Genomic DNA, 57,576 nt, shown 5'->3' on the forward strand with positions numbered 1-57,576 from the left:
CCGCCCGGTGGGCCGCCCTGGTCCTGGTCGACCTCATGGACGGCCCGCAACGCTGGTCCGAGCTGCGCCGGCGGGCCGGCGGCGTCAGCGACAAGATGCTCGCGCAGACCCTGCGCGACCTCGAAGCAGGTGGACTGATCACCCGCATCGTGCACACCAGCCGCCCACCGACGGTGCAGTACGCCCTGACCGACCTCGCCCGCGGCGTCACCCCAGCACTGCAACACCTGCAGGACTGGGCCGAAGAACACACCAGCGACTACGCCCACCACCGACACACCCACACCACAGATCCGCAGCCCTGAAAGGCAGGCTCGGTGTGCACACGTCACCGTGCCGGCGATGCGTTGGCCCGCCAGTCGTCCAGGCCCACGCGAGGTGCGAGGTCTCAGGCTCCAGGCGAGCATCTCCATGCGGCGGCTGACGACGTAGGCCGGGGTGGGCGCAGTGACTCGAGCACCAGCTCAAGTTGAGGACGCACCCCTGCGGCTGGGCGCGGACTGGAAGGTCCCCGCGTGGTGTGCGGCTCGCCGTCCGGGGTACTCGACCGGGCAACCCCGACGGGAGCGAGCCCATGCGTGGTGACGTCGAAACCTACTTCGAAGACGGCCGGTGGAAGAACAAGGTCCAGGGCAGCGAACAGGTCTCCAGCACCCACCTCACCAAGGAGGAAGCAACCACGAACGGTCGTGAGATGGCGATCGTGCACGCGGTCGACCACATCATCCGGGACCGTGACGGCACGATCAGCGAGCACGACGTCTACCCCCGCGGCCGCGCCCCCCACACCGACCTCCCCAGCTGAGCCCGCGTCCGGTTCTGCGGTGTTACCGCAGGTGCACATACCTGATCGGCCACATCGGTCGGTGAACGACGCGCGAGTGGCGGTGATGGGCGCGCGGGAGCGGGAGGACGTCGAGAGCGACTCCGGTGTCACCAGGGCCGCTTGGCCGGAATGACGAGCGCGGGGACATCGATGGCCGGGTCGGTCGACAGCGGTCGCCAGCTCCCGGCGAAGTGCCTGCCGGACATCGCATCCGGCTTGAGCGGCAACCTCAGACCGTGGTGCACGGTCGACGCCGCAGTAGTGCAGAGCAGATCCGAGATCATCTCGGCGCTCCCGCCTCCAGCTGAACCAGCCGGGTCTCGTGGTACGCCCAAGGCCGCATCAGCTTGACCGCCGGTGCTACGACGTGCCTTCGGTCAACTCCATCCTACGCCGCTCCAGCCGCGGGAAGGTTCGAGGATGTCAACGTCGCGGCGAACGACAACGCCCGGCAGCAACACCGAACATCGCCGCGGTACCGCCACGGCGATGCATGTGCGTTGGACATTCCTCGACGGCATCCCGCCTTCTTCTTTCCGTCCATTGTGGAGCTTTGGTGGAGGGCACCCGGCGGGCGAAGCCGCGCAGCCGAGCACGAGCGGGATCGCGAGCAGGGACCGCGCTCCAGTGCCGAGGCGTTGCCGGACCGACCGGCACCTGTGCCGCTAGCCGAGTTCGGGCGGTGTCGGGACGGATCGCAGCGCGCGGTTGCTGCGCGGCTCGGTGCGAGTCTTGGTTTCGCCGACCTGACGGATCAGCTCGTCGCGGACCTCGTTGAGCGCCGCGGGAAGCTCTCGCTGGGCCGAGGTGGCGACGAGGTGCAGCCGGTGGCCGTGGTTGATCCAGCACTGCAGCATGACGCGCTGCTCGGCGCCCTTGCGATCCTTGAGACTGATCTCCAGTTCGATCTCGTCGTCGCGGTACGACCGCAGACGGGAACCGAGCGCGGCCAGGCGATCCACGACCCAGTCGCGTTCGGAGGAGTGGAAGCCGCTGGCGAGGTGCAGGCGCTGTGCGATCACTGAAGCATCTTCGGGAGTTGCGTTCATGCGTTGTCGCTGACGGTGCTCACTGAAATCTCTCCTCATGGCCAAGACGAACCGCCTGCCCTGCGGGCGGGAAGCTGACCTCAGCCGCAAACCTGGGAACGTCGAAATAATCTCTTTCACATACTCTATATCACCTGCGTGCACTATCACCTGAAATTCACATGAGAATCCGGCGATGATGCCCCTTCGGTCGCCGAGGAGCTCAGCACCGTCCCACATCCAGCCCTTCGCAGGGCATCTAGCAGGGCGAACGGACCGATCGGCGGTGTCGCACCTGAAGCTCCGCAAGCGCCTGCCGACCATATAAGTAACGCGAGATATTTCAGTCGATCAGGAGCGGAACGGTGTAGGGTTGATTTTGTCGAGGATCTCTCCCGCTGAGCGGTCCAGCTCAGGCTGTACTCATCGAAACCTGAACCGGCCATTTTTCCGCCCGAGACGGTGGGCGCGCCTGCTACCCAGCCGGGTTTGTGACCGGCGTGGCGGGGAACTCCGAGCAGACGCAGGCGGACACCTGCCAACTCATCGATGATCCCAGACCCCGGCGTCGGAGATCGACACTGGAGGTGTGGACGTTGTGAGCACCGACCGCGGTGACGTGCCGCCCACGCGGGACCCGATTCCCGCTGTGCTGCGGGTCAGCGCGGCGTTGAGCTGGCGCTTTCTGGTCGTGGTCGCGGCGCTCTACATCGTCGGTGTCATCTTCAGCAGGCTGGCGGCACTCGCCGTCCCGCTCGCGATCGCGCTGCTGCTGGCAGCCTTGCTCGCACCGGCCGTCGATTTCCTGATGGCGCACCGGGTTCCCAGAGGTCTCGCCACCGCGCTGGTGCTGGTCGGCGGACTGCTCCTGCTCGGCGGAATGCTGACGTTCGTCGTGGTGACCTTCGTCAACGGCCTGCCGGACCTGGCCGCGCAACTGGCCCGCAGCATCGACGCGATCTCCGGCTGGCTGGTCGACGGCCCGCTGCAGCTGAGCGAGACGCAGCTGCGCGACTTCGCCGACCGGATCGTGAAAACGTTGCAGGACAACCAGTCTGGCATCACGACGGGCGCCATCACCACCGCGGCGACCGTCGGCGAGACCTTCGCCGAGATGCTGCTGGTGCTGTTCGCGCTCGCGTTCCTCCTCTACGACGGTCCCCGGATCTGGCAGTTCCTCATCCGCGTCGTTCCCGACGGACCCCGCAGGCGGGTCGACGTGGCAGGCCGGCGCAGCCTCGCCGCACTGGTCAGCTACGTCCGCGCCACCGGAGCGGTCGCGGTGGTGGACGCGATCGGCATCGGCATCGGACTGGCCGTGCTGCGCGTGCCGCTGGCGGTTCCGTTGGCGGCGCTGGTGTTCATCTGCGCGTTCGTCCCGATCTTCGGTGCGGTGGTGGCCGGCGCCGTCGCCATCCTCATCGCGCTCGTCGCGAACGGTCCCCTGACCGCGGTGATCGTCCTGATCATCGTCATCGCGGTGAACCAGTTGGAAAGCCACATCCTGCAACCGTTCCTGCTCGGACGCGCGGTGAAGCTGCACCCGCTCGCGGTGGTGCTGGCCATCGCGGCCGGCCTGCTCGTCGCAGGCATCGCGGGCGCACTGCTCGCCGTTCCCCTGCTGGCGGTGCTCAACTCCGCGATCCGCTCCCTGCGCAGCGAGGCAGACGAACACGTGTTACCCGCCGACGTGCACACCAGCCAACCCGAGGAGTCCGGCCCGGACGAACCCGGCCTGGACACCGAAGCCGACAAGTGAACCCCCACAACGGCTCCACACAGCCATCTACCCGGAGCAGATACATGACCTCAACGCACGCCGTCCCGACAGACACGGCTGACCGCCCCCGCGGCAGCGACTTCGCCCGCCTCACCAAGGAACTCAAAGCCGCCGGCCTGCTGAATCGGCGGCGCGGCTACTACCTGCTGCGGATGGCGGTCAACGCGCTGCTGCTCGGCGCGATCGCCGTGACGTTCGCGCTGCTGGGCGACTCCTGGTGGCAACTGGTCACGGCAGCCGTTCTGGCCGTGGCCTCAACACAGCTGGCGTTCATCGGGCACGACGCCGGGCACCGGCAGATCTTCCGCAGTCATCGCAACAACAACGTCGTCGGACATCTGCACGGCAGCCTCACCGGCATCAGCTACCAGTGGTGGGTCGCCAAGCACAACCGCCACCACGCCAACCCCAACCACGAGGACCACGATCCGGACATCGAGATCCACGCCCTCGCGTTCAGCCGTGCGCAGGCTGCTCAGAAACGCGGCCTGTACAGCTGGATCACCAAACACCAGGCGTTCCTGTTCTTCCCGCTGTTGCTCGCGGAAGCCGCCGTGCTGCGCATCTCCGGCCTCGTCGCGTTGTGCCGCAACGAACTGCGCAACCCGTGGCGCGAAGCCGCGCTCCAGATCCTGCCGATGATCGCCTACCTGACGGCGGTGTTCCTCGTGCTGTCGCCGGCGAAGGCAATCGTGTTCATCGCCGTGCACCAAGGCCTCATGGGCGTCTACCTCGGCTGTTCTTTCGCACCCAACCACAAGGGAATGCCGATCATCACCGAGGGCCAGCGCCTCGACCACCTCCACAAGCAGGTGCTCACCTCCCGCAACGTCACCGGCGGCAGGTGGGTCGACGCCCTGCTCGGCGGCCTCAACCACCAGATCGAGCACCACCTCTACCCGCACATGCCCCGCCCGAACCTGCGGCGCGCGCAACCCGTCGTCGAGAACTTCTGCCTGCGGCACGGCATCCCGTACAGCAAAACCACCCTGCGCCACTCCTACGCCCAGGTACTGCGCCATTTGCACGATGCCGGATCACCACTGCGCCACCCGGCACAGTGAACGAGCAAAGCCCGCCGGTTGGACTCAACCGGCGGGCTTTGGTGTTCGTGCGTGCACGTCGCTGGTCGACCAGCGGCGGAACGCGGACTAGGCGGGGACGACGTTGTCCGCCTGCGGGCCCTTCTGGCCCTGCGTGATCTCGAAGGAGACCTTCTGGCCTTCCTGGAGCTCGCGGTAGCCCTGGGCGGCGATGTTCGAGTAGTGCACGAAGACGTCGGCGCCACCGCCGTCCTGCTCGATGAAGCCGAAGCCCTTTTCAGAGTTGAACCACTTGACGGTTCCGGTGGCCATGTGCACTCCAACCATGATTCGGCACCCGCACGATGCGGAGCCGGAGGTGATCCGTCATGGCCCTCAGAGACGCTGAACAGCAAAACGCCCGTGACACGTGATCACGGGCGACCGGTACTTCGGAACCATGACTGATGGCACCACACTACACCGACCACTCGGCGACACCGCGCTCGACGCAACACCGGTGCCGCCACGCGCCGCCGTGCCCACACCCATGCGGTTCAAGAGAACGACTTCCGCGGGTGCGCCGCGTCATCGTCAGGCAGGCGCGAAGTCCTCTTCGGCGTGGACGACCATCGACTCCAGCAACGGGCCGCCGAAGGTGGTGGCCATGGCGACATCGGCGGCGTCCCTGCCACGACCGATGACGACGCGCCCTTTGCGGGGCGTGTTGTTGCGCGGGTCGAAGGTCCACCAGCGGTCACCCAGCCAGACCTCGATCCATGCGGCGAAGTCCATCGGCGCCCCGTCGGGAGGCACGTCGAGGTCCGGCAGGTAGCCGAAGACGTAGCGGGCCGGAATGTTGAGCGCCCGGCAGAACGAGATCGCCAGATGCGCGAAGTCGCGACAGACGCCGACGCCCGCGGCGTTGACGTCGGCCGCGGTGGACAGCGCGGTGGAAGTCCCGTAGCCGAAGCTCAGGTGGTCGTGGACGTACTGGCAGATCTGCCGCACCCGGCGACAGCCGCGCGGCTGCGCTCCGAACCTCGACCAGGCCTCGTCACCGAGAGCGTCGGAAAGGCAGTAGCGGCTGGGCAGGGTGTACAGGAGCACGTCGTCCGGAAGATCCGCAGGCGTCGCTTCCGGAGCATCCTCATCGGTGTCCTCGACGCGGTCCGGCACAACGGCCAGCGCACTGTAGTGCAATGTGGACGGACCGACCGGCAGGACCACTCGGGTGCAGGGATTGCCGTACAGGTCCCGGTAGTGCCGCAGGGCCAGGTCAGGCTCGAACACCAGCCGTTCGCAGGTCACCCGCAGGTCCTGGTCCTCGACAGGTCTCACTTGGAACACTGTTGAGGTCGGCACCTCTGCGCGGTAGGTGAAGGTGCACCCGATGCGCAGCAGCCGGGTGCTCACAGGCAACTCCTCGGCGGCAGGAAGGCTCGGACTGTTCGACCGGGGTGGGGCGGTGATCAGCGCACCTGCTCCGGGATGTGGTCCAGCGCGCCCAGCACGTGCACTGCGAGGCCTCGTGCGTCCTTCTTGCTGAGCTTGGCATGCGCGGACAACACTTCCTGGACGAGCCTGACTCTGCGCTCGTACAAAGTCACATAGGTCGACGCGGTCATGAGGTGCACCTGCTCTTCTGTTCTGGGATTCGTTCGATCGGCGTGGTCACGCTGACACCCGCGGCGAGCAACTCGTCGACGCTCTGGGAGTTGTCGCGAGCCGCGGCCAGCATCATGGTCTGGTGTGCGGCGGTAGCGTGAGTGTTCGACGGCACGACGAGCAGCGTGAGACGGCGCTTGTCCGCCGCGAGCACGTCCACGGTGTGCGCGGGCCTGGAGATGAACCCGTCGAGCCGGATCTGGCGGCCACCACTGATGATGCGGCGGGGCGCGGAGTCCCACTCGGTGAGGTTGTAGCTGACCCGCAGGACGTCGCCCAGCCGAACTGCCAGCGTTGCGAGCAACGCCGGCAGTTCGGCGGCGAGGTCCCGGGAACGTGGCCACCAGGCACCGTCGACATGCCCCGTCGTGGGCGCCTTCGGCCGCAATCGCAATCGTTGCGGGTGCCGAGGCCGCTCGGTGACCGCAGTGGCCACTGGGGCGATGGGAAGGTGGGGTGCCGACGTCATGCCGGAACTCCCGTCCCCGGCCGGAAACAGCCGGTATAGGTTTCGCCGAGCACGACATGAGCTTGACCACCCATGTGCGAGATGTTCTCGACAACTCGACCCTACACCGATTCAGTCATGATCGACCGAAATGTTGCCAAATTTCGCAGAAAACGCTTCCAGTCAGGCAAACCTGCAGCTCAAAAACTCACAGCTGATCCTCAGGAAGCGTTCGTCGGTTTTTCTGATCAGGCAGAACTCGCTCATACGCGCCGGTGATGCGTGTAACATGGAGGCAAAAGTGCCGATTTTTCAACGGCCTCCTTGATCCTTCCCGAAATGGCCTGACGATCCATATCGGACCATTTGCTCGAACATCACCCGGCCAGAACACGCAGCCGGGGGACGGAGTACCGATATGAGCACGTCGACCTGGACCACGCACGCGTTGACCACGGAGCGGCTGACCTTGCGGCCCTGGCTGGTCGACGATGCACAGGCCGCGCTGGATGTCTACGGCCACGCCGAGGTGACTCGCTGGCTCAGCCCCGACATGGACCGGGTGCCCGACCTCGCGGCCATGCGGCTGCTGCTGCAGCAGTGGAGCGCCGAAGCCGCCCGGTTGCCTGCTCCGGCAGGCCGATGGGCCATCCAACGCAACACCGACGACCGTGTGATCGGCGGCGCCATCCTGCTCCCGCTACCGCCGGGCAACGAGGATCTGGAGATCGGCTGGCAGCTGCGCCCCGACGCCTGGGGCAACGGCTATGCGACCGAGACCACCCATGCGCTGGCCGCCTGGGCGTTCAGCCAGGACGTCCAGGAGATCTTCGCCGTCGTCCGGCCCGGCAACGCCCGCGCCGCGGCCACCGTCCGGAACAACGGCATGCACTGGGTCGGCGAGACCACCAAGTATTTCGGTGTCGAACTGCAGGTGTTCCGGCTCCGTGCGGCCGACCTCGACCTGGCGGCACCCACAGCGCTCGGGCCGCCCAACCTCAGTGGCGACTGACTCCCTCTGTCGCGCTGCCGCGGACACCCCACCATCGAAGAAACAAGGCACACGTGGATCAGCTCAGCCTCGGAGTCATCGCACAGTCCCGCAAGGAGAACGAACTCCGGCTTCCCATCCACCCGCTGCACCTGGCTCGGATCGACGCGGATCTTCGTGACCGGATCTACCTCGAACACGGCTATGGAGAACGCTTCGGCGTCTCCGACGAGCAACTCACCGCATCCGTCGCGGGGTTGCGCTCGCGCGAGGAGCTCATCGCGGAATGCGATGTGATCCTGCTGCCCAAACCGCTCGCCGAGGACGTCGCGGAGCTGAGGGAGGGACAGGTGCTGTGGGGATGGCCGCACTGCGTCCAGGACGAGAAGCTCACGCAGCTGGCCGTCGACCGGCGGCTGACGCTCATCGCCTTCGAGGCGATGAACCACTGGACCTCCGACGGTTCGTTCGGCCTGCATGTCTTCCACAAGAACAACGAGCTCGCCGGCTACTGCTCGGTTCTGCACGCCCTGCAGCTCATCGGCTCGACCGGCGACTACGGGCGTCGGCTGCGCGCCGTCGTGATCGGTTTCGGCGCAACCGCGCGAGGCGCCGTGACCGCCCTCAACGCGCACGGGGTGCACGAGGTCAACATCCTCACCAACCGCGGCGTCGCGGCCGTCAGCTCGCCGATCCACTCCGCGCGGATGGTCCACTTCGACCACGACGCCGCCAATCCGCGGCGCAGTCACGCCTTCACCGACGCCGGCCGCGTGCCGCTGGCGGGGTTCCTCTCGGAGCACGACATCATCGTCAACTGCGTGCTCCAGGACACCGACGCGCCGCTGACGTTCCTCATCAACGACGATCTGTCCACTTTGGCCTCGGGAACGCTGGTGGTCGACGTCTCCTGCGACGAGGGCATGGGCTTCGAATGGGCGCGCCCCACCTCGTTCGCACAGCCGGACTTCCTGGTGGGAGACCACGTGCACTACTACGGTGTCGACCACAGCCCGTCCTACCTGTGGAACTCGGCGACCTGGGAGATCAGCGAAGCACTGCTCCCGCACCTGCGCACGGTGCTCAGCGGCGTCTGGGACTCCAGCGAGATCATCCGGCGTGCCATCGAGATCCGCGACGGAACCATCCTGAACCCCCGCATCCTCTCGTTCCAACACCGATCATCGGAGCACCCGCATGCCCGCGTCTGACCTGCAGACCGCTGCACTGACCGGCGGCTCCGACGCTGCCGACATCTGTGCTGTGTGCCCACACCCGTCGCACGAGCACGACCCGATCGGCGTTCGCTACTGCGTCGCGACCACGGCCGGCGCGCTGTCCCGGGACTGCATCTGCCGGTGACGCACGACGCCTGATGCAGGGAAACGTAAAGTGGCTCAACGCGAAGAAGGGCTTCGGCTTCCTCTCCCGCGAGAACGGGCCTGACGTCCTCGTGCACTACTCGGAGATCGAAGTCACTCACGGCCCCAAGGCCACCTCCGTCCGCGCCGTCTGACCTCACACCGTGCTCCTACCAGCTGACACACGCTGACGGAGACACCGACCCGGTGCCCCTCGACCATCCCCCGATCGAGGGGCACCGGCCTCATTACACCCGGTTTTGCCCCACCACACGCGAGTTCGCATCACCGCCCGCACGCGGTGCACGCTCCACAAAGGACGGTGAGCGCATGCCTCACACCCCAGAAGACACTGCGGTCTTCGCCCGACGCCTACGCCTCGCTACCGGATTCCTCGCATCTGAACGCGGATGGGTCTTGGAACACCTCACCGCGCTCGGCCTGCCGTTGCGGTCATTCCGCGACGACCAGATCGAACTGGAAATCAGCCTGAAGGACCGCCAGGGCCCCGAGCAACGACTCACCCTGGAATGCTGGATCGACCGCAGACCACGCCTGCACCTCGTCGCCACATCCTCGGAACGTGATCTGCCCACGGCACTGAGCGAGGTCTGCATCGAGCTGATCCGGCAGATCTACGAGGCCAGGACGCGCACTGATCCACGCAGCAACCGTGCACTGAGGTTGGTGCCCGAATTGCCCAAGCACGAATAGTGGACCCAAGTCCCCCTCGGACACCAAAATGTCGCAAATTTGCGACGTCTACGCGGCAGGTGCTCAAGTCCACTTGAGCACCTGTTTTGCGTTTCGACGCCACAAGCAAAGCGCTGCCTCTACCGCCACGCCGTCAACGACGAACGCTCCAACCCCGCCACCAAAGTCCCCAAACCCCGGCGACAGCCCAGCAGCCGGCGAGCCCTGTCCGGCAAGCAGATGGACCAGCTCAACGACATCGTCGCCACCACCGGCAACGACCCCCAACTCGACTCACTGATCATCCGGTTCCACACCTCGCCGGGCACAACGACACCAACAGCGACGCGGGCAACACCACGACCTACGTCCGCGCCACCCTTCAAAGAAGTCGCCACAGCCCTCGCCGCACTCACCGGTGAGCACCATCTGCTGAGCGCCTGACAGATTCCAGAACAGCCCCGAGTCATCGCTCGATCGCCCTCAGGGCGCGGGCAGTCACTCGCGAAGCTGGAGCACCGTTCTCGGCTGTTTCGTCCAGGCTGGTTCTTTGAGGAGCACGACCCTACCCATGGCATTACGTGCGCACTGGATTTGGTCCACACTGAAACGACTGTGAACACCGGTGATCTCGCAGCTGCTCAACACTTCCCCGGTTCGGGTCACAAGCCGTTCGGCTCCTCGCTTGGAGGTTTTCCAAGCGGTACCAAGGAAACCGCACAGCGCGTTCAGTGAGCGCCAAGGCGAGAGGATCCCGTGTCCAAACAGCTTCACCGCCCACCAGTGCTCGACCACGCCGGTCCAACGTCGCGCGTCGACCTCAGAGAAGCCGATGCGCGGTTCCGGCGGTGGATGCACGACAACCTCACCCACGCCGCCGACCACCTCGGCCTCACCGTTACCGGACAAGTCCGGCTCGGCCGGCTGGACCGGTCGATCAGCGCACCTGTCCACGCGGCTGGCCGGCGGCTCTGGCTTCGGGTGGTGTCGGAGGACAAGCAGTGGACCAGTGGCGACTTCTGGACCGGAAACCTCGACGCCAACGTGTTCGCCACACTGCCCAAGCCGCAGGTCCTCGACCTCTACGAGTGGGAGGAATGGCGGCAGCAACGCGCCGAGCTGATGACCTTGGCACCAGGCTCGCCCTGCTCCCCCACCGACACCCTCCGCCACCCGCTCAACCTCCCCGACCAGTGGTGGACCGACCTCCGCAGAACCATCGAGGCGGTCACGGCGACGCCGACCGAGCGAGTCAACGCCGATCAGGCCTTGGTCACCGGCAGGATCCAGCAGCACTTCGGAAACTCGGTGAACCCCGTGGTCCGCCACTGGGAAACCGTGCACGGCGACCTGCACTGGGCCAACCTCATGGGACCGGACTTCAGCCTGCTGGACTGGGCACTGTGGGGCCGCGGTCCGGCAGGGACGGACGCAGCCACATTGCTCTGCTACAGCCTTCTCGTACCCGACACCGCAGCACGAGTGCGCCACATCTTCGCCGACGTGCTCAACACCGACGCCGGACAACTCGCCCAGCTCTACGTCGCAGCCCGGCTGCTGCACCGAATCGACAAAGGCGACCACCCGGACCTCGCCACACCACTCAGGAAGCTCATCGAGACCCTGTGAACCGCTGTCACACTGCCTCCTCAAGTGGTGACTGCGCCTCTCCGAGACTCGCGATCAGCGCCTTGGACTCCAACTCGTCCAAACTGGACTCGGTCAGCGCGCGCACAACCTCTCCGCACTTCGCCAATGCCAAGGACAACCAGCGAGCAACCCTCACGTTCCATTGCTGGAGCGGCACCCAGGTCTCCTACCACCTAGCCAAGTCAGGCACCGCGGTCACCGGCACGACTGCCTGTTCCTGTCCATTTCGGACGAAACCGCCGAAGACCCTCTTCTGGTCCTCGGCGGTTTCGTTTTGCTGGGGTGGCCGCTGCGGTTCCCTCTCTGGCCGCGTCGGCCAGTTCCAGGCCCGCCGCACCCAAATAACTTCGTGACAAGAGATGAACGGCCGTCACGAAGGGCACCCACCATGAGCTACGACTTCCGGGACAAGGTCATCGCCGTCACGGGAGGCGCGGGCGGCATCGGCAGCGCCATGTGCCACCGGTTCGCCTCCGGTGGCGCCCAGTGCGTCGTGGTCGACATCGACGAGGCCCGCGCGCAGAAGGTCGCGGGTGAGCTGCCCGGTGCTCGCCACCTCGGCGTGGGCTGCGATCTCCTGAACTGGACGCAGATCGAGCAGCTGTTCGAGCGGATCGGCGAGGAGTACGGCCGGCTCGACGTGCTGGTCAACAACGTCGGCATGACCAGCACCGAACGGTTCGACGAGCGGGACATCCCCAGCATCGAGCGCGAGATCGCGCTCAACATGACCTCGCCGCTGGTCACCACGCGGCTCGGGATCGGGCTGCTGTGGAAGTCGCGCGACCCGCGGGTGATCAGCACCGTTTCGCTCGCCGGTCTCTTCCCGCAGGGCGAGACGCCGGTGTACTGCGCGTCCAAGTTCGGGTTGCGCGGCGCGATGCTGTCGATCGGGCTCGACCTGCGGGAGAAGGGCATCCTGGCCGGATCGGTGCTGCCGTCCGCGACCGACACGCCGATGCTGCGCCGCGAGGCCGTCGACGGCGGCAACTCCATGCAGTTCCAGGAGCCGCCGCAGCAGCCGTCCGACGTGGTGGCGGCCACGGTCAGCATGCTCGACAAGCCACGGCTGGAGGCCTACGCCCGGCCGCGCGAGTCGTTCAGCGCTCGGCTGGCGATGCTGCTGCCCAACCTGCTGCCGAAGATCCTGCCGTTCTTCCGCAAGCGCGGCGACGCCGGGATGGTCCGCTACCTCGAGGACCTGGAGCGCCGCGGGCTGGCTCGCCGCAACGGCGGCCGCTGGGAGCTCGTGCCCGAACGCTGACTCCCGCACGTGTCACGAATCTGAACCACCACAGCGCGAAAGGCACAACCCGATGACGCACGTCCCCGCCACCGAGCCGATTCCCGAGCGCCCGTCCTGGCCACTGGTCGGTCACGCTCTCGACATTCCCAGCGGCGTCGACGGCCTGCTGCACGTCATGGCAGAGGCCAAGGAGCTCGGAGGGCTGTTCAAGCTCCGCGTGTTCGACCGGGAGATCAACTTCGTCTCCCGCCTCGACCTCGTCACCGAACTGTCGGACGAGACCCGGTTCCGCAAGAACCTGCACCCCGATCTGGTGCTGCTGCGCGACATCGGCGGAGACGGGCTCTTCACCGCGTACAACGACGAGCCGAACTGGCAGAAGGCGCACGACGTCCTGTTGCCCGCGTTCTCGCTGGGCGCCATGCGCGGCTACCACTCGACGATGGTCGACGTGGCCAGGACGTTGATCGAGAAGTGGGACCACGCTCCGGACGCCGTCGACGTCACCGAGGACATGACCCGGCTGACGTTCGACACGATCGGGCTGTGCGGCTTCGGCTACGACTTCGAGTCGTTCGCCCGCACCCAGCCGCACCCGTTCGTGACGGCGCTGACGAGGGCGCTCGACTTCGCCCAGGCCAAAGGCGAGGCGCTGCCGTGGAGCGGGTTGTTCCAGTGGGGCAAGGCCGAGCAGTTCCGCGAGGACCTGGCCTGCATGCAGGACCTGGTGGACGACGTCATCCGCCGCCGCCGGGCCTCCGGTGACACCAGCACCGGCGACCTGCTCGGCCGGATGTTGCACACCCGCGACGAACGGACCGGCGAGCCGTTGGACGACGTGAACATCCGTCACCAAGCGATCACCTTCATCATCGCCGGACACGAGACGACCAGTGGCGCGCTGTCGTTCGCGCTGCACTACCTGACCAAGCACCCGGAAGCCCTGGCCCGCGCTCAGTCCGAAGTGGACACGCTGTGGGGCGACGCGGAGAACCCCGAGCCGGAGTACGGCGACATCGGCAAGCTCACCTACCTCCGGCAGGTGCTGGGCGAAAGCCTGCGGCTGTGGCCGACCGCGCCGGTGTACGGCGTCGAAGCGGTCGAGGACACCGTGATCGGCGGCAAGTACGCGGTGCGCCAGGGCGAGGGGCTGCTGGTGCTGATCCCGCAGCTGCACCGCGACCCGGCGTGGGGCGACAACGTCGAGCTGTTCGACCCGGAGCGGTTCTCGCCCGAACGTGAGGAGACCCGGCCGGTGCACCTGTTCAAGCCGTTCGGCAGTGGCGAACGCGCCTGTATCGGCCGCCAGTTCGCGCTGCACGAGGCCACCCTGGTGCTGGCGCTGCTGGTGCACCGCTACCGGTTCATCGACCACACCAACTACGAGCTGAAGATCAAGCAGTCGCTGACGCTCAAGCCGGACGCCTTCACGCTGCGCCTGGCCCGGCGCACCAGCGGCGAGCGGCGCCGTGCCACCGTGAGTGCCGACCGGACCACGGCGGTCGGCGCCACCACAGTCAGCCGTGCAGCAGGTACCGCGCTGGCCTTGCTGCACGGCTCCAACCTCGGCACCTGCACGGGGATCGCCGGAGACCTCGCCGTCGACGGCGACGAGCGCGGTTTCGCCACGACGGTGGCGGCGTTGAACGACATGGCGGGCAAACTGGCCGGGTCGGGCGACCCGGTGGTGATCGTGGCCGCCTCGTACAACGGCCGTCCCACCGACGACGCGGCACGGTTCCTCGCATGGACCGAAGAGCTCGAACCCGGTTCGCTGCAAGGACTTCCGTACGCCGTGCTCGGCGTCGGCGACCGCAACTGGGCCGCCACCTACCAACGCGTCCCGCAGCTGATCGACGAGCGGCTGGCAGCGGCGGGCGCGGTCCGGTTGCTGGAACGCGGGGCCGCGGACGCCGCCGGTGACTTCGCCGGCACCGTCGACCGCTGGACCGCGGACCTGTGGACCGCGCTGATGGAGCGCTACGGCACCGCTCAAGCCGCCGCGGTCGAGGACGAGCCCAGCGCCGGGGTCTACGAGTTGGAGGACGCCTCCGAGTCCGTGACCGGTGAGCTCGCCGCGCGGCACGGCGTCCAGCCGATGCAGGTGCTGGAGGCCTGCGAGCTGGTGGACGTGGAGCACCCGCTCGGCCGGTCCAAGCGGTTCCTGCGCGTGCGCCTGCCGGAAGGCGTCACCTACCGCACCGGCGACCACTTCGCGGTCCTCCCGCACAACCCGGACGATCTGGTGCAGCGCGTCGCCGCCCGCTTCGGGCTCGACCTCGACCGCACGGTGCGGGTCAAGTCCCGCCGCCGCGGCCGCAACAGCCTGCCGGTCGACCGTCCGCTGACCCTGCGCCGCCTGCTGACCGACCTCGTCGAGCTGCAGGATCCCGCCACGGCCGAGCAGATCGCCGTGCTGGCCGAGCACACCGCGTGTCCGCCGGAACGCGCACCGCTCGCCGCGACCGAGCCCGGCCACCACAGCGTGCTCGACCTGCTGGAGCAGTACCGCGCCTGCGAGCTGCCGTTCGAGCGCTACTTGGAACTGCTGCCGGTGATGCGGGCCCGGCACTACTCGATCTCGTCTTCCGCGCACGCGTCACCGGGGGAGGTGGACCTGATGGTGTCGCTGCTGTCCGCACCGCACCGCGGTGGTGAGGGCACGTTCCAGGGCATCGCCTCGCGCTACTTGCAGACGGTGCACGCCGGTGACGTGATCCAGGCCAGGGTGCTGACCGCCGGCGACTCGTTCCGCCTACCGCTCGACCCCGATGTCCCGGTGATCCTCGTCAGCGCCGGCACGGGTGTCGCGCCGTTCCGCGGCGTGGTGCTCGACCGGCTGCACACGGGCGAGCGCGGTCCGCTGCTGTCCTACTTCGGCTGCGACCACCCGGACGTCGACTACCTGCACCGCGCGGAGATGGAGGCGGCGCAGGAGGCGGGTGCGGTGAGCATGCGTCCCGCTTTCTCGCAGGCACCCGTCGACGGTGTCACGTTCGTGCAGGACCGCATCGCCGCTGAGGGCGACGAGGTCTGGGAGCTGCTGTCGCGCGGTGGCCGGGTGTACGTCTGCGGTGACGGCCGCCGGATGGCACCGGCGGTGCGCGAGGCGTTCATGGAGCTGCACCGCAAGCACACCGGCGGTGACGAGCGCCAGGCCGCCCTGTGGCTCGCCGGGCTGCGGGAGTCCGACCGCTACGTCGAAGACGTCTGGGCGGGCTGACCCGTGCCGAAGGTCTTGTCCCTCGGTGCCGCGGCCGCGTTGGTCGCCGGGGTCGCGATGGGCAGCGCGGGCACGAACGTGATGCCGGTGTTCATCGACGACTTCGCGTCCCGCGCCGGGTTGTCCGGCGCGGGCGCGGGACTGGTCGGTGCGGCCCAGCTGACGGCGACCGCCGTCGTGACCCTCCTGCTGGCGGCCCGCGCGGCCAGGACGGGCCGGGTCGCGATGGTGCGCCTCGGCCTCGTGCTGGCGGCGTTCGGAGCGCTGTGGGTGGCCCTGGCCGACGACCCGGTCACGCTGCTGCTGACCAACCTGCTGCTGGGTGCCGCACTCGGGATCGTCTACGCGGCGGCCACGGCGTCGCTGGCGGCGACGGAGGACTCCGACCGGGCGTCGGCGGTCGCGGTGGCGGGCACGGTGGTGGTCGCCGCGCTGATGATCGTGGCGGTGCCGCTGGTGAACGAGCAGTGGGCGGGAGCTGGGTTCTTGCTGCTCGCGGCGTGCTGTGTGCCTGCCTGGTTCCTGGTGGGGACGCTGCCGGAGAGTCCTGCCGCCACCACTAAAGCGGCGACTGGGCGGCCGTCTGCCGTCCTGCTGATCGGGACCGCGGCGCTCTGGACGATCACCCAGGGCACGTGGGCCTACGCCTCCGTGCTCGGCCGCGAGCACACCGGCCTGGACGCCACCGCCGTGTCGCTGATCCTCGCGGTGTCGAGTGTCGTGGCGCTGGCCGGCGCGGTGGCGGGCACACCGGCGGCCCGCCGGTTCGGGCGGCTCAGATCGATGGTGGTCTTCGTCGTCGTGGAGGCCATCTCGATGGCCGTGGTGGTGATCAGCGACGAACCGGCGCTCTTCACCGCGGCGGCGGTGGTCTGGCAGGCCTGCCAGCTGGCCGTGCTGGTGCAGATGGTGGCGGCCGCGGCCGTGCTCGACCCGTCGGGCAGGTGGGTCGCCTCGCTCAGCGGCTCCTCGGCGCTGGGCACCGGCGCGGGCCCGTTGGCCGTCGGACTGCTGCTGGACCACGCGGGCCCCGGGGTGCTGGGCGCGGTGTTCGCGCTCGGCATGGTCGTCGCCTCGCTGCCGTTGCTGCGGATGACGACGGCCGCGGACAACCGGGTGGCCGCCGGAGTCCCCATCCCGGCCGGTGACGCCAGTTCCGGCTGAGTGCCGAGTCCCTACGTTCAGTCGCAGAGTCGAAGCAGAAAGGCGGCGTCCGTGGACATCCAACCCGACACGTGCGTCATCGGAGCCGGCCCCGCCGGACTCGCGGTGGCCCGCGCACTGGCCGATCGGGGCCTGCCGTACACCCACGTCGAACGGCACACCGCGGCCGGCGGCATCTGGGACATCGACAACCCCGGCAGCCCGATGTACTCCTCCGCGCACTTCATCTCCAGCAAGACCCGGTCGGGCTTCGGCGGCTGGCCGATGCCGGACCACTTCCCCGACTACCCGTCACACCGGCAGGTGCTGGGCTACCTGCGGTCGTTCGCCGACGCGTACGGGCTGACCGAGCGCATCGAGTTCGGGGTGGAGGTGCGTGACGTCGTCAAGAACGCCGACAGCACCTGGACGGTCACGCGGGCAGACGGCCGCAGCACCGTGCACGGGCAGGTGGTGGTGTGCACCGGTTCCCAGTGGCACCCCAACATCCCCCAGCTGCCGGGCAACTTCACCGGCGAGGTCCGCCACACGGCAGGTTACCGCGACGCCGCCGAACTGCGCGGCAAGCGCGTGCTCGTCGTGGGCGCGGGCAACTCGGGCTGCGACATCGCCTGCGACGCGGCCCGCACCGCCGACCACGCGGTGATCAGCATGCGCCGTGGATACTGGTTCATCCCGAAGCACCTGTTCGGCCGCCCGGTCGACACGTTGTCCGACGGCGGGCCACACCTGCCGAAGTGGTTGGAGCAGAAGGTCTTCGGCGCGCTGCTGAGGATGTTCGACGGCGACCCGGCCAGGCTCGGCCTGCCGGCGCCGGACCACCGGCTGTTCGAGACGCACCCGGTCATCAACTCGATGCTGATCCACCACCTGCGGCACGGCGACATCACCGCCAAGCCCGGCATCGCGGATACCGACGGCACGACGGTGCACTTCGCCGACGGCACCTCGGACGACTTCGACCTGATCCTGTTCGCGACCGGCTACCGGCACGCGGTTCCGGTGGCCCAACGGTACTTCGGCGACGAGCAGCACCCGGACCTGTACCTGTCGGTGTTCTCCCGCGAGCACCACGGGCTGTGCGGCGTCGGGTTCATCGAGACGAATTCGGGCGCCTACCGGCTCTTCGACCTGCAGGCGCAGTTGATCGCCGCGTACGTCCAAGATGGACCGGAACGGTTTGCGCGCATGATCCGTGAGGATCGGCCCGACCTCACCGCGGGGCTGAAGTTCGTCGCTTCGCCGCGGCACACCGGGTACGTCGACAGTGGCGCGTACGTGAAGTACGTCAGGAAGCTCGCCAAGGAGATGGGGTGGCCCACCGAGGGCAGGGCGCCGGTGCCTGCGGTCTTCCGGTACGAGGAGGCGGTGTGAACACGACCCTGGAGGTCCGCAACCCCGCCACCGGCGAACTGATCACCACCGTGCCCGCCGCCGGCGAAGCCGAAGTCGCGGAGGCCGCCGGACAAGCCGCGAAGGCGCACGAGAGCGGCGTCTGGTCGCGGCTGCCGCCAAGAGAACGTGCGGCGATCCTCTTGCGGCTGGCCGACCTGATGCACCGCGACGCCGAGCTCCTGGCCCGCCTGGACAGCGAGGACGCGGGCAAACCGATCACCGAGTGCCGCACCGGCGACGTGCCCGGCGCGATCGAGTCGGTGCGCTGGTTCGCCGAGGCGGCGGACAAGATGTTCGGCCGCGTCGCACCTACCGGACCCGGCCACCTCGGCGTGATCACCCGCGAACCAGTTGGCGTGGCAGCCGCGATCCTGCCGTGGAACTACCCGCTCGCCATGGCCGCGTGGAAGATCGGTCCCGCGCTCGCCGCCGGTAACTGCCTGCTGCTCAAACCCGCGGAGCCGACGCCGCGCTCGGTGCTGCACGTGGCGCGGCTCGCCACAGAAGCGGGGTTGCCGCAAGGTGTGCTGACGGTGCTGCCGGGGCTCGGTGACATCGCCGGCGCCGCGCTCGCACGGGATCCGGTGGTCGGCGCGTTGTCGTTCACGGGTTCCACGGCCACCGGGCGGCACGTCCTCGCCACGGCAGCGCTCACCAACTTCAAGCGCGTGTCGCTGGAGATGGGCGGCAAGAGCCCACAGGTGCTGATGCCCGACGCACTCGGGTTCGACGACCTGATCGACAACATGATCGAGGCCGCCTTCCTCACCTCGGGCCAGAACTGCACGGCCGGCTCCCGGATCCTGGTGCACCAGGACATCGCGGACGAAGTGACAAAGCGGTTCACCGCCGCAGCACGCGAACTCGTGATCGGCGATCCGTCCAATCCGGACACCAGGATCGGCCCGTTGATCAGTCATGCCGCGGTTGCCCGTGTCACGCGAGCGGTCGAGGACGCATGGAAGGCGGGCGCGCGTGTGCACGCCGTCGAACTACCGGAAGGCCTGCACCCCAACGGCTCCTACTACCCACCGACGGTGCTGATCGACGTTCCGGCCGGGACGGAGCTGCTCACCACCGAGCTGTTCGGGCCGGTGGTCAGCGTGCAGACCTTCGCCACCGAACAGGAAGCGGTCAGCCTCGCCAACGCCACCGACTACGGCCTCGCCGCCTCGGTGTGGACGCGGGACATCGACATTGCGTGGCGGCTGGCGCGCGGGATCCACGCGGGGGTCGTGTCCGTCAACTCCTACAGCGAAGGCGACCTCACCACGCCGTTCGGCGGCTGGAAGCAGTCGGGGTTCGGCGCCGCGGAGAAGTCCACCACCGCGTTCGACCAGTGGAGCAGGGAGAAGACCGTCTGGATCCGCACCAGGTGATCAGGAGTGGTGCACCGTGTCGCGCAGTTCGACCGCGGTCATGTCGTGCCAGCGGCGGATCGCCCGTCGCAGTGCGCGGACGTCGGAGAACCCGGCCTGGCGGGCGATGTCGGTCAGCGTCACGTCCGGGCGGCGCAGCAGCAGTTCGACCCGCTCCCGCCGCACGCCGTCGACGAGTGCCTCGTAGGTCGTCCCGCACTCGGCGATGCGGCGGCGTAGCGTGCGTTCTCCCGTAGCGTGCCTGCGGGCCTGCTCGGCGAAGGTGGGCACGTCCGGAAGGCTCTGCGCGATCGATATCTCCAGCACCTCCAACAGGTCCTGCCGGGTGCGCCGGGACGCCAGCTGTTCGTCCAGCAACGTCGTGAGCGACGCGAAGGTGACCGGGTCGCGGCCGGGCATCTCGGTGCGCACCCACGCGGCGGGGAACGCCAAACCGTTGCGGGCGGCGGAGAAGCGGACCGGGCAGCCGAACAGCTCGTGGTACGGCGCGGGATCGGGCGGGGCGGCGAAGAGGAAGTCCACGTGGCGTGGGCAGAACTCGGCACCGAGCGCGTGCCGGGTGACCGTGACGACGCTCGCGAACGCCTCCTGGACGAGGAACGTGCCGACGCCCGCGTCCACCGCCGGATCGGGCTGGTCGGCCCACAGCGTGAAGCCCGCGTCCGCCTGCCCCGCCGACCACACCACCATCGCGCCGGACAGGTTCTGGAACCGCACACCGGTCTCGACGGCATCGCGCAGCGTGCCGGCCGCCATGAGGGCGAACCCCATCAGGCCCCACGCGGTCGGGTGCTGCCGCGCGCCCACCCGCAGCCCCAGGTGGTCACTTCCGGTGAGCTGCAGGGCACAGCGGATGACCTCGCTGCCCTGGCGGTAGGACACCCGCAGGTCGGCTGACTGCAACATCTGCTCGTCGAGTCCGACGCGGGCCAGCGCCGGCCGCAGATCGGCGCCGAGCTCGTCGGTCACCGCGGTGAGGTACCGCAGGATGTTGGGCGAGATCGTCGCGGACGTGCTGCGGCTGGTCGCGTCGGCGGACATCGCACGGGGTCCTTTCTGAGGCAGGACGCCGATGATGCCCTTTCACCCGTTCGCCGTACCAGTTGAGCCAAGTCTTGAGCGGATTTTCCACAGGCGTCGGACAAAGGGACGTGCGTGCCGAAAACCTCATCCATGCAGGTCAAGCGGCATGGTGATGCTCATGGACGACTCCGCCGAGACGGTCCTGCCGATCTGGGCGGGCTCAGATCAGCGTGCGATCCAGCAGTTCGGCGCGAGGAGTGCGAAGTGGTCGGCGGCCAGGGTCATCGGCGAGGTCCCTGGCCGGTTGACGCGAATGACGAAGCGCACCAGGAGGCCGGACGGTGCGGCTTCCTGGTGCGCTTGCCGGGTCAGCGGGTGACGCTTTGGAGCGTGGGCACGACTTTGGCCATGGTGCCGTCCGCGTTGAACCGGAGGCGGTCGATGGTCACCTCACGGTGTGTGCCGTCGCCGCCCGGGATGGCGAAGCGGTGGTAGGCGATGTACCAGTCGTCGGTTCCCGGCGCTTGGACGATGCTGTGATGCCCGGTGCCGAGGATGCCGAGTGACGGGTCCTTCTCCAGGACGACACCGCGGTTGACCAGGCCGTCGAGCATGGGCCCGGTGACCGTGGCGTAGCCGACCCGGTAGTTCTCGCTGCCGGTGTCGTCGATGGACCAGGTGAGGTGGTAGGTGCCACCGCGCTTGGTCATGAACAGTCCCTCGCGGAAGCCGTCCAGCCCGGTCACGTGCTTGATCTTCGTCGCGTCGAACGACGTCATGTCCGCGTTCAGCGGCACCACGTACGCTTCGCCGTTGCCCCAGTACAGGTAGCTCTGGCCGTTGTCGTCGGTGAAGACGGCCGGGTCGATGGCCTGGCCTCCGTTGGGGTTCGACGCGATCAGAGGTTTGCCGAGCACGTCGGTGAACGGGCCGGTGGGCGAGTCGGCCACCGCCACGCCGATCTTGGCGTCGGCGCAGAAGTAGAAGTAGTACTTGCCGTTCTTCTGCGCGATCGTCGGTGCCCAGGCCCGGCTGTCCGCCCACGACACTCCCGGCCCGAGGTCGAGGATCTTCTCGTGCTTCGTCCAGTTCACGAGATCCTTGCTGGACCAGGCGTTGAAGGACGTGCTCGACCAGCCTGGGAAGCCGTCGGTCGTGGCGTAGATGTAGTAGGTGTCGCCGAACCGGACGATGTTCGGATCCGCGTTGTAGCCAGGAAGGGCCGGGCTGTTCATGACGGCCGCGCGCACCGTCCAGGTGCGCTTGCTCCGGTCGGCTCCGGTGACCGTGTAGGTGACGGGCTTGGTGAAGTCCTGCCGCGATCCGTTGCGGGGCGACACCTTCGCGTCCTCCGCGACCTCGAGTCGAGGTGCCAGGCGACGCAGGTCCGTGCCGGGTTTCACGGGCAGGAGGATCGTGCCGGCCTGGCTGTCGACGACCGCCGGAACCTTCAGCGCGTCCAGGCTCACCGACGTGACGGCCGTCTCGTTGCCCGGCAGCTCCAGCACTTCCGACGTGGTGAGACCGCGGTTCCACACGGTGAAGCGGCTCATCTTGCCCTTGAAGTACTTGTCCGCGCCGTAGGCGGAGCGGCCGATGTAGTTCGACGTCGTGATGCCGCTGCCCAGATCACCCGGTTTCGTCGTGACACCGTCCACATGGGCCACCTCGACCCCGTTGTCGTACAAGCGTCCTGTCCCACCGGCCAGCGTGTAGGTCAACGTGTGCCAGGTTCCTCGGGCGAGGTTGCGCCCGCTGTTGGCGTTCTGCTCGGTCGACCAGTTGCCGGGCGCGATGGCCGCCCGGTAACTGTCCCCGCTGGCGAAGAGGTAGCCGTCACCCGCGCCGTTCGTGCTGTTGCCGAGGTTGAACAGGAAGTACGGCGTCTGCTGGCCGGGATCCACCCACACCCGTGCCGACACCGTGATCGCGTCGAGCCCGGTCATGAGGTTGTTCGGCAGGTGCACGTAACCGTCGGTACCGCCGAAGGCGAGGCCGTCCGACGAGCGGGTGACGTCACCGTGCAGCACGCCGTTGCGTGCTTTGCCGGAGCCGTCCGTGACCGTCGTGCCGGAGCCGCCGGTGAGGTCGTAGTCGGCGACGACGCCGTTCCTGTTGGCGGTCACCGGCAGCGGGCCCTTGCGCAGCCGCTCGAGCTCGGCCTTGGTCACCGGCAGGACGGTGCCGTGCCGCGGGGCGCGCGGCAGTGAGTACTCCGCCGGGATCTGCCAGTTCGGGTTCTCCAGCGAGTCAGTGACGAACGGGATGTAGCCGCGGTTCGGCGTCTCGTCCATGAAAGCGTAGAACTTCTTGCCGTCGTTGGACTTGAACAACGTCGGGCCCTCGACCCAGTCCGTGCCGAGGGGCGTACGGATGCAGTCGTCGACCAGTTCCCAGTTGCGCGGTTTCGTGGTCGGCAGGTCCACGGCGCGCAGGTCCTTCGAACGCTCGAGCACGATGTCGCGCGTGCACTTGCCGATGACCTTCTCGTCGGTCGTGAGGCGGTAGTAGTAGTCGCCGTCCTTGATGACGGTGGCGTCGATGACGCCCTGGCCGGGGTCGTTCCAGACCTTCGGCTCGGTGAACGTCCGGAAGTCGCGGGTGGTCGAGTAGTACATCCGCGCGTGCGACCAGTTGTTGTGGTCCGGGTCGTCGGCCGCGAACGGGATGCTCGCCCAGTAGACGACGTAGGCGCCGATGGCCGGGTCGTAGGTCGCCTCCGGTGCCCACGTCATGCCTGCCGTGTCGGGCGAGACGCGCACGTGCCGCTGCTCCGACCAGGTCACGAGGTCGGTGGACTCCCAGATCTCCAGGTACTTGCTGCCGTGCTGCTGGGCCGCTCCCCACCCACGTCCATCGTTGATCTGCAGGTCGGTCGCGACGAGGTAGAACTTGTCGCCTTCCGGGCTGCGGATGATGAACGGGTCACGCACCCCGGTCTCGCCGTACTGCGACTTCAGCACGGGCCGGCCGCCGTTGAGCTCGTCCCAGTGCAACGGGTCGTTGCCCCGGCTCACCGCGAAGTGCACCTGCTCGGTGTCCTGCGTCGCCTCACCCGTGAAGTACGCGAACGCGTAGCCTTCCCGCGCTTCCTGTTTGGGCAGTGGCAGCACCGTGAGGATGAAGTCACGGACGCTGCTCGCCTTCCCCTTGGTCGCGCGGACGCTCAGATGTGCCTTGCGGGGCTTGGAACCGTACGGCGGCCGCGTCACCACACCGTCCGCGGTAACGACGCGCTTGTCGTCGCTGCGCCAGGTGAACGTGACATCGCCCGCGCCCTTCGCCGGCAGCGTGATGTTGCCCCGGACCGCGTCCTGGTCCCAGATCACGATGTCCTTCAAGGCGTTCCGGACCTTCTGCCGGTCGGTGATGTCCGCGATCACCGTCACGGTGAACGTGCGGGTGGCGGAGAACCCGGCGTAGCTGACGGTCGCGGTCAGCGTCACCGTCGCGTTGCCCGAGCCCGGCGCGGGCCGGGTGACCACACCGGTCGCCGACACCACGGCCGGGTTGCTGGAGGACCAGGTGATCGTGGAGCCGCCCGCGGCTTTCGCCGGCAGGGTGAGGTTCCCGGTCACGGCGGACGTGTCACCGAGACTGAGCGCGGCGGCGTCGGCGGCGGCACGGCCGGCGGCGGTCCGCTCGCCGAGTGCGTTCGCTTCCGCCGCCGTCACGGCACGGCCGTAGACGCGGAAGTCGCGGACCTGACCCTTGAGGTACTTGTCCGCGCTGTACACCGAACGACCGAGGTAGTTGGCGGTCGTGGTGCCGCCGCCGATCGATCCCGGAGTGATCGTCACGTCGGTCTTGCGAGCCACCTCGATGCCGTCCTCGTACAGCACGGCGACACCACCGGCGAGCGTGTACGTGAGCGTGCGCCAGCTGCCACGCGCGAGGTTGCGGTTGGTGGAGACCGTTTGTTCGGTGGACCAGTTGCCGGAGGCGATCGACGTGCGATACCCGTCACCGGTGGTGAACAGGTAGCCGTTCCCGGCGCCGTTCAGCGTGTTTCCCAGACCCCAGACGAAATAGGGGGTGCCCTGGTCGGCGGCGACGTTCACCTGGACGGACACGGTGATGTCCGTGAGCCCGCGCATGATGTGGTCAGGCAGGCGGACGTGACCGTTCGAGCCGCCGAGGCTCAGCGAACCGCCCTGCCAGACAGCGTCACCGCTCAGCGTGCCGTCTCTGCCGTTGCCGGACGTGTCGACAACGGTGGTGCCGGAACTCTGGGCGAGGTCGTAGCGGACGACCAGTCCTTCGTCGAGCGTCGTGGCCGCACCGGCGGCGGGCGTGACGCTCATTGATGACGCCGTGAGGGCTGCAACGCCGAGAATCGCCGTTAATGACCGGCGCCAGATTGTCGAACGATTCGACCGCATTCAGCCCTCCGCGAACCATTTTGAGATGAGCGTTAACAAGACTGCACTGAAGGTCAGCTACTGCGGGATCCCGCACAGACAGGGGACCAACAGCGTGGTGACTCGAACGCGCCAGAGCGGCAGACAGCCATGTTAGCGTTAACAATTGGAGTCAAAAGAAAGCGGTGCACAGATGTCCCCTTCGCGTCGTCGCGACACCAGGCAGCCACCTGGACACCGTCCCGGCCCGCTCACCGTGAGCGCCACTCACGCAGGCCGTGGAAATTGCCCCAGATGATGAGGTCTCCGCCGCTGAACCGTCAAGAGATCGCCGGCTCTGGGACTGTTTCTCGCACACTCGCCCTGCTCCCCCGTCCGCTTCGGGGATGCAGCCGCGCCGACCGCGGCCTGGCAGCGGTCGACCCGGATCGTCTTGGCGGCGACGTACCCGTGTGCCGCTCGAAAGTCGTCGCCGCAGCTCACGCGACCCATGTCGCACCGCCTGGTCGGACGCGCGCTCAGTCGCGCTGGTGAGTACGAAGCCTCACGCCATCACCTCCATGCGACCCGCAGCTTCCCGCTCGCCCGGTCGGATGCCTGGGTGAACGGGAGAATCCGGACGGGGGCGAGGTTCTGCGGAGCGTGCGCGACCTCGCCCGCGGCGTCATGGCACGCTTCGAGCTCGTTGTCACTGGCGGTGCCGCGCGTGTCCGGGCAGCGGGCGGGCGACGATGCGGACACCGTCCCCGGATCGTCCTGCGGCGTTGATGACGGCGGTGGCACCGACGGCCGGCACGGCGAGAACCACGACGGTGACGATGATCAGAGCCTTGCGGCTCAGACGGGTCTTTCCTCCTGGGCTACTGCTGGCCGTCGGCGACGACGTCCCAGTGCTCAATGATTTTTCCGTCGACCACGCGGAAGATGTCCACGACGACGTAGTCGGAGCTGGAGACCCACACCAGGTCACCGTCGGCGAGGGTGTGGCCGAACTGGGTGCGGCCGCTTCCGGTGGTTGCGCTGGGGGTGCCGCTGGGCGGGGTGACGCCCTGCTGCTGCATGAACTGCTTGAGCGGGTCCGTTCCGTTCGCCGCCACCGGGTTGTGCTGGTAGTACCTCGGATCCCAGCTGGTGTCGATCACGGCCGCGTCACCGTCGGAGAGCTTGCGGTAGGCCTCGACCGCGAACTGGTGGTTCTTCTCCTCCTGCTCCTCCGACGGGGTCGGCGTCCCGTTCGGGTACCGGTACTGGTCGCTGAACAGGGAGTTGCCGCTGGCCGTCGTCGCCGGCACGGTCTGCGTGATGCTCCAGTGCTCGACCAGCTTGCCGTTGCCGACCCGGTACAGGTCGATCTTGGCCTCGCCGGTCGCCTCGTTCGCAGGGGTGGCCGACGCGTGCCAGTGCACGGCCACCAGGTCGCGGTCGGCGGCCGTGCGCTTGACGGTCGCCACCGCGCCGGGAATCTTCGTCTTGAGGTCCTGGAACTGCTTGACCTGTCCGTCGGCTCCGCCGGGCACCGACTTGTCGTGCTGCACGTAGTCCGCTCCGACGAGCTCCCTCACCACGTCGGTCTTGCCCTGGTTGAACGCCTCCGAGTACAGGCGCAGGACGAGCGTCTTGTTCTGCTCCTCGGACACTGACGACGAGCCGGCCGCGGGGGCAGTGCCGGTGCCGGACGCGCCGCTGCACGCGGTCGTGAAGAAGGCCACGGCAGCGAGCCAGGGCAGGGTCTTCCGGTATCCCATTCGAGTCTCCTGTGTACGGTCGGAAACGGACTTCGTTGGTATTGCTCGGCATCTGGCGGCTGGTGGCGGGGCTGCCCGACCTCTGAAGATCGCCTGTCTCCGCTCGTCAGGCCAGTCCGAACCGTTCGGAGTGCACCTGCCTGCGGGGAACCTTCGAGCGGCGCAACGCATCGAGCACGGCCGAGGTCATCGGGGGCGGGCCGCAGACGTACACGTCGCGGTCGGCCACGTCGGGTACCAGGGCACGGAGACGGTCCGGCTCGAACGGCGACGTGCCCTCTCCCGTGCGACCGGTGAGCAGGTGCAGTTGTCCGCCGCGGTCCGCGACCAGGGCTCGAACCTCGTCGAGCAGCACGGCGTCGTTCTCGTTGTGCGCCCGGTAAAGCACGACGACGTCGCCGGCCGGTTCCTCCTCCAGCAGGGCCCGGATCGGCGTGATCCCCACTCCTCCGGCGATCAGCAGTGCGCCGGGCCGCGTTCGGTGCAACGAGGTGAACGCCCCGTACGGTCCCTCGACGAACGCACGGCTCCCGACCGGGAGGTACCTCAGCCCGGCGCTGGTGCTGCCGACCGCCTTGGCGGTCAGGCGCAGCGTGCGCCCGTCGGGTGCCGCCGACAGCGAGAACGGATTCGCGAGCCACCAGTGGTTGTGCCCCGGGAACCGCCAGATGCAGAACTGGCCGGCCGAGGCGGGCAGCCTGTCGAGGTGGCGGCCGGTGACGTGCACCGACACGACGTCGTCCGACTCGTGCACGACCTCCGCGACCTGGAACCGGTGATAGGCGTTGCGCCACAGAGGCATCACGATCCGGCCCGCGACCAGGGAGCCGAACGCGAACAGCCACAGGGTCCACCAGTACGCCTTCGCCGGCACGGAGGAGTTGAAGGTCGTGGTCTCCAGCAACTGGTGGACGAGCGCCAGCCCCAACGCCAGGTACAGCAACAGGTGCACACCGTGCCAGGTCTCGTACCGCAGCCGCCGCCTCACATACCGGGCGGAGACCGCGGCGACCACGACGACGATCATCGCGGCGCACATCCCGAGCAGGGAGGCCGGCACCCCGGCCAGCGCGAAGAACGTCTTCGTCATCGACGCGTCATCGAGCCTCGCGTAGCCCAGCACCACCAGCACGGCGTGCGTGAGGATGGTCCACAGCAAGGTGAAGCCGACCCACCGGTGCCACACCGTCAACCGGTCCATGCCGATACGGCGGTCGAGCCACGGCAGCCGGGCCACCAGCAGCAGCTGGAACAGCATCAGCACCGCGGCGTGCAGCCCGAAGAACTTGGCAACGGTGAGCACCCCGTTCTTGCCGGTCCCCGCGGTGAGAAAAAGGACCTCGACGATCACCAGGTTGACGATGACAAACGTCCACAGCGCCCACCGCGCCGCAACGACCGGAGCTACGGTGCGTTGCCGCACCTGAGAAATCCTCGTCTCCACCGCTTCCCTCTCGTCCATTTGACACACTCCTCCCAGTGGCCGCGAGGCCCCGCAGGTTCTTGACGTGACCAGCCGTCTACGGATCTTCAGCAGTGCTGTGTCGAGGGGCATCTGACATGTGATCACTCCAGACCCGGCGGCGGTTCCTGCCGCTGTCGCCGGTAGGTTGAGTGATTAACGTCTTAACCACAAACCGGTACAGGGCTGTTGAGATGGACATGAAGAACACTCGTGTCTGGCGGCGTCCCACGCTCGGAGCCGTGGCCGCACGGGCCGGGGTGTCCACCGCCACGGTGTCGAACGCGCTCAACGGCACCGGACGGCTGTCCGACGCGACCAGGCAGCGCGTGATCGCCGCGGCACGCGAACTCGGCTACGCCCCGGCCAGCACGGCCCAGGCGGTGGCCTGCGGCGGCACGGGCGTGCTCGGCCTGACCATGACGACGTACGGCGAGCTTCCCGTCCCGTACACCGAGATCCCGTACTACGCACAACTGACGCTGGGCGCGATGGCGGCCGCACACGAGCGCGGCTACCTGCTCATGGTGATGCCGAATTCGTTGTCACCGTGGATGTGGCTCAACGCGCCGATGGACGGCGTCATCCACGTCGCACCGCGCGCCGACGACCCGGTGTGCTCCCTCCTGCGGGAGCGCGGCATCCCGATCGTCAGCGACGGCCCGCCGCCCCAGCCGCGCTGGGGCGACGCGTGGGTGGCCACCGACTACGACGCGGGCCTGCGTCTGCTGCTCGACCACCTCACGGAGGCCGGCGCCCGACGGATCGGGCTCACCCTGCCGCTGCACGACGACACGTATCCGCACCAGATCGGACGCGCCTACGCATCCTGGTGCGCCGAACGCGACATGGCCACCCTCGTCGAGGAGTACGACTCACTGCCCGACTACTTCACGGCGGAACGGGAGGCAGTCGGCCGGCTGCTCCACCACGATCCACGACCCGACGCCGTCATCGGCGTCTACTCCGACTCCGGTCACAACATCCTCGCCGCTGCGAGGCACCACGGGCTTCGGGTACCGCAGGATCTGCTGGTGGCGTGCATCAGCGAGGATCCGGACTACGCGACGACGACCCCGCCCGTCACCACAGTCAGCCTCCGTCCGGACCGGGTGGGCGACGAAGCGGTCGACCTGCTGATCGCTCTCATCAACACCCGCACCGGGGTGGACCGACGCCGACTCGTGCAGCCGGTGCTGTCCACTCGCCAGTCCACCCGGCGCCCGGTGCGGGAAAGCAGTCCAGTCGACGCTGTGGGCACACGACCTGATGCAGCACGGCTGCACCCGGCCTGATCAACGAGTACGAACCCTGTGCGTGCCGAAACTGCATCCGTGCTGGTCAAGCGGCACGGTGAAGCTGCGATGCCGGCCCAGCACCGTGCCGGGCGTGACTGAGAAACCTCGCGCCGACGCGAACGAGGTGTCAGGCTCTTCCTGACCACTACCACGGGAACGCGGCCACCTCGACGTGTGCGCTTCCCGGGTTGAAGTAGGAGATCATCAGCTGGGAGTCCGTCGACAGCTCGGGATGTCCGGTCAGCGCACGACACAGGTCGAGGCCACTGCCGCCGGAACAGCCGACCTTTCCCCCGCCGGCACGGGTCCACGGACCGGCCGGGCCGGGTGCCCGCCAGACCTCGAAGCCACCGGCCAGATCCTTCTGCACGATGGCGTTCAGGCCGTGACCGGTGAACTCGTGCACGGACAACGCCAACGGTGCGGCGGGCATGACATTCGTCGCGTCCGCCGGATCCCGTGACATTCCGCCGTCGGTGTACCAGCGGTACTCGTTCACGGAACGCCACGACGCCGCGTTCGCGGCTACGCGGGCGGTGTAGGTGCTGCCGCTGGCGCACACGCCCCAGGCCGTCGCCGTGCATTCCGAGCCGTACAGGTACAGGTAGCCTCCGGAGATGATGGGAGACCCGAGGATTTCCGCGGCCCGCAGTTGCTCGCCGGGCCGGGAGATCACGGTGGTCTGCGCACGGATCGCGTTCGCCGCCGGATCGTATTCGGCGATCCCGAAGCGCTGCACGAGGAACGGTGTCGCGGTCCTGGTCACGCACACGTCGCCATAGGTGATCAGCAGCATGCCCTGGCGGGCCGTGACCCCGGTGAGCCACGACGCCGGATACTGGGTGCCGTCGGCGGTGCACGGCTGCCCGGCGGGGTTCAGCAGTCCGGTCGGTGTCGGCAGGAACGGGGCCGGACCGCCGTAGTGAGGGTGCGGACGTGGCGCGGCCGGCGGAGTCGGCAGTTCGTCGAGATCAGTCGGCACCTGACCAGGCACGTACGGACCGACAGCGGCTGTGGAGCCGCCGATGAAGTGCTCGCCGTTGAAGTCGGTCCACGCCGTGTCGCAGAACAACCAGACGCTCTGCCCCGGCGCGTTCGGCAACGCTTGGGAGAACCCGCAGTCCCGGTTGAGGCTGACACCCCAGTAGTTCTCGAAGTTCGACAGCACCTTGGCCGGTGGTGCGGCGTCAGCAGCCGCGATTCCCCCACTGGCCAGCAAAATCATCACGGACAAGAGCACGACTCGTCGCCACACAACGCCCCCTCGGCATCCGAGCACACGAACGTAGCAGCAACGTCGGCCGGGCACGAGGGGTCATTGGCAAGGCCTCGACAACCGCCGCCAATTCCGCGGGCGGGACGAGTTCGCCCCGCCCGCGGACCGTGGGGTCAGCTAGCTCGGACCGGCACCGCCCACCGCTGGTTGCCGTTGGCCAGGCAGTCCCAGATCTGGATCCTGTTGCCGTTGGCCGTGCCGGCCGAGTCGTTGTCGACGCACCGGTTGGCCTGCACGTTGACGATGGTCCCGTCCGGCCGGGGCGCCCACTGCTGGCTGCGGAAACCGGCCGTGCAGCCGGCGACACCGATGGCCGACGCGTTGGCCGTGCTGCCGATGTCCAGGCAGTGCGCCTTCGACTGGATGGTGCCGTCACCGGTGGCTACCCAGTGCTGGCCCAACTCGCCGTAGTTGCAGGTCCACAGCCAGACGCGGCCGGTGGCAGGGTTGCCGTCGGTGATGTCGACGCACTTGGCGCTGAAACCGACGAGCTGGCCGCCCCACAGGTGCTGCGCGCTCATCCGCCAGTTCTGCAGCGCACTCGACGAGCAGTCCTGGAGGGTGAACCGCGCCTCCCTGTTGTTCGACGCCGCCGTGAGACAACGGCCGGACGCGGGGTTCAGCACGGTGCCGTCCGGCCGGAGCTCCCACATGGCACCCGAGCCAGGATTCGGTCCACAGTCCCACAGCAGGACCGGAGTGCCGGCAGCGGTTCCGCCGAAGTGCGCCAGGAGGCACTTGCCCGCCGCCCGCAGCGAGCCGTCGCCAGGGGCGGTCCAGACCTGGGCCGCATTGCGCCAGCAGTCCCAGACGTGCACGTTGTTGCTGCGCGGGTCACCGTTGATCACGTCCACGCACTTTCCGGCCGGGTTCACGAGAGCGCCGATCGTGCCGCGCTGTTCGGAGGTGCGCCAGACCTGTTCGGACCGGCCGGTGCAGTCCTGGATCTGGATCGCCGCGCCGTGCGCGCCCGACACCGGGGTCAGGCAGCGGTTCGACGCGGGGTTCACGATCGTCCCGTCCGGCCGCAGAACCCATTGCTGCGCACCGGTTTCACCGGCACCGCACGTCCACAGCAGCACCGAGGTGCCGTGAGCCGTGAGCCCGCGGTCGACCGTGATGCACCGGCCCGCCGTGATGATCGTGCCATCACCCGCCGTGGTCCACAGCTGGCCGGTGATCGGGGCACAGTCGCGCAACGTCAGCCTGCCGTCGTCCGGGTTGCCGTCCCACAGGTCGAGGCAGCGGTTGTTGACGCCCTTGATCTGGCCGGTCGTCACCGGGGTGTTCCGCTTGATCCGCACGTTGCGGAAGTTCACCTCGCCGTCGGAGCCGGCCTGGATCCCGATGAAGCTGTTGGCGTTGAGCCGGGCCGGGTCGTTGGTGGTGTACTCGTTGACCTTCTGGCCGTTGCTCCACACCGTCACCGTGTTCCACGCGACGGTGATGTCCATCTGGTTCCAGAACCCGCGTGGGTTGTTGTTGCTGCCCTGCGCGGGTCGTCCCGGCTTGATGTCACCCGCCCCGCTGATCCCGAGGTCCACCTCCAGGCCGCGGTTCGCCGGCACGGCCGGGTCGCTGCCCGGGCTCGGGAACATCACGTACACACCGGAGTTCGCGTTGTCCGCGGTCGCTCTCCAGTCGAACCGGACGGTGTAGTCGCCGCCGTAGGTGTGGGCGGAGTACCAGGTGACGCCCGTACCCGGCCGGGTCGCGAGCTCACAGCCCTGTTCGACGAGACCGGTCGAACCAGCTGTCTGCCATCCGGCCAGCGTCGACTCGACGCGCCCGTCGAAGGCGGTGTTGAAACCCTGCTCCCCCAACGGCTGCACGCAGTGCGACCCGCCGTCGTCCGGCACTCGGGGACCGCCGACGAAGTAGCCTGCCGCGTCCACTGCCACCCTGGCGCGGCCGCGTTCGTTGCGCAGCAACACCTTTCCGCTCGCGCCGAGAGGGCTGAACGTCGTCGCGGCCATGGTCTCCCGTTGACGCAGACCCATCATCGTGACAGGGCTGCGATGCGCTTCGAACGCGCTCAGGGACACCTCGGTACCGAGGCTGTCCTCCGCCGCGTTCACGGTGAGCACGGCGGCCGATGCGGTGGAACCGATGCCCGCCTGGCCGCCCACCTGGAACTGCGCGTTCTCGCCGTGGCCGATGGCGGTCGTGCGGCCACCCGTTCCGGTGTCGGTGTCGACGATCCGCGTCGGTTCGGGGAGCGCGACGAACCGGCCGCCGTCTCCCGGCGCGAACCAGCCGACGACGTCGACCAGCGCGCCGGTTGTGCCGATTGCGTTGCGCAGCCGGAACTTCCCGTCGTCGGCGATCGCGACGATCGACGTGTTGGACAGGCGATCGGCAGCCGCGAAGTTCACCGTCGTCCCGGCGTAGTCGCGAGCGTAGGCCGCGAGAGCCGTGTGGCCGGTGGCTTCCAGACCGGTGATGTTGACCAGCACCGCCGTCGCGTTGGACGGCACACCGGCCACGCCGTGTGCCTGGATCTCCCGCACTTCGCCTTCGCCGAGCGGACTCTTGCCAGGTCCTCTGGTGTCGAGCACCCGCTGCGGCACGGGCTTGGCGAAGTAGGCGGACGCGCTGCCGGGTGAGAAGTAGCCGAGCATGTCGGCCTCGACCACGACGTGACCGGCTCCTGCCCGCAACCGGACGGCCCGGTCCGCGCCGACCTTCGCCACGACCATCACGTCGCGGTAGCCGCTGCCAGGCCACACCTTGATCGTGGTCGCCTTGCTGTTGGAACCGGCAGGGTTCTCCGGGAACACGTCGATCCCGCTTGCCACGTCCGGGCCGCTCTCCGGCGCGGTGCGCACGGCGACGTTGAACACCACGGCGGTCGTGTCGTTCGGGATGTTCGCCGGCATCGGCAGCGTGAACACCTCGCGTGGCGCGTAGGTGCGGTTCTGCAACTGCCGTGGGATCGCGAGCGGGGTGTAGCCGGAGCCGGTGACCGTCGGGATGTCGGTGGGCTGCCCGAGGTGCAGCGTTCCCTTGCCCCACAGGTTGTCCGAGCGCTTCGGGCTGGTCCTCGCGAGCAGCGCGCTCTCCAGCTGCGCGGCGTCGAGCTGCGGGTTGGCCGACTTCAGCAGCGCCGCCGCACCGGCGACGTGCGCCGCCGCGATCGAGGTGCCCTGCGCGGTCAGCGTCGACGTGCTCACCTCGGTGAAGCCGACGAGGTCCGGTTTCTGCCTGCCGTCCACCGTCGGGCCCTGGCCGCTGCCTCGCCCGAGTTCGCCCGAGTTCGGCCGCGTCGCACCGACCGCCAGCACGGCGGGCGAGGTCGCCGGTTCGGTGACGCTGCCGGCGGGCGTGGTGAACTGCAACGCGCTGTCCGCACCCGCCACGAACAGGTCGAGCCTGCGGGAGTCCGGCACGTTGTGGCGCTTGACGTAGATCCAGTACGGCCGCGCGTCCTCACCGTTGCTGAACGTCACCTCCTCGGTCGGTTTGCCCGCCGCGTCGCGCTGACCGGTCGTGCCCGCCGCCATGATCTCCGGGTCGGTCAGGCCCGTCGGCGGGCGCTGCGCCTTCATCACGTAGACGTCGAGGTCCTCTGTGGACCGTGCCCAGGCGTCCCAGCGCAGGCCCACCGTGATCTTCTGGTGCGGCCGGGCGTTGAACCCGTTGTTCTGCGCGGTGCCGCTGAACTCCACCCACGAGTCGCCGTTCACGTCCACGGCGTTGCCCGCGAAGTGGTGGTCGGCGAGGTTGCCCGCCGCCACGGACCACAGCACGCCGGCCTGCTTCGACTTCCGCACGACGTCGGCGGGGCTGTCGGACTCACCGGTGCCGTCACCGCGGCCGGAAGTGAGGAACCCGATCGCCGCCGTGATCACCTGAACACCCTGCTGCCGCAACCACTCCTCGGCGGCGGGCAGGTCGAGCGGACCGTCGATGCACGCCAGTGCCAACGCCGCGTCCGGCGCCATGTCGTGCACGACCTCCGCGACCGCCACCCCGTGCGGCTCGAACTTCGTCGCGTCACGGCAGCCGCTGAGGTTGGTGGCGGCCTGCGGCACCTCACCCGCGGCCTGGGCGTCCGCGAGGCCGGTGAAGCCGACGTCGATGATCCCGACCTTGACCCCGGCACCCTTCTTGCCCGCGGCGATCCAGTTGTGCGCGTTGGACGCTGCGACGCCCTCGGACGTGATCGCCATCGGGATGGCGCGTTCCGGCCGGCGGATCTGGGTCACCGACGGCACTTTCGCCAGTTCGCCGATCTTGTCCGCGGGAACGGCGACCTGCATCCGGTTGCCCGCGCTGGCCGTCACCTCTCCCCCGAGCTTGCGGACAGCCGCCTTGGCCGCGGCGGGGACGCCGTCGACGTACAGCAGCAGCCTGCCGTCCTGGTCCTTCGGCACCGCCTCGGCGGGTCTGGACGACGTCACCGCGTCCGTCGCCGCGGGTTTCGCGGTCGCCGGCGTTGCCACACCGGCCATCACTGTCAGCACGGCCAAACCGGCTGTGCACCAACGTGCTGCTCGTTTCACTGTTTCCCCCAGGAGAGATGTCACGGACACTTCTGGTTTCCGTTGGGCGGGCGCGGATTGCGGATGATCACCGAGCAGAAGAACCCCATGTCTCCCTTGGCGATGATCGTCATCGAGACGGGCACGACGCCGTTCAGGTCCGCGTAGTTGACCGTCACCTGGTAGAAGATCCGCTGGCCGGTGTTGAGGTGCCGCGCGACCGCGTTCTCGACGGCCAGCATGTCCGGCGTGTTCACGTTGCCGTCGAGCGGCACGAGGTTGTCGGAGTAGTCGTCGCCGTGCAGCTGATGCCCGATGATGTGGCTGCTGTGATGACCTTTCTCGTAGCCGATCGGCCTACCGGGCTTCTCCCGGCCCTCGCTGGGCACCGTCGTCATCAGGCAGGCGATACCACCTGTCGCCCGCTTCGGCTTCAGTCCGAGGTGTTTGCCGGGGTAGTTCTTGGTGTATTCGATCTTCTCGCGTGGCGTGTTGTACACCTCGTCGTCCCGCAGGCCCGCGAAGCATTCGTCCTCGTCGAAGTCCTCGTCGGGTTCCGGCTCGTTCTCCGGCTCGCCGACGGGCACGGGGATCGGCAGTGGCACCCGCGGGGTGTCCCTGGTGATCCGCGTCGCGTCGTCGACCAGGTCGAGGGTGCGGTCGATGAGCTGGGTGCCCGTGCCGACGGCGTGGATCTCGATCGCCCTGTTGACGACGGTCGCTCCGGCGGCCAGAGTGCCCAGTGCGGTCAGTGCGTCGATCGCCCAGCGCGGTGGGGGCGGCGGGGAGAAGTAGACGCGCGGCGGATTCGTCCTCGGCTGGTTCGGCCGCTTGGGGTCGCGCACTCCCGGCCCCGGCCCCGGCCCCACAGGGGGTCTCGGCGCGCCGGGACCGACCTTGTCGTAGCAGGAGGCGCCGCGCGAACACTCGAGCTGCATTCCTCGGCTGCCTGTGTTCTTGGGCTTGTCCCTGCCCGTGTAGGGGCAGTAGTAGTCGCCGTTGTCGCCCTTGTGCCACCCGCCGGGCATACCTCCGCACCCTTGGTCTCCGCGGAGGGGACTGCCGCAGATGAACCCGGTGAAGATGTCCAACCAGCCGCCCATGCCGCTCTTCTGCTTCTGCTTTCCCTTCTTGTCTCGTCCCGGCGAGGAGAGCTCACAGATGTCGGAGATGGCGTCGTGGCCGGTGGGGTCGATGTTGCCGATCGGGTCGTTGTCGCCGTACTGGAACCGGTTCGCCGCCGACGAAGGTGACGGGTCGAGCGTCGCGCTGTCGCGGCTGATGAACTGCCCGGCCCCCGGCGCGTACCAGCGAGCCGACATGTTGACCGTGCCGGTGTCCGGGTCGGTCCAGTCACCCTGGAACCCGATGGACGAGGTGTCCCCGGAAGACGCGGTGACCTTGCCGAACGGGTCGAACGTCCGCTTGCCGTCCACGGAGTTGTTGAGGTACCGCCCGATCACGTCTCCACGCCGATCGGCGAACAGCATCCGCCCGGTGCCACCGGTGGCCTTGTCGGAGAACGCGGTCCCGTCCGGCAACCGGCTGATCAGCCGGCTTCCGTCGGACACCGCCTCGTTCGTCAGCCCCGCGTAGGTGAACTTCGTGCCGTTGCGCGAGGCCACCCGGTCGAGGCTGTCGTAGCCGTACACCGCTGCCCCGTCGCGGACCAGGCGATCGAAGCCGTCGAACTCGGGCGTGCGCGTCGAGCCGTTCGCCGTCACCGAGGCGAGGGTGCCGCGCGGGGTGTAGGAGTAGGTCTCACCCGGTCCGGTCTTGAGGCGGTTGCGCTCGTCGTAGGTGAACGTGTCGGCGCCGGCCGAGGTGCGGTTGCCCGCGTCGTCCCACCCGTAAGCCGTCACGGCGCCGGCCGGGTCGGTCCACGAGGTGAGCCTGCCCGCACCGTCGTAGCCGTAGTTGTTGCCGCTCTTGGACTTCAGCTTGTCGTCGCGATCGTAGGCGTAGTCGACGCCGATGATCGTGCGCGGCGGCACACCGGGCTCGCCGAACTGGTCCAGCCGGTCGGAGGCGAGCCTGCTCAGCGCGTCGTAGCCGAACTGGCGCAACACCCTGCCACCGACCGAAGTGTCCACTGTGGAGGACAACCGCCCGGCGGAGTCGTAGCCGTACGAGGCGGTCCGGCTGGTCACCGGGTCGGCCACGGTCTTCAGCCGTCCTGCCGGGTCGTAGGTGAACGTGGCCTTCCCGGTGGCGTCGGTGCGCGTCGCCACCGTGCCGTCACCGTCGTAGGTGTAGGTCGCGGTGCCGGCGGCGCCTGCCTGCGAGATCAGGTTGCCGCGGTCGTCGTAGAAGTACGACGTGGCTCCACCCGCACCGTCCACGCGGGTGGTGCGGCCGGCGCGGTCGTAACCGAAGGACCTGTCGGTGGCCCCGGTGGACTTCTCGGCCGTCAGCCTGCCCTGCGCGTCGTACTCACGGCTCGTGGTCACCCCGCCGGGCTTGCGCAGCGACACGATCTGCCCGGCGGCGTCGTAGACCGTGGTCCAGGTGCGGTCGGCGAGCGCCGGGGTCGACGAGGTCGCGGGCTCCACAGTGGACTCCGGAAGACCCCACGGCGTGTAGGTGTAGTCGGTGACGTTGCCCTTGCCGTCGACGAACCGGCTGCGGTTGCCCAGCGTGTCGTAGCCGGTCCGAACGGTGATCGACTTCCCCGCGTCGATCTGCTCCACCGCGACCGACTGCCGGTTCAGCTCGTCGTAGCCGAACGTCGTGGTGCGGCCTTCCGGGCTGACCTTGCGGACCACGTTGCCGTTGCCGTCGTAGTCGATCACCGACGCCCGCAGCTCCTGCCCGCCCACGGACTGCGCCGCGCGGACCGCGCGTCCGAGCAGGTCGTAGCCGGTGGCCGACACGACACCGGTCGGGTCCTTGCGCGTCACCTGCCGCCCGGCCAGGTCGTAGCCGAGCTCGGTCACGCGTCCGGTGGGGTCGGTCGAGGTCACCGGTTCACCGGCGCGGTTGTAGGTCGTGAGCTTCCGGTTGCCCTGCGGTGTCTCGACGGCGAGCACGTTGCCGGCGTCGTCGTACTCGGTCCTGGTGGTGAAGAACGCGACGGGATCGGTGGTGCGCTCCACGGCGGTCGTGGTGATCTGCCGGCCCAGCTCGTCGTAGGTGGCCCTGGTCTCCGCGCCCTGCGGGTCCGTCCGCGCCGCCAGTTCACCGGCCCGGTTGTACCGGTAGGTCAGCACGCTCGGCTGGGTGCCGACCTGCGGCAGCGTCGAGGTGAGCACCCGGCCGTACGGGTCGTGGGAGTTGACCGTCACCCGGCCCAGCGGGTCCTGCTGCTCGACCGCGTTGCCGAGCTGGTCGTACTTGGTGCGGGTGGTGGCCTTGATGGGCTGCCCGCCAGGTGGGGTGTAGTCCGGCACCGTGCCCGCGATCACGCGGCCCATCACGTCGTACTCGGTCACCGACACCGCGCCGGTACCGTCCTTGGACTGCGTGACCTCACCGAAGGCGTTGTAGCCCAATGAGTTCGCACGGTTGAAGCCGCGCGTGACCGTCCCGTTGACCCACGCGTCGGTGGCCGGGTCGATCGTGCGCACCAGCGAACCGGCCGCGTCGTACTCGTAGCGGGTGGTGATCTGACGGCGGTCGGTCGAGGAGCGGACCAGTCCGCGCTCGTCGCGGTCGAGCACCGTCGACAGGACGGTCGAGGCGTCGAGGTGCGCATCCTCCCTGACCACCTGGTCGAGCACGTTGTACTGGTACGAGGTGGTTTCCACCCGGTCCGGGTTCGCGGCGCCGCGCACCTCGACGCGCGTCGGGTTGCCCGCCGCGTCGCGCTGGAACGTCGTCTTCCGGTTGAGCCCGGCCGGATCGAACGTCGAGGTGGTGACGAACCCGGCCGCGTCGAACGTGTGGGCGGTGGTCGCGCCGCCCGGTGCGACCTGCTCGACGAGGTTGCCCGCCGGGTCGTAGGTGCGCTTGTCCAGCAGTACGTCGCGGCGGGTGCCGTCCGTGCCGGTGTAGCCGATCCGGGTCGTGGTGGCGAGCAGGTCGTCGTCGTAGTACCCGAAGTCGGTGCGGCGGCCGATCGCGTCCGTCACCGAGAACAGCCGGCCCGCCGGGTCGTAGCTGCGTGCCTCCAGCCGCAAGGAGGTGGCGGCGGCGTTCTCGGGGTCCACGCCGGAACCCCGTGCCTCGTGCTGAAGCACGCGGCCGTGCTCGTCGTGCCTGGTGACCCACTCGGTGCCGCGCGCGTCCTTCACCACGAGGGTCAGCGAGTTGTCCTGGTAGGTCCGGGTTTCCTTGGTGTTGTCCGGGAACGTGGTCTCTGAAACGCGATCGCTGTCGTCGTAGGCGGTGCGCGTCGTGCGCGGCTGCTGACCGTTGTCCGAGACGGTGGTCCTGGTGACGTTGCCGTTGGCGTCGTAGGAGTAGTCGGTGACTCTCGTGTGGGAGGCCCCGGTCACGGCGTTGACGGTCGTCGGCGCGGTCGTCTTGGCGATCTGGCCGCGGTCGTCGTACTCGGTCGTGGAGACACCGATGACGGCCAGGCCGCTGTTGGAGACGGTCGCGGTGCGCTGTCGGCCGAGCAGGTCGTACTCGAAGCTCGTGCGCAGCCCGGACGGTGACACGACCAGTGCGAGATCGCCGTTGGCGCGGTACTCCCGTGTGGTGGTCTGCCCGCGCGGTCCTGCATCGCGGATCAGGACGCCCTTGGGCGTCTTGCCGCCGCCGACGGCGTCCTCGGTTCCGGTGGAGTAGATGCTGGTCTGGCTGGGCGTGGCCGCCACGCCGTCGGCCTTCGGGTGGGTGACGCCGGTCGGCATGCCGCGGGTGTCGTAGGTGTAGCTGGTGCGGTAGCGCGTGTCGTCCGGGCCTGTGGAGCGAGCGTCCGAAGTGGACGCCAGCTTGTCGCGGCGTGGGTCGAGCGGGTCAGCTGAGGTCACGTAGGTGTAGTAGGTGGTGTTGCAGGAACCCGTCGTACGACAGGTCTTGCGGCTCAGCACGTTGCCCCGCGGGTCTGTCGTCTGCTCGGTGCGGTGGCCGTTCTCGTCGACGGTCGCGGACGGGAAGCCCGCGGTGTTGTACTCGTACTTCGTGCTGACTCCGTTGTGCGACTTGGCCGAGGTTCGGCCTCCCTGGTCGAGGTCGGCGGTGTACGTCCAGTCGCCGTGGGTGCTGGGGCCGCGCAGGACGGCGGTGCGGACGGCGTCGAGCACCGTGGGCGTGTCCAGGGTCCAGGTGCGGCCCTGGTGATCGACCAGCGTGCGCACGCGGTCCTGGAGATCGTCGTAGGTCAGTGTCGCGTGCTTGTTGTTGCGCGGCAACGACACTGAGCTCAGCAGGTCGGACGACTGGCCGGCGGCGTGGTGACGCCGGGCGGCGAGGGCGCCGACGGTGTGGCTGTAGAAGGCCACCTCGTCGATCGCGCCGTTGAAGTGGAACGCGCCGCCGTTGGTGGCGGGCCAGTCCTTGCCGCTGCCGGCCCCGACCGTCAGGTGGGTCCGGTCGCGGTGGTCGACGAGCCCCGGCAGGGTGCCGACCGCGACGCCGTCGAGGTAGAGGGTCTGCGTGCTCACCGCGGCGGACAGCACGGCGTGGTGCCAACGGCCGTCGGCGACCTCCGCGGTGCTCACGATCTGCCGGGCACCACCGGTGCCGCGGATCGCGAAACCGCCGTACAGCAACCCGTCCGTGCCGACGTACAGCAACGGCGTCGACTGGGTGGACGTGTCGGGGAACGGCTTGTCGGCGTAGCTCACCAGCACTCCGTGGGCGGTGGTGCGGAACCACAGCTCGACGGAGCTGGACATCGACTCGGAGATGAGCTTCTCCGGCACGGCGACGCGGCTGCTCGACCCGTCGAACAGGCCGGCTTTGTCCGCGGTGCCCGCGATTGCGCCGTCGACACCGAGCACGACACCGTGCTGGGTCGCGGCGTCCGCGCCCGGACGCCGCGCGGTGACCGTGCCGAACGCGCTTCCGGTGGTCTCACCGAACCGGTAGTAGGCACGCGGGGCGTTGTCGAGGACCGTGCTGCGGTAGTGGGAACCGTTCTGGTGCTGGTAGTTCGTGCAGCCCGGCTCGGTGCCGGGACCGCAGGCCTTCGTGAGGCGGTCGCCCGTGTAGGTGTAGGTCCACGCCAGAGGCTGCGCCCCGGCCCGGGGGGCGTCGGTGCGCACCTGCGCGACGTGCGCGCCGGTCCAGGTGATCGTGAGCGTCCGGCCGCTCACCAGGTTGCTGATCGTCGCCACCCGGTCCTGGCCGTCGTAGGTGAGTTTCTCCTCCAGTCCCGCGGGATCGAAGATCGACACGAGCCGGCCGGGCAGGTCGAACACCCACCGGCTGCCGGAGACGTCACGCAGCACGTAGCGGGCCTCGCCGCCGTCGACGTAGACCAGGTCGACGGCCTGGCCCGCCGGCGCGGCGAACGTGCCGTCCGGGTTGCGGCCGAACCGGATCTGCCGGCCGGACGCCAACGTGACGACCACGTTGCCCGAGCCGTCCTCGTCCGGCTCCAGCCGCATGTCCAGGCGCGACGACCAGCCGGTGCCGAACGCGGTGTTCTTGCGGGGATCGAGGCTGTTGTAGGTGCGGGAGATCGTCAGGTCCGGGCCGACCGTCGCGACGGAGGCGTCGGTGACGACGGCGGAGTAGTTGCCGATCTGCGGGTCCAGCCCAGGGCCCTCGACGGAGCCGGGGCTGCCCGCGAGGTGCGAGGTGATCTCCGGCTGGTGTACGCGCGTGGTCAGCGCCAGGGTGGCCCAGCCCGGGGTGTCGGCCACCGTGTCGGAGACCTTGATGCCCCAGGAGTACGTGCGGCTCCAGAACAACGGGCGGGGCACCCAGCTCTGGCCGGTCCAGTCCGACTCCTCGCAGTTCAGCGTCAGCGCCTGGTCGGTGCAGATCCGGTACTTGTAGGTCAGCCCCTTCTCCGGCCACCGGTCCGGGTCGATGCCCTTGGCGTACAACGTGGGTGTCCGCGTCTCGACCGTGGCGCCGTTGGGCGGCTGCTGGTAGTTGGTCGTCGGTGGGAGGTTGTGCACCCGCAGGAGGAACACGCCGTACGGCACTTCGTGCGCCTCGAAGAAGTTGCGACCGTCCGGGCCCCACATGCTCAGCCGCACTTTGTACTCGCCGGGCGCGATGGGGCTCAGCGCGACGTCGAGGGTCGCGGACTGTCCCGGCGCGACGGCGTGCGGAAGCACCCCTTCCACCCGCGGCGCCCGGCCCTCGACGATGTGGCCGAACTTGACCGCGCCACCGGCGGCCCAGGTCTCGGCACCCTGGTTGGTCACCTTCGCCACGAGCCTGCCCTCGTCCACGTTGGTGGGCAGGACGATCCGCACGACCTCGAACGCGGCGCCCACCGGCGAGTAGCGCACATCCAGGTAGGGCGGGTTCGCCGAGTCGTGGGAGGCGAACTTCTTGCCGTGCCCGTCGTTCTCGTCGGTGGCCCGCACGCTGAACCCGTGCTGGACCCCCCACCCGTGCGTCCACCTGGTCATCGCGTCGGCGTCGAGCGGAATGCCTTCCCAGGCCGCCGGCCCGCAGGACTCGCCGTGTGCGAACGACTTCGCACCCAGGGGCGCTCCCACCGCGGCACCCGGCCAGCCCAGGTCGGTGCCCCAGCCCTGCGTCACCTCGAACACCGTGACGGGCCGTGGCGTGCAGGTGCTGGAGTAGACGTTGTCCAGCACCAGCGAAGCGCCCACGACGTACTTGTCGCGCAGCGCCGCCGGCACGTTGAACCGCAGGTAGGAGCGAGTCAGCTGGCCGGCGATCCGGCCGGCGCCGAGCACGCTGTCGCCCGGCTTCCCCGGCTCACCCGGCCGCACGTACGTGTCGTCCGAGGTACCGGTGAAGGTGATCACCGCTGGATCGATCACCACGGGGAACACCCGCGCGGGGTCGGTCAGCCAGCCGCGCGCGGCCTCCATCCGCAACGTCCAGGTGCCGTCACGGTGTTCCTCCAGCGCGTACCGGACGTCAGTCGACCGGGTGGCTGCGGCGTCCTGCATGAATCCGGGCGGGATCACGGCGACGGCATGATCACCCTGCAGCAGCTCGACGGCACCGGACTCCGTCAGTCGTGGACGTACGCCCTTGGTGCGCAGTGAGAACTCGTAGGCGTTCGCCGCTGCGGCGGACGCGAGGACGAGCTCGTCCTTCATGCCGCCCGAGGTGCTGGAAAGCCGGAGATCCACACCCTCGCGGACACCTTTGTAGAGTGCTGTCGGGCCCTCGGTCGCCGCGCGGACATCGGCCGCCGCACGCAGGCCGTAGGTCAGCTCGCGCCCCTCGCCCAGGTCGACTCGGACCAGGTCCGCTGCCGCCGCGCTGGGCGCGAAACTCACCGGCACGGGTGCGACCTTCGGAGCGAGCCGTTCCCCGGTGGCCAGCGTGAGGTCGACGGGCCGCAGGCTGCCGTCCTGCCCGCGCACGTACTTCTGCGCGGCGTGCGTGCGGATCGTGCGTGTGCCGTCCGGGTTGCGGAACGTCTCGGTGAGTTCGGTCCGCTCGTCCGGCACCTCGACCGCTTTCGGGTCGATCGCCAGGGTCTCAAGCCGCGGCGACATCGCCGGCTGGACCGTGCCGGGCGCCACCACGTGCCGGTCGACCTCCGGCGGCGCGGCGGGGTGGTCCGGCACCGCACCTGACGGCCTCGGCTGGTCGCGGCGCGGTGACTGGAGTGCGGTACGGGTCGAATCGGCGCTGGCGTCGTGGGGCCCGCCTGCCGTCCCGGACCGCTGTTCGGGAGCCGACTCGGCCGCTCCCCGCGGCCAGGCGGCACCACCGGCCCCCGGCAACGGCACAGCGGATGGCAGCAACGGCGCCAAGACGATGAGCACCAACAGCAGCACGGCAAGGCGCAGTTTGGACATCAGTCCCCCAGCGATCGTCCGGACTCGCCCCAGTACAAGTCCGGCCTGGCCACGCTAGGCCTGCGAACTGTACGAACATCGGTGTCGCGGAGGTGCCGCCAGCAGGCCGTTGAACAGGGTGAACAGCAGGAGTGCGGTGATCGACCGGCAACAAACCGGCACTACGGGGTGAGTTCGCTGAGGCGGGCCCTCAACCGGTCCTCTTCCGCGGAGCGCTGCTGAACCCGGTACAACCGCAGGGCTTGGTTCCACACGATCCTGGCCTCGGCGGTATCACCTGCCTCGGCGAGGGTGCGGCCCAGCTTGTCCAGTGATCCGGCTTCCGAGTAGGCGTGGCCGATCTCGCGGAACACCTCGATCGCCCGACGGTAGTGATCAGCCGCGGTTCGGTGGTCGCCCAACAGGTGCGCGATGTACCCGAGGCTGTCCAGCGCGTTCCCTTCGCCGGCGCGGAACCCCTCGCGGCGCTGCAGTTCGAGTGCCATCGCACAGTGCAGCTCGGCCTCGTGGTGGTTTCCCAGTTCGGCGTGGTACCACCCGGTCGCGTTCAAGGCCTTGCCGATCCAAATGTTGTTGCCCACCGCGCGGTAGAGCCGCAGCGCCTCGACGGCGTGCGTCAACGCCGGCGTGAACTCGAGCAGTTGTTCATACGCCCACGCGAGTGCTTGGTGGCTGTGCGCCTGCTGTGCGATGTCGGCGTTCCGCTCGGTGAAGGCCAGCGACCGGCGCAGGTGGTCGAGCCCTTCGGCGTACGCCGCCAGAGCGAGGTGGGACAGCCCGAGACGCCGGTGCGCCACTGCCAGGACGACCGGGTCGTCCAGGGCGCGCGCCGCCGCCAAACCGCGGTTCCAGAGGGCGAGTTGGTCGTGCAGTTCTCCGCGCTTCTGGTGAAACGTGTCGCACGCCCAAGCGAGCTGCCAGGTGGCGACGTGGTCACCGAGTTCGACCGCCGCGCGCTGGGCGGCGAGCAGGCAGGTGTGCTCGGTGTCGAACCAGGCCGTCGCCGCGGCCCTGTCGTCCAGCGGTTGCGGGCGGCAGGACGGTGGGGGTGTGCCGATCTCGATCGGCTGCCTGGTCGGATCGAGGAGGCGGTCGCCCGCGTAGGCGGTGTGGACGTAGAAGTCGATCAGCCGCCGAACCGCGCGGTGGTGTTCGCCGGTACGGGAAGCGGCGTAAAGCCGGACCAGGTCGTGCATGCGGAACCTGCCCGGCTCGGGCTGTTCCACCAGCGACACGCGTTCCAGCGCGAGCAGCGCGGACGCGGCGGACGCCGGGGAGCGGCCGGTGAGAGCCGCAGCCGCGTGCGCACCGATCTCGGGCATCGCCACCGAACCGAGCACTTCGAACACCTCGAGGTGTTCCGGAGCGAGCGCCGCACACGACCAGGACAGCACGGCCGACAGGTCGGACGCCGGTTCGCCCGCGTCGAGTCCACGCAGCCGGTCTCCGGTGTCGCGAAGTTCGTCGGCGAGCGCCGCGAGCGACATGTCCTGGCGCATCTCCGCTCGGGCGGCCACGATGCCGAGCGCCAGGGGAAGGCCTGCGCAGGACGCCAACAACCGGATCACGGCGTCGGGTTCGGCCGCGGTGCGCGCGGTACCCAGTCTCCTGGTCAGCAGGCGGCGCGCTTCGGGTTCGCTCAGCACGTCCAGATGGACGATGCGAGCGCAGTGCCTGGTGACCACATCAGCGAGCCGGTTCCTGCTCGTCACCAGGACGGTGCAGGACGCCGTGCCGGGCAGCAGTGGCACGACCTGCGCCGAGTCGGCGGCGTTGTCCAGCACCAGGAGCACGCGCTTGTCCGCGATCGTGCTGCGGTACAGGGCTTCCTGGGCTTCCGGAGAGGCGGGGACGTTCTTGGCCTCGACGCCGAGCGCGGCGAGGAACCCGCGCACCGCGACGGCGGGCGGCACGGGTTGTCCGCTCGGGTCGAAGCCGCGCAGGTCCACGAAGAGCTGGCCGTCGGGGAATCGATCGATGTTGTCGTGCGCCCACTGCAGTGCCAGGGACGTCTTTCCCATGCCGCCGGCGCCCGCGACCGCCGACAGGACCACGGCCCCACCAGCCGCGGAGGCCGTGGTCACCGCGGCGTCCAGTTCCGAAAGCTCTGCCGAGCGACCGGTGAACCACGGTGTCGAAGGGGGCAGTTGCCTGGGCGCGACGGTCAGGGGCGGCAATCGGGGCGAACGCACCTGTTGGTGCAGCACGTCGTAATGTGCCCTTTGCAGTTCGACCCCTGGGTCCACACCGAGTTCGTCGACGAGCCGGGCGCGAATCCCGGCGAACAGGGCCAGAGCCGCACCCTGGTCGCCCGCACCCGCGTGCGCGAGCATGAGACGGCTGTGCAGTCCTTCGTGAAATGGTTCGCAGTCGACCAACGGCCGCAGGGCCGAGGCCGCGCGGTCGTGATCACCGATGACGAGGGCGATGTCCGCGTAGGCCAGCGCCGCACGCACCCGCCGCGCGCCGACGGCCGCCGAGACGGGCCCGGTGCGAAGCGATTCCGGCAGGTCCGCGAACACCGGACCTCGCCACAGAGCCAGAGCCGTCGCGTACTCGTCCGCGGCCGCCACCAGATCGCCCTCGCTGGCGAGTCGAGCTCCTGTGGCCACATGGCGGTCGAAGTCGAGCACGTCCAGTCCCAGTCCGTCGGCGGTCAGGACGTAGGCCGCGCCGACAGTGGCAATGCATTGGTGGTCCTGGCCGCCGCGAACCGTTTTGCGCAGTCGCCCGACATAGGTGTGCACGACGTTCTGCCAAGTCGGTGGTGGGTGACCGCGCCACAGGGTCTCGACGATCTCCTCGCGCGACACCGGGATTCCCGGCTGTGCGGCGAGCAGTGCGAACAGGCATCGCTGCATCGGAGCACCGAGCGGGATGGGACCGTCTGCATCGGAAACGTCCAAGGGACCGAGCACACGGACGCGAACAGCCGCCCGCGCAGGCTCGCACAGAGCGTCGGGCTGAACACCTAGCGCACGGGCGATTCGCCGCACCGACGCGGCACGGGCGGTCGCGATGCCGTTCTTCTCCAGGTTGCGAACCGCACGAACGCTGAGCCCGGACCGATCGGCGAGTTCCTGCTGGGACAGCCCCAATTCGATCCGTTTCGCGCGCAACGGACTGCCTGTCGACATCTGATCCCCCTGACGTCCCCCCTTGCAGAGGATGCCTGGCCCGACATGTCGTTGTCAGCAGAATTCGGACGTATCGCCGCCCCGGTGTGGCTAGTCGGCAAGGCGTCGAGTCTGCTCGCGGAGAACCGCCACGCACGTCAGCCAGGTTCACGTGTCGAAGATCTTGTTGCCGGGCATACCTGTGACGATCAGACGAGCGAGGAGGCCGTGATGCAGGGCGACGTCGAGACCTACCACGAGAACGGAACCTGGAAGAACAAGGTCGAAGGCAACACGCAGGCGTCCAGCACGCACGACACCAAGGGCGAGGCCGTCGCCAGGGGCCGCGAAATGGCCGTCGAACACGGAGTCGAGCACATCATCCGCAACATGGACGGCACGATCAGCGAGAAGAACACCTACCCGCGAAGCAGCGACCCGCGCAACATCCGCGGCTGAGGACGCATCAGGCGGTACAAGGCCCAGCCGATGGCCTCCAGGGCGAACCGGGAGGCCATCGGGCACGGCAGGTGACGGTGAGCAGACTCGGGGCGTCGACCCCGAACAACCGCACCGCGATCACCTCCGAGCTGCTCGACGAGGCTGCCTTGATGAACTCACGGCCTGCTGAAGAGGTGTGGAACCTTCTGCGCAACAAGCAGGGAGTCTGGCCGCACGGCCTAGCAGGCTTCAGCTGATCGGACTCGCCACCACGGCCTGGCTGTTGCTCACCAGGTTCCGCCGGGGCCTCGCCTGGCTCGACCCTGGTGGCTGGGGCGTCGGGCGGCAGTGTGCGCTACGGCCAGAACCTCGACGCCAAGTTGACGAGCACGCAGCTCACGTCAGCTTCCTCACCACCAAGCGCCAATGCCACCGCAGCACCGTGCCCGTGGCACCCCACAGGATTGCGACGTTGACACCTCTCGCAAGATGGTCGACAATCGACAAACGACGGTCGAACACAGGAGGAGCAGTGAAGTTCGAGAGCAAGCCGAAGTTCGTCACGTTCGACATGAACGGGACACTGATCCACTTCCGCATCAACGAGGTGATCCGCCGGGTCCTGGGTGACCGGCTCCCCGCGGAGATCGCCGACGACTTCCTGCGGACGGGCAACGAGTTCCGGTTCGACGAGACCCTGGGCGACTACAAGCCGTTTCACCAGATCATCGCTCACTCGCTGGAGCGCACCCTGCGCCACTTCGGCCTGGAGTACCGCGCCGGTGACGCTGAGGCCGTGTACGAACAGATCCCCACGTTCACCCCTTACCCCGGTGTCACCGAGGCCCTGAACCGCCTGGCCGAGGAGGTTCCGCTGGTCATCGTGACGAACACCGATGACGTCCACGCGCCGAGCCTCGTGGAGAACCTCAAGGCCCCGTTCGAGGTCGTCATCACCGCCGAGCAGATGGGCTGCTACAAGCCGCGGCTGCACGCGTGGAAGTACACGCTGGACAAGCTCGGCGCGACGCCCGACGAGATCGTGTGGGTCTCGGCGAGTCCGAAGTACGACCTCCGCTCCGCGACCGTCATGGGCTTCGAGAACAAGGTGTACATGGACCGCGGCTTCGAGCCGGACCACCCGTGGCTCGGCTGCAAGCGGATCACCGACATCGCCGACCTCCCCGTCCTCTTCGGTCTGCCCCGCCCCTGAAGAGCAGGAGAACAGCGATGAAGTTCACCCCTTACTGGCTCGACACCGCGCCACAGGGCCCTTCCCGGTCGCGGACCGAGATCGGTGGGCGGGTCGACGTCGCGATCGTCGGTGCAGGGCTGACCGGCCTCTCGGCGGCCCTGCACCTGGCGCGGAAGGGCGCCAACGTCCACGTCTTCGAGCGGGAGACGGTCGGCTGGGGTGCGTCCGGCCGCAACGGCGGCATGGCCACCACCGGACTGTCGATCGGCTTCCGCGACGCGGTCAGCCGCTACGGCCTGGAGACCGCGAAGGCGTACCTGCTGACATACCACGACGCGGTCGACACCATCGAGAAGCTCGTGGGCGACGAGGGCATCGACTGCGACTTCGCCCGCACCGGCAAGCTGAACCTCGCGTCCAAACCGGCTCACGTCGACGGCCTGCGCAAGACCGTCGAGGCGCTGTCCGGGATCGGCGTCGACACGCGCCTGGTGAGCGGGGACGAGCTCAGCGCGGAAATCGGTTCTGACTGCTTCCACGGCGCGATGGTCGATTCCAAGAGCGCGGGGCTGCACGTCGGCAAGTTCACCAAGGGACTCGCCGAGGCAGCGGTGCGGGCCGGCGCCACGATCCATGAAAAGGCACCGGTCGAGCAGGTCCGGCGGCTGAACGGAACGCGGCACGAACTGGTCACACCGCGCGGAACCGTGCAGGCGGACCAGGTGCTCGTCGCGACCAGCGGCTACACCCGCCGGCCGTTCCGCTGGCAGCAGGTCAGGATCGCGCCCGTCGGCAGCTTCATCATCGTCACCGAACCGCTGGACGAGGAAGTCTGCGACGAGCTGCTGCCGACCAGGCGGATGGCGTCGACGTCGAAGAACCTGTTGAACTACTTCAGGATCACGCCGGATCACCGATTGCTGTTCGGCGGTCGGGCCCGGTTCACCATGTCCAACCCGCAGTCGGACGAGAAGTGCGGGCGCATCCTGCAGAAGTCCATGGTCGAGGTCTTCCCGCAGCTCGCGAACGCACGGGTCGACTACTGCTGGGGCGGCCTGGTCGACATGAGCATGGACCGCATGGTGCACGCCGGCGAGCGCGACGGGTTGTTCTACTCGCTCGGCTACTCCGGTCACGGCGTCCAGATGGCCACGCACATGGGCAAGCAGATGGCCGAGTACCTGAACGGGACGACGAGCGCGAACCCTTGGCACGACTTGAAGTTCACCCGCATCCCCGGGCATTTCGGACCGCCCTGGTTCCTGCCTTTCGCAGGCGCCTACTACAAGTTCAAGGACCTCATGAAGTAAGCGGGCCGCCTCCTTGTCCCGCACCACGTTCCCAGTCTGAAGAAGGACGGCCACCATGCGAGTCACCACACCACTGCGTGCCGCGTTCGCCGCGACGTCCCTGACACTCGCGCTGGTCGCGTGCGGGTCGGTCGACGCCACGCAGCCCAAGGAGTCCGATCAGGTCGAGCACACCGACGACATCTCGGCGGGCGTGCAGCCGGATCCGGCGGCGGTGAAGCTGTTGCCCGAGGCGGTGAAGGCCAAGGGCAGGATCTCGGTGGCGATGGACCTGTCGAGTCCACCGACCACGTTCATGGCGACGGACAACAAGACGCCGATCGGGTTCAACCCGGACATGGCGCGGCTGATCGCGGCCAAGCTCGGGGTGAAGCTGCAGATCGACAACGTCAAGTTCGACACCATCATCCCAGGTCTGCAGGGCAACAGGTTCGACTTCACCGCGACCACCATGGGCGCCACCGAAGAGCGGCTGAAGGTGCTCGACATGGTCAACTACTTCCAGAACGGCACCGGTGTCGCGGTACCCAAGGGCAACCCGCAGAAGCTGGCTGTCCACGAGCTGTGCGGGCACCGCGTCGGCGTGCAGTCCGGCACCACCGCGGAAATCAAGTGGCTGCCCCAGCTCAACGAGAAGGACTGCACCAGCAAGGGCAAACCGGCCATCACCGGAGTCACTTTGCCGAGCGTCAACGACTCACTGACCCAGCTCTCCTCCAAGCGCCTCGACGCGGTCATGTACGACTTCACCTCGTTGTCGTGGACGGCCAAACGGCAGCCCACCGTGCTGGAAGTCCTGCCAGAAAGGGTGGTCTCGGCGAAGGTGAACGTGGCACTGCCCAAGGGTTCCGCGTTGACTCCAGCGATCCAGGCGGCGATCCAGTCCATCATCGACAGTCCCAAGTACGCCGAGGCGCTTGACCGCTGGGGCTTCCAGGGCCTGGGCATCGAGACCGCGGCGATGGCCGTACCCCTGGGGCAGTGATGTCGACGACCACGATCGGTTCGACGACCGGGCGCCGGCCGTCATCTGAACTGTTGCCGGAGAACAAAAAGCGGATCACGCCGAAACGTCCGCGTGACTACGCCTGCTGGGCTGCCGCGATCGCCGTCGTCGCCGGCCTGCTCTACACGACGGTGACGAACGAGAACTACCAGTGGCCGGTGGTGTTCAGCTACTTCACCACGGAGTCCATTCTGGACGGTCTGGCCCTCACGCTGGTGCTGACCGTGGTGAGCATGGGACTGGGCGTGCTGCTCGGGTTGGTGCTCGCGGTGATGCGGATGTCGCACCAGGCACCGATCTCCGGTCTGGCGCGGCTCTACATCACGTTCTTCCGCGGCACGCCGGTACTGGTGCAGCTGATCTTCTGGTTCAACATCGCGGCGCTGTACCCGAACGTCTCCATCGGCATCCCGTTCACCGACATCTCCACACCAGTGGACGTGAACACGCTGATGACCCCGCTCACCGCGGCCATCGTCGGCCTCACGCTGAACGAGGCCGCGTACATGGCGGAGATCATCCGCGGCGGCTTCGCCTCCGTGGGCCGCGGCCAGTACGAGGCCGCGGACTCGCTGGGCATGAGCGGGTTCACCAGGCTGCGGCACGTGATCATCCCGCAGACCATGCCCGCGATCATCCCCGCTACCGGCAACCAGGTCATCGGCATGCTCAAAGGCACGTCGCTGGTGAGCGTGCTCGGTGTGGCCGAACTGCTCAACAGTGCCCAGTCGATCTACGCCCGCACCTACCAGACCATTCCGCTGCTGATCGTGGCGAGCCTCTGGTACCTGATCATGACGATGGCGCTCAGCGTGCCGCAGTCCATGATCGAGCGCCGTTTCTCCCGCTCGACCCGCAGGCCGGCGGCGGTCGCCACCGCGACAAAGGAGTCGCTGCTGTGAAAGCCGACGGAACGATCGTCGCCCGCAAGTTGCACAAGAGCTTCGGAAGTCACGAGGTCCTGCGCGGGATCGACCTGTCGGTCAAGGCCGGCGAGATCTCCTGCATCATCGGCCCCAGCGGCTCCGGCAAGTCGACGCTGTTGCGATGTGTCAACGGATTGGAGACCGTCGACCGCGGCGTCCTGCGGGTCAACGGAGAAGACTTCGGCTACGTCGAGAAGGACAACGCCTACCACGCCGTCTCCCCGCAACGACTCGCCGAGCAACGCTCCCGCGTCGGCATGGTCTTCCAGCAGTTCAACCTCTTCCCCAACATGACCGCCGAAAACAACGTCATGTCCGGCCCGGTACTGGTCAAGAAGATCGACCGCAAACTCGCCCGAGAGCGTGCCCAGGAACTCCTGGCCCAGGTCGGGCTCGACGGGTGCGGTCACAAATACCCGGCCCAGCTCTCCGGCGGCCAGCAACAACGCGTCGCCATCGCCCGCGCCCTCGCCATGGACCCCAGCATCATGCTGTTCGACGAACCCACCAGCGCACTCGACCCCGAACTCGTCGGCGAAGTCCTCGCCGTCATGCGCGACCTCGCCCACCACGGCATGACCATGCTCCTCGTCACCCACGAAATGGCCTTCGCCCGCGACGTCGCCGACGAGGTGCTGTTCATGGACGAAGGAGTGGCGGTGGAGCGCGGCGACGCGCGCGAAGTACTCGCCAACCCCCGCGAAAAACGAACCCAAGAGTTCCTGGAAAGGGTGCTGTGACGATGGTCGAAACGGCAACGACGGCAACCGATCGGCTCCGGGCTCTCGGTCTGGAGCTGCCCGCCCTCGGGTTCGGTGCGAGCCCGCACTTCGTGAACCACAAGGCGGTGGACTCGAGCATCTACATCTCGGGCCAGCTGCCGTACCGGGACGGCGTGCTGCTGGGCCAGGGCATCGTCGGCCGGGACGTCGACGTGCCGGCGGCACGCGGCTTCGCCCGCCAGACCGCCCTCAACGCGCTCGCGATCGCCGCGGACGCGGTGGGAGACCTGGACCGGGTCAGGGTCGTGCAGATGCTGGTCTTCGTGGCCAGCACGCCGGATCTGGGTGAGCAGTCGCGCGTCGCCGACGCGGCCAGTGACCTCCTCGTCGAGGTGCTCGGTGAGAACGGGCGGCACGCGCGCACCGCGATCGGCGTGGCGGGGCTGCCGCGCAACAGTCCGGTCGAGATCCAGATGGTCTGCACCGCGGTGTAGGAGAGGAGTGCAGCGTGAACCGGCTCCAACGAACGCTCGCCGCCCTCGCCGGGCGGATCGACACCCCGGCGCCGATCGTGCTGGTCGACGTCATGCAGGACAACATCGACCGCATGCAGGCGTTCGCCGACCAGCACGGTCTCCACGTCCGGCCCCACGTCAAGACGCACAAGTGCGTCGAGATCGGCAGGCGCCAGCTCGCGGCGGGAGCGGTCGGCATCACCGCGGGCAACGTCGGTGAGGCCGAGGTCTTCGCCGCCGCCGGGTTCGACGACATCTTCCTCGCCTACCCGGTCTGGCCCTCGGGAACCAAGGGCGCACGGCTGCGCAGGCTGACCGAGGCCGTCCGGCTGCGGGTCGGCGTGGACAACGTCGCTGCGATCGACGCACTCGCCGACGCGATGGCGGGCGAACCGGAGCGGCTGGAGGTCGTGATCGAGGTGGACTGCGGCGCCCGTCGCTCCGGGGCACCGCCCGAGCGCGCGGGCGATCTCGCGCTGGCCGCCCGCAGGCGTGGTCTCGTGCCCGTGGGCGTCTTCACCTATCCGGGCCACGGCAGCGCCGGCCCGGACGCTCGCCTGCGCGCCGCGCGGGACCAGGACGCCGCGCTCGTCACCGCGGTGCGCAGCCTCACCGCTGCCGGGGTCACCGCGCAGGTAGTGAGTGCCGGCTCCACCCCGACCGTCGAGTTCACCAGCAGTGGCGTGATCACCGAGATCCGTCCCGGCGAGTACGTCTTCTGCGACCTGGACAACACCCGGCTCGGCGCCTGCACGGACGACCAGGTCGCGCTGTTCGTAGCCACCACCGTGGTCAGCGACTGGGTCGCGGACCAGGTCATCGTCGACGCGGGCACCAAAGCCCTCAGCCGGGAAGGCAGCGCCGAACGCGGCTACGGCGGCATCGCCGGCACGAAGGCCGTCCTCACCAAGCTCAACGAGTACCACGGATTCCTCGGGCTGCCCGCCGGTGAGTTCCGCCCCGGCATCGGCACCGTGCTGCCGGTGGTGCCGAACCACGTCTGCCCGGTCGTGATCAACTTCGAGGAGCTGATCATCACCGACAGCACGGGCACATCGCTGCAACGTTGGCCGATCGACGCCCGCGGATTCCTCAGCTGACCTACAGGAGTAGTTGCCCGACATGAGACTCGACCACGTGACAGCCCTGGTGACCGGCGCCGGCAGCGGCATCGGCGAGGCGGTGAGCTCCCACTTCCGCCGCGAGGGCGCACGGCTGCTACTCACCAGCCGCAGGGAGCGACTCGACACCGCCCAGCCCGGCGACCTGTACGTCCCCGGCGATCTCAACGACGAGGCGTTCGTCGAAGCCCTGGCCCGCCAGGCCGCCGAGTCGTTCGGCACCGTCGACGTCGTCGTCCTCAACCACGGCCTGCAGGCGAGCAGCCCGCTCACCGAGATGACCCGCGAGGCCGCGAAGAACGTGCTCGACAGCAACCTGCTCAGCGCGTTCCTGGTGATGAAGCACTTCGCGCCGCTGATGCCCGCCGCGGGAGGCTCGTTCGTCTGCGTCAGCTCACGGCTCGGCATGGTCGGCAAGGCGGGCGAAGTCCTGTACTCCGCGGCCAAGGGCGGCCTGATCATGCTCGCCAAGGGCGCGGCGATCGAATGGGCAGCGCGCAACATCCGCGTCAACGTCGTCGCCCCCGGCCTGACCGTCACGCCGATCATCGAGGCGTCGTTCCAGCGCAGCGCCGACCCCGAGGCCCACCGTCGCGAGCGCGAGACCCAGATCCCGCTCCAGCGCCTCGCCACACCGGAGGAGGTCGCCGACGCGGTGCTCTTCTTGGCGTCGTCGGAGTCGACCTACATCACCGGAGCGGTCCTGCCGGTCGATGGCGGGTACACCGCCTTCTGAGCACGGCTTCACGCCTGCCGGGGACGAACCTCCGCCTTGCCGCTGAGCCCCGTCTGGAAGTGGGCGGCCAGCTCTTCGCGGAACTCGTCGATGGAGCCCTCCAGCGCGATCGCGGCCAGCCTCTCGTGCTCGACGGCCAGCTCGCGCGGATCGCTGTAGGTCTGGTGATCGACGCTGAGGTAGAGCCGCAGCTTGGTCTCCCAGCCGTTCCACAGGTTCTGCAGTGCACCGCTGCCGGAGAGGTCGTAGAACAACCGGTGGAAGCCGAGGTGCGCGTCGACACTGGCCGGGATGTCGTTCTTCTCCAAAGCCCCGCGGAGGTCATCGACAGTCTGCAGCAACGCCGCCTTTTCACGACCACGCAGCGCGTCGATCGCCAGCTCGGCGGCGTACGGCTCGACGAGCAGGCGGATCGCGTCGATCTCGGCGACGTCCTGAGCGCTCACCTCCGCGACGAACGCCCCGCGGTAGGGGATCTTGACGATGAGCCCCTCTTCCTCCAGCTTGGTCAGCGCTTCGCGCAGCGGGGACCGGCTGATTCCCAGGTCCGCGGCGATGTGCGCTTCACGCAGCTGCCCGCCGGGAGGCACGGTTCCGTCGAGAATGGCGGCTCGGAGCACGCGGTAGACGCCTTCCGGCGTCGTCGTCCGGTCTTCCTGCCACTGGAACTTGGTGTCCACTCCCCCAGCCTCCCTTTGTCTTTTGTCGACTATACCGGCACGGCCAGGCTGACAGCCTGGCCGTGGGCTTTGCGACAGGGGTGGAACCTTTCCCGGGCAGGATCCAGCCGCAGCGTCAGTTCCCCGTCGGGATGGCGATGTACTTGTACTCCAGGAAGCCGTCCATGCCGGCCCGGCCGCCTTCCCTGCCGAGGCCGGACTGCTTCACACCGCCGAACGGCGCGGCGGGGTTGGAGACGAGACCGGTGTTGAGGCCGACCATGCCGCTCTCGAGCCGCTCGCTCACGCACAGCGCGCGGTCGAGGTCGCGGGTGAACACGTAGCTGACCAGACCCCAGTCCGTGTCGTTGGCGGCGGCGACGACCTCGTCCTCGTCGTCGAAGGTGCGCAGCGCCGCCACCGGGCCGAAGACCTCCGTCTGCGTGATGGCGGCCTCGGCGGTGACTCCGGTCAGCACGGTCGGCGGGTAGAAGCAGCCGGGGCCGTCCGGCAGTTCGCCACCGGTGACCAGCTTGGCGCCGTGCTGCACGGCGTCGAGCACGAGCTGGTGGACCTTGCCGCGGCCCGTGTCGTCGATGAGGGGGCCGACGTCGATGCCCGGTTCGGTGCCCACGCCGACGGTGAGGGCTTCCATGCGGTCAGCCAGGCGCGCGGCGAACTCCTCCGCGAGCGAGCTGTGGACGAAGATCCGGTTGGCGGCGGTGCACGCCTCGCCCATGTTGCGCATCTTCGCCTGCATCGTGCCCTCGAGCGCGACGTCCAGGTCGGCGTCGTCGAAGACGATGACGGGTGCGTTGCCGCCCAGTTCCATGGAGGCGCGCACCACCGTGTCGGCGCACTGGGCGAGCAGGATCTTGCCGACCTGGGTGGAGCCGGTGAAGGAGAGCTTGCGGATCTGCCCGCCGCGCAGCAACGGTTCGACGACCCCGGCCGCGTCCGAGGTGACGACCACGTTGAGCACGCCGTCGGGCAGTCCGGCCTCGGTGAGGATCGCGGCGAGGGCGAGGGTGGACAACGGAGTCTGAGGCGCCGGCTTGAGGACCATCGTGCAGCCGGCGGCGACCGCCGGGCCGATCTTGCGGGTGCCCATGGCCAGCGGGAAGTTCCACGGGGTGATCAGCAGACAGGGACCGACGGGCTGACGCAGCACCATCAGGCGGTTCTTGCCGTCCGGTGCGGTCGTCATGCCTCCGTCGACGCGGACGGCCTCTTCGGAGAACCAGCGGAAGAACTCGGCGGCGTAGGCGACCTCACCGCGCGCCTGGTCGAGAGGTTTGCCCATCTCCAAGGTCATCAGCAGGGCGAGTTCCTCGGTGCGGGACACGATGATGTCGTAGGCACGGCGGAGGATCTCGCTGCGGACGCGGGGCGGGGTCGCGGGCCCCCGCCGGGGGGGGCGGGCCCCCCCACAGCCGGCCCGCCCCCCCGCC

At 68.6% G+C, this 57,576-nt stretch carries 45 protein-coding genes (1 of these 45 running past the window's edge); 29 read left to right on the forward strand and 16 right to left on the reverse strand.

Annotation, left to right across the window (positions count from 1 at the left end; genetic code table 11):
* Both G7043_RS25660 and G7043_RS25665 read left to right on the forward strand, forming a co-directional pair.
* Nucleotides 1–305, forward strand: the 3' portion of a protein-coding gene (locus G7043_RS25660; RefSeq protein ID WP_166049660.1) for a winged helix-turn-helix transcriptional regulator. The gene continues 70 nt to the left of window position 1, outside the view; only the last 305 of its 375 coding nucleotides appear in the window; the start codon falls outside the window, past its left edge; it ends in the stop codon at nt 303–305.
* A gap of 269 nt (nt 306–574) precedes the next feature.
* A complete protein-coding gene (locus G7043_RS25665) occupies nt 575–805 on the forward strand; it encodes a DUF2188 domain-containing protein (RefSeq protein WP_166049662.1) in 231 nt (76 codons plus the stop codon).
* Between the two features lie 128 nt (nt 806–933).
* Here G7043_RS25665 and G7043_RS25670 read toward each other — a convergent pair whose 3' ends face one another.
* Nucleotides 934–1,110 carry a hypothetical protein gene (locus G7043_RS25670; RefSeq protein ID WP_166049664.1) on the reverse strand — a complete coding sequence of 59 codons (177 nt, stop codon included), beginning with the start codon at nt 1,108–1,110 and terminating at the stop codon, nt 934–936.
* Between the two features lie 381 nt (nt 1,111–1,491).
* Nucleotides 1,492–1,848 carry an HPF/RaiA family ribosome-associated protein gene (locus G7043_RS25675; protein ID WP_313888066.1) on the reverse strand — a complete coding sequence of 119 codons (357 nt, stop codon included), beginning with the start codon at nt 1,846–1,848 and terminating at the stop codon, nt 1,492–1,494.
* Nucleotides 1,849–2,452: 604 nt separating this feature from the next.
* Between G7043_RS25675 and G7043_RS25680 the strand changes: the two genes are divergently transcribed.
* Both G7043_RS25680 and G7043_RS25685 read left to right on the forward strand, forming a co-directional pair.
* A complete protein-coding gene (locus G7043_RS25680; RefSeq protein WP_166049668.1) occupies nt 2,453–3,613 on the forward strand; it encodes an AI-2E family transporter in 1,161 nt (386 codons plus the stop codon).
* Between the two features lie 44 nt (nt 3,614–3,657).
* Complete coding sequence (locus tag G7043_RS25685) at nt 3,658–4,698, forward strand: fatty acid desaturase family protein (RefSeq protein WP_166049670.1); 1,041 nt, start codon at nt 3,658–3,660, stop codon at nt 4,696–4,698.
* A gap of 87 nt (nt 4,699–4,785) precedes the next feature.
* Here the strand turns inward: G7043_RS25685 and G7043_RS25690 are convergent, their stop codons facing one another.
* The 4 genes from G7043_RS25690 to G7043_RS25705 form a co-directional block, all read right to left on the reverse strand.
* Nucleotides 4,786–4,989 (reverse strand): cold-shock protein, encoded by a 204-nt coding sequence (locus tag G7043_RS25690; protein WP_112264168.1) that lies wholly within the window; start codon nt 4,987–4,989, stop codon nt 4,786–4,788.
* A 261-nt stretch (nt 4,990–5,250) separates the two neighbouring features.
* Complete coding sequence (locus G7043_RS25695) at nt 5,251–6,072, reverse strand: transglutaminase domain-containing protein (RefSeq protein WP_166049672.1); 822 nt, start codon at nt 6,070–6,072, stop codon at nt 5,251–5,253.
* A 56-nt stretch (nt 6,073–6,128) separates the two neighbouring features.
* The gene (locus G7043_RS25700; protein WP_166049674.1) at nt 6,129–6,284 is read right to left on the reverse strand and encodes a DUF6307 family protein; all 156 of its coding nucleotides are present in this window, start codon (nt 6,282–6,284) and stop codon (nt 6,129–6,131) included.
* Nucleotides 6,281–6,760, reverse strand: coding sequence for a DUF5994 family protein (locus G7043_RS25705; RefSeq protein ID WP_207311721.1), 480 nt, complete (start codon nt 6,758–6,760; stop codon nt 6,281–6,283). The genes G7043_RS25700 and G7043_RS25705 overlap by 4 nt, the downstream gene beginning before the upstream one ends.
* A gap of 430 nt (nt 6,761–7,190) precedes the next feature.
* Between G7043_RS25705 and G7043_RS25710 the strand changes: the two genes are divergently transcribed.
* The 13 genes from G7043_RS25710 (at nt 7,191) to G7043_RS25770 (ending at nt 19,874) form a co-directional block, all read left to right on the forward strand.
* Complete coding sequence (locus G7043_RS25710) at nt 7,191–7,784, forward strand: GNAT family N-acetyltransferase (RefSeq protein ID WP_166049676.1); 594 nt, start codon at nt 7,191–7,193, stop codon at nt 7,782–7,784.
* 53 nt (nt 7,785–7,837) lie between these two features.
* The gene (locus G7043_RS25715; RefSeq protein ID WP_166049678.1) at nt 7,838–8,974 is read left to right on the forward strand and encodes a N(5)-(carboxyethyl)ornithine synthase; all 1,137 of its coding nucleotides are present in this window, start codon (nt 7,838–7,840) and stop codon (nt 8,972–8,974) included.
* Nucleotides 8,961–9,125, forward strand: a complete 165-nt coding sequence (locus G7043_RS25720; RefSeq protein WP_166049680.1) for an RGCVC family protein — start codon at nt 8,961–8,963, stop codon at nt 9,123–9,125. Before G7043_RS25715 ends, G7043_RS25720 begins: the two co-directional genes overlap by 14 nt.
* 13 nt (nt 9,126–9,138) lie before the next feature.
* On the forward strand, nt 9,139–9,279 hold the full coding sequence (locus G7043_RS25725) for a cold shock domain-containing protein (RefSeq protein ID WP_166049683.1): 141 nt from the start codon (nt 9,139–9,141) through the stop codon (nt 9,277–9,279).
* Nucleotides 9,280–9,541: 262 nt separating this feature from the next.
* Nucleotides 9,542–9,838 carry an HPF/RaiA family ribosome-associated protein gene (locus G7043_RS25730; protein WP_242642669.1) on the forward strand — a complete coding sequence of 99 codons (297 nt, stop codon included), beginning with the start codon at nt 9,542–9,544 and terminating at the stop codon, nt 9,836–9,838.
* A gap of 219 nt (nt 9,839–10,057) precedes the next feature.
* Nucleotides 10,058–10,261 carry a hypothetical protein gene (locus tag G7043_RS25735; RefSeq protein WP_166049687.1) on the forward strand — a complete coding sequence of 68 codons (204 nt, stop codon included), beginning with the start codon at nt 10,058–10,060 and terminating at the stop codon, nt 10,259–10,261.
* 408 nt (nt 10,262–10,669) lie between these two features.
* Nucleotides 10,670–11,446 (forward strand): aminoglycoside phosphotransferase, encoded by a 777-nt coding sequence (locus tag G7043_RS25740; RefSeq protein ID WP_166050202.1) that lies wholly within the window; start codon nt 10,670–10,672, stop codon nt 11,444–11,446.
* Complete coding sequence (locus tag G7043_RS25745; RefSeq protein ID WP_166049689.1) at nt 11,443–11,820, forward strand: hypothetical protein; 378 nt, start codon at nt 11,443–11,445, stop codon at nt 11,818–11,820. The genes G7043_RS25740 and G7043_RS25745 overlap by 4 nt, the downstream gene beginning before the upstream one ends.
* Nucleotides 11,821–11,855: 35 nt before the next feature.
* A complete protein-coding gene (locus tag G7043_RS25750; protein ID WP_166049691.1) occupies nt 11,856–12,731 on the forward strand; it encodes an SDR family NAD(P)-dependent oxidoreductase in 876 nt (291 codons plus the stop codon).
* A 52-nt stretch (nt 12,732–12,783) separates the two neighbouring features.
* Nucleotides 12,784–15,936, forward strand: coding sequence for a bifunctional cytochrome P450/NADPH--P450 reductase (locus G7043_RS25755; RefSeq protein ID WP_166049693.1), 3,153 nt, complete (start codon nt 12,784–12,786; stop codon nt 15,934–15,936).
* Nucleotides 15,937–15,939: 3 nt separating this feature from the next.
* Nucleotides 15,940–17,100, forward strand: coding sequence for an MFS transporter (locus G7043_RS25760; RefSeq protein ID WP_166049695.1), 1,161 nt, complete (start codon nt 15,940–15,942; stop codon nt 17,098–17,100).
* Nucleotides 17,101–17,151: 51 nt separating this feature from the next.
* Nucleotides 17,152–18,474, forward strand: a complete 1,323-nt coding sequence (locus tag G7043_RS25765) for a flavin-containing monooxygenase (RefSeq protein WP_207311723.1) — start codon at nt 17,152–17,154, stop codon at nt 18,472–18,474.
* Nucleotides 18,471–19,874: an aldehyde dehydrogenase family protein gene (locus G7043_RS25770; RefSeq protein ID WP_166049697.1), complete on the forward strand. Its 1,404-nt coding sequence runs from the start codon at nt 18,471–18,473 to the stop codon at nt 19,872–19,874. The genes G7043_RS25765 and G7043_RS25770 overlap by 4 nt, the downstream gene beginning before the upstream one ends.
* Here G7043_RS25770 and G7043_RS25775 read toward each other — a convergent pair whose 3' ends face one another.
* Nucleotides 19,875–20,915 (reverse strand): AraC family transcriptional regulator, encoded by a 1,041-nt coding sequence (locus G7043_RS25775; RefSeq protein WP_166049699.1) that lies wholly within the window; start codon nt 20,913–20,915, stop codon nt 19,875–19,877. It abuts the gene before it with no gap.
* Nucleotides 20,916–21,075: 160 nt separating this feature from the next.
* Between G7043_RS25775 and G7043_RS25780 the strand changes: the two genes are divergently transcribed.
* Nucleotides 21,076–21,276: a hypothetical protein gene (locus G7043_RS25780; protein ID WP_166049701.1), complete on the forward strand. Its 201-nt coding sequence runs from the start codon at nt 21,076–21,078 to the stop codon at nt 21,274–21,276.
* On the opposite strand, the gene G7043_RS25785 is transcribed toward G7043_RS25780, so the two are convergent.
* The 3 genes from G7043_RS25785 to G7043_RS25795 form a co-directional block, all read right to left on the reverse strand.
* On the reverse strand, nt 21,266–25,201 hold the full coding sequence (locus G7043_RS25785; protein ID WP_242642670.1) for a family 43 glycosylhydrolase: 3,936 nt from the start codon (nt 25,199–25,201) through the stop codon (nt 21,266–21,268). The genes G7043_RS25780 and G7043_RS25785 overlap by 11 nt on opposite strands.
* A gap of 917 nt (nt 25,202–26,118) precedes the next feature.
* Complete coding sequence (locus G7043_RS25790; RefSeq protein ID WP_166049705.1) at nt 26,119–27,003, reverse strand: nuclear transport factor 2 family protein; 885 nt, start codon at nt 27,001–27,003, stop codon at nt 26,119–26,121.
* A gap of 106 nt (nt 27,004–27,109) precedes the next feature.
* Complete coding sequence (locus tag G7043_RS25795; protein WP_207311724.1) at nt 27,110–28,465, reverse strand: ferredoxin reductase family protein; 1,356 nt, start codon at nt 28,463–28,465, stop codon at nt 27,110–27,112.
* 200 nt (nt 28,466–28,665) lie between these two features.
* Here G7043_RS25795 and G7043_RS25800 point away from each other — a divergent pair, with 200 nt between their 5' ends.
* Nucleotides 28,666–29,760 (forward strand): LacI family DNA-binding transcriptional regulator, encoded by a 1,095-nt coding sequence (locus G7043_RS25800; RefSeq protein WP_166049707.1) that lies wholly within the window; start codon nt 28,666–28,668, stop codon nt 29,758–29,760.
* A gap of 148 nt (nt 29,761–29,908) precedes the next feature.
* Here the strand turns inward: G7043_RS25800 and G7043_RS25805 are convergent, their stop codons facing one another.
* The 4 genes from G7043_RS25805 to G7043_RS25820 all read right to left on the reverse strand — a co-directional run bounded on the left by G7043_RS25805 (nt 29,909) and on the right by G7043_RS25820 (nt 47,515).
* Nucleotides 29,909–30,997 carry a hypothetical protein gene (locus G7043_RS25805; RefSeq protein WP_166049709.1) on the reverse strand — a complete coding sequence of 363 codons (1,089 nt, stop codon included), beginning with the start codon at nt 30,995–30,997 and terminating at the stop codon, nt 29,909–29,911.
* A 155-nt stretch (nt 30,998–31,152) separates the two neighbouring features.
* Nucleotides 31,153–35,493 carry a ricin-type beta-trefoil lectin domain protein gene (locus G7043_RS25810; protein ID WP_166049711.1) on the reverse strand — a complete coding sequence of 1,447 codons (4,341 nt, stop codon included), beginning with the start codon at nt 35,491–35,493 and terminating at the stop codon, nt 31,153–31,155.
* Nucleotides 35,494–35,564: 71 nt separating this feature from the next.
* A complete protein-coding gene (locus G7043_RS49490; RefSeq protein WP_166049713.1) occupies nt 35,565–44,378 on the reverse strand; it encodes an RHS repeat-associated core domain-containing protein in 8,814 nt (2,937 codons plus the stop codon).
* Nucleotides 44,379–44,539: 161 nt separating this feature from the next.
* Nucleotides 44,540–47,515, reverse strand: coding sequence for a BTAD domain-containing putative transcriptional regulator (locus tag G7043_RS25820; RefSeq protein WP_166049716.1), 2,976 nt, complete (start codon nt 47,513–47,515; stop codon nt 44,540–44,542).
* Nucleotides 47,516–47,725: 210 nt separating this feature from the next.
* On the opposite strand from G7043_RS25820, the gene G7043_RS25825 reads away from it, so the two are divergent.
* The 10 genes from G7043_RS25825 to G7043_RS25870 all read left to right on the forward strand — a co-directional run bounded on the left by G7043_RS25825 (nt 47,726) and on the right by G7043_RS25870 (nt 55,466).
* Nucleotides 47,726–47,953: a DUF2188 domain-containing protein gene (locus G7043_RS25825; protein ID WP_207311725.1), complete on the forward strand. Its 228-nt coding sequence runs from the start codon at nt 47,726–47,728 to the stop codon at nt 47,951–47,953.
* Between the two features lie 77 nt (nt 47,954–48,030).
* Nucleotides 48,031–48,192, forward strand: a complete 162-nt coding sequence (locus G7043_RS25830) for a hypothetical protein (protein WP_166049721.1) — start codon at nt 48,031–48,033, stop codon at nt 48,190–48,192.
* Between the two features lie 275 nt (nt 48,193–48,467).
* Nucleotides 48,468–49,148, forward strand: coding sequence for a haloacid dehalogenase type II (locus G7043_RS25835; protein WP_166049723.1), 681 nt, complete (start codon nt 48,468–48,470; stop codon nt 49,146–49,148).
* Between the two features lie 17 nt (nt 49,149–49,165).
* A complete protein-coding gene (locus G7043_RS25840) occupies nt 49,166–50,440 on the forward strand; it encodes an NAD(P)/FAD-dependent oxidoreductase (RefSeq protein WP_166049725.1) in 1,275 nt (424 codons plus the stop codon).
* Nucleotides 50,441–50,495: 55 nt separating this feature from the next.
* A complete protein-coding gene (locus G7043_RS25845) occupies nt 50,496–51,425 on the forward strand; it encodes an ABC transporter substrate-binding protein (RefSeq protein ID WP_166049727.1) in 930 nt (309 codons plus the stop codon).
* The gene (locus G7043_RS25850; RefSeq protein ID WP_166049729.1) at nt 51,425–52,348 is read left to right on the forward strand and encodes an amino acid ABC transporter permease; all 924 of its coding nucleotides are present in this window, start codon (nt 51,425–51,427) and stop codon (nt 52,346–52,348) included. The genes G7043_RS25845 and G7043_RS25850 overlap by 1 nt, the downstream gene beginning before the upstream one ends.
* The gene (locus G7043_RS25855) at nt 52,345–53,112 is read left to right on the forward strand and encodes an amino acid ABC transporter ATP-binding protein (protein WP_166049731.1); all 768 of its coding nucleotides are present in this window, start codon (nt 52,345–52,347) and stop codon (nt 53,110–53,112) included. The genes G7043_RS25850 and G7043_RS25855 overlap by 4 nt, the downstream gene beginning before the upstream one ends.
* Before the next feature lie 2 nt (nt 53,113–53,114).
* Nucleotides 53,115–53,588: a RidA family protein gene (locus G7043_RS25860; RefSeq protein WP_166049733.1), complete on the forward strand. Its 474-nt coding sequence runs from the start codon at nt 53,115–53,117 to the stop codon at nt 53,586–53,588.
* A 14-nt stretch (nt 53,589–53,602) separates the two neighbouring features.
* Nucleotides 53,603–54,709: an alanine racemase gene (locus tag G7043_RS25865; RefSeq protein ID WP_166049735.1), complete on the forward strand. Its 1,107-nt coding sequence runs from the start codon at nt 53,603–53,605 to the stop codon at nt 54,707–54,709.
* A 37-nt stretch (nt 54,710–54,746) separates the two neighbouring features.
* On the forward strand, nt 54,747–55,466 hold the full coding sequence (locus G7043_RS25870; protein WP_313888068.1) for an SDR family NAD(P)-dependent oxidoreductase: 720 nt from the start codon (nt 54,747–54,749) through the stop codon (nt 55,464–55,466).
* An 8-nt stretch (nt 55,467–55,474) separates the two neighbouring features.
* On the opposite strand, the gene G7043_RS25875 is transcribed toward G7043_RS25870, so the two are convergent.
* Nucleotides 55,475–56,146 carry a GntR family transcriptional regulator gene (locus G7043_RS25875; protein ID WP_166049739.1) on the reverse strand — a complete coding sequence of 224 codons (672 nt, stop codon included), beginning with the start codon at nt 56,144–56,146 and terminating at the stop codon, nt 55,475–55,477.
* 115 nt (nt 56,147–56,261) lie between these two features.
* The coding region (locus G7043_RS25880) for an NAD-dependent succinate-semialdehyde dehydrogenase (RefSeq protein ID WP_242642671.1) at nt 56,262–57,576 on the reverse strand (1,315 nt) is incomplete at its 5' end.

Origin of the sequence: Lentzea alba (genome assembly GCF_011067745.1) — a bacterium.
Taxonomy (GTDB): domain Bacteria; phylum Actinomycetota; class Actinomycetes; order Mycobacteriales; family Pseudonocardiaceae; genus Lentzea; species Lentzea alba.

Coding starts and splice junctions, on each gene's coding strand:
- G7043_RS25665 (WP_166049662.1), top strand. CDS start 575: ATGCGTGGTGACGTCGAAACCTACTTCGAAGACGGCCGGTGGAAGAAC.
- G7043_RS25670 (WP_166049664.1), bottom strand. CDS start 1,110: ATGATCTCGGATCTGCTCTGCACTACTGCGGCGTCGACCGTGCACCAC.
- G7043_RS25685 (WP_166049670.1), top strand. CDS start 3,658: ATGACCTCAACGCACGCCGTCCCGACAGACACGGCTGACCGCCCCCGC.
- G7043_RS25690 (WP_112264168.1), bottom strand. CDS start 4,989: ATGGCCACCGGAACCGTCAAGTGGTTCAACTCTGAAAAGGGCTTCGGC.
- G7043_RS25700 (WP_166049674.1), bottom strand. CDS start 6,284: ATGACCGCGTCGACCTATGTGACTTTGTACGAGCGCAGAGTCAGGCTC.
- G7043_RS25710 (WP_166049676.1), top strand. CDS start 7,191: ATGAGCACGTCGACCTGGACCACGCACGCGTTGACCACGGAGCGGCTG.
- G7043_RS25720 (WP_166049680.1), top strand. CDS start 8,961: ATGCCCGCGTCTGACCTGCAGACCGCTGCACTGACCGGCGGCTCCGAC.
- G7043_RS25725 (WP_166049683.1), top strand. CDS start 9,139: ATGCAGGGAAACGTAAAGTGGCTCAACGCGAAGAAGGGCTTCGGCTTC.
- G7043_RS25735 (WP_166049687.1), top strand. CDS start 10,058: ATGGACCAGCTCAACGACATCGTCGCCACCACCGGCAACGACCCCCAA.
- G7043_RS25740 (WP_166050202.1), top strand. CDS start 10,670: ATGCACGACAACCTCACCCACGCCGCCGACCACCTCGGCCTCACCGTT.
- G7043_RS25750 (WP_166049691.1), top strand. CDS start 11,856: ATGAGCTACGACTTCCGGGACAAGGTCATCGCCGTCACGGGAGGCGCG.
- G7043_RS25755 (WP_166049693.1), top strand. CDS start 12,784: ATGACGCACGTCCCCGCCACCGAGCCGATTCCCGAGCGCCCGTCCTGG.
- G7043_RS25775 (WP_166049699.1), bottom strand. CDS start 20,915: ATGTCCGCCGACGCGACCAGCCGCAGCACGTCCGCGACGATCTCGCCC.
- G7043_RS25780 (WP_166049701.1), top strand. CDS start 21,076: ATGGACGACTCCGCCGAGACGGTCCTGCCGATCTGGGCGGGCTCAGAT.
- G7043_RS25785 (WP_242642670.1), bottom strand. CDS start 25,201: ATGAGCGTCACGCCCGCCGCCGGTGCGGCCACGACGCTCGACGAAGGA.
- G7043_RS25790 (WP_166049705.1), bottom strand. CDS start 27,003: ATGGGATACCGGAAGACCCTGCCCTGGCTCGCTGCCGTGGCCTTCTTC.
- G7043_RS25795 (WP_207311724.1), bottom strand. CDS start 28,465: ATGGACGAGAGGGAAGCGGTGGAGACGAGGATTTCTCAGGTGCGGCAA.
- G7043_RS25800 (WP_166049707.1), top strand. CDS start 28,666: ATGAAGAACACTCGTGTCTGGCGGCGTCCCACGCTCGGAGCCGTGGCC.
- G7043_RS25810 (WP_166049711.1), bottom strand. CDS start 35,493: ATGGCCGGTGTGGCAACGCCGGCGACCGCGAAACCCGCGGCGACGGAC.
- G7043_RS49490 (WP_166049713.1), bottom strand. CDS start 44,378: ATGTCCAAACTGCGCCTTGCCGTGCTGCTGTTGGTGCTCATCGTCTTG.
- G7043_RS25820 (WP_166049716.1), bottom strand. CDS start 47,515: ATGTCGACAGGCAGTCCGTTGCGCGCGAAACGGATCGAATTGGGGCTG.
- G7043_RS25825 (WP_207311725.1), top strand. CDS start 47,726: ATGCAGGGCGACGTCGAGACCTACCACGAGAACGGAACCTGGAAGAAC.
- G7043_RS25840 (WP_166049725.1), top strand. CDS start 49,166: ATGAAGTTCACCCCTTACTGGCTCGACACCGCGCCACAGGGCCCTTCC.
- G7043_RS25845 (WP_166049727.1), top strand. CDS start 50,496: ATGCGAGTCACCACACCACTGCGTGCCGCGTTCGCCGCGACGTCCCTG.
- G7043_RS25850 (WP_166049729.1), top strand. CDS start 51,425: ATGTCGACGACCACGATCGGTTCGACGACCGGGCGCCGGCCGTCATCT.
- G7043_RS25860 (WP_166049733.1), top strand. CDS start 53,115: ATGGTCGAAACGGCAACGACGGCAACCGATCGGCTCCGGGCTCTCGGT.